The sequence below is a fragment of the Candidatus Kinetoplastibacterium crithidii genome (genome assembly GCA_027557655.1).
Lineage (GTDB): Bacteria > Pseudomonadota > Gammaproteobacteria > Burkholderiales > Burkholderiaceae_B > Kinetoplastidibacterium > Kinetoplastidibacterium crithidii_C.
The window spans coordinates 749,731-807,401 of the sequence record CP064915.1; the positions used below are offsets into that span (position 1 = coordinate 749,731).

Consider the following 57,671-nt stretch of genomic DNA (forward strand, 5'->3'; position numbering starts at 1 on the left):
AATCAAAATTTCAAGATGACAACAGCAATAGCAAAATCTATTGCTGACCGCCATTTTGGAATTGGAGCAGACCAAATCCTATTAATAGAAGAAACTGACCTACCCAATGCACATTTTAAATACAGAATATTTAATTCTGATGGTCATGAAGTGGAAAATTGTGGTAATGGAGCTCGTTGCTTTGTTAAATTCATACATCAAAAAAAACTAAGCGACAAAAACCCCATTATAGCAGAAATAAAAAATGGGTTAATTAGTCTTCATGAAAATTCAGATGGTTCTGTAACTGTCAATATGGGAAAACCTTCTTTTGAACATCAAAACCTACCATTCAACACAGATAATTTGAATTGTACTACCAAATCATTAGAGAAAATATGGGAGATAAAAACTGAAAACAACGGAATAGTCCTCTTGTCTGTATTATCTATATCAAATCCACATGCCATAATAGAAGTTGATAATATCAATACAGATTTAGTGTCTATAATTGGACCAGTCATAGAATCGCATAATAGATTTCCTAATAAAGTAAATGTTGGTTTTATGCAAATAAAAGATCCTCATAATATTCTCTTACGTGTTTATGAACGTGGAGCTGGAGAAACTTTATCTTGTGGTACTGGGGCATGTGCAGCAGTTGTATCAGGTATAAGAAGAGGGTTACTTCAATCACCTGTTAATGTAAAAACTAAAGGAGGATCTATATCAATAAATTGGGATGGAGGTGATATTAGAATGACAGGACCAGCAAATTTTGTATTCGATGGAAAAATAAAATTAGATGAATTATTAAACGAATCTGTTGATACAACTCTGCTATAAAAAACAAAATATCCTACTCTAATTATATGGCTTACAGAAATAGTGAAATAACAAAAACTATAGAACAGTGGTTACTATATTTAAGTGCTAACTTAAGATATTCTAAGAATACTATTGAGAATTATAGAAGAGATATTACACAACTATGCAAAATGCTAGAGTCAAAAGATTTAGACATAAAAGATCTAAGTTCAGAATTAGCTAGAAAATTTATATCACAAAAATATTCTTTAGGACTGGGTGCTAGAGGACTAGGTAGAATGATATCATCGTGGAAAAATTTTTATAGATGGTATTCTTTGCAAAACAATATAAATCTAACTCCACTTAATGATATAAAAACTCCTAAAACAACAAAAGAACTACCAAAATCTATTTCTGTAGATCAAATGAAATCTTTATTGGATAGTAATTTAGATAAAACGAAAGATACAGATCCAATAGCTATTAGAGATCAAGCCATATTAGAATTATTTTATTCAAGTGGATTACGCTTATCAGAATTAATCTCCACAGACTTAAAATATACAAAAAATAAAAACTATACTTCTAAAAGCTGGATTTATATGGATCGTGCAGAAATTATAGTTTTAGGAAAAGGAAATAAACAACGTATCTTACCAATAGGCAAAACTGCTTTATTTAGTTTAAAAAAATGGATAGATGTACGAGACAAGTTTATATCTAATAAAACGAGAGAAGAAGATATTCCTGCATTATTTTTAGGCATAAGAGGCCAGAGAATTTCGCCTAGAGTAATACAAATTCAACTAAAAAAAATATCATTGAGTCTAAATATTCCAGGAAATATATCACCGCATGCTATAAGACATAGTTTTGCTAGTCATTTGCTACAATCATCACAAGATTTGAGAGCTGTACAAGAACTTCTTGGACATAAAAGCATTACTACTACTCAAATATATACAAAATTAGACTTTCAACATTTATCATCTATATATGACAAAACTCATCCAAGGGCAAAAAAATCATAAAATTCTAAATAATATTGACGCAAATTTTTCTATAAAATATGCTTACACTTTTTAAATAAATTAAATAATTGCTACTAAAAGATTTTAATTACATAAAGCATATAATAATTTAATTACTTTCAAACAAGACATACTAATTAATAAGTATGTTTATGTCGATTAGGAACATGTTTATGACCCCAGCAGAAAAATTACAAAGCATTATACCTGTGACAATTATTACAGGATTTCTAGGTGCTGGTAAAACAACACTATTAAATAAAATTTTATCAACAAAACATGGACTAAAATTAGCAGTAATAGAAAATGAATTCGGATCAGAAAATATAGATAATGAAATTCTTGTTCAAAACAATAATGAAGAAATCATAGAATTATCTAATGGTTGCGTATGCTGTACAATACGAGGAGATATGGTAGAAACGTTATCAAATCTTCACAAGAAACTACAAACAAAACAAATAAATTTTGATCGTGTAATAATTGAAACAACAGGATTAGCAGATCCAGGGCCATTATGTCAGACTTTTTTTATAGATGATTATATTGCAAAGCATTACATGTTAGATGCAATAATAACATTAGTAGATGCTAAACATGCTCCAAAAACTCTTGATGAACAAATAGAATCTCAAAAACAGATAGGCTTTGCTGATATCATATTAATTTCTAAATGCGATCTTGTATCAGAAGAAGAATTATTCAAATTAAAAACACGTTTAATTCATATAAATCCAAGAGCCACTATCAAAAAATTATTATTAGACTCTATTGATATAGCATCAATTCTTAACATAAGTGGTTTTAATCTAGACGACATATTAAATATAGATCCACAGTTTTTAAATCAAGAACATCATGAATGTACTGAAAAATGTAATCATCATCACGATGATATTATTTCCTTCACATTTTACAGTGATAAAGCATTTGATTCAGAAAAACTAGAAAAATTCTTATCACAAATATCACAAGAATTTGGTCCTGACATGTTGCGATACAAAGGTATTTTATATATAAAAGGATTAGATAACCGAATTCTTTTTCAAGGAGTACATATGCTAATGGGTGCCGAACCTGGCAAACCATGGAAAAAATCAGAAAAACCAAATACTAAAATGGTATTTATAGGAAGAAAACTGCCTAGAGAATTATTTATACATGGGTTAGAATTATGCACCGTGAAGTAAATAGCATGATAGCTTTAAATTTCTCAATTTATAACAGGTGATAATGGTAATCTATGGTGGAGTATTTATATGACAACAAATAAAATAAACAATATAAAATCTAATACTTTTACAAGTAATATAAATAATTTTAGCGAAAAAGATATATTAGATATGCCTGAAGAAGCATATATGAATGAAATTCAACTTGCTTTCTTTAAACAAAAACTACAATCCTTGGAACAAGAGATTTTATTAAAAGCAGAAGCAACTACGGAATATCTTAGAGAGACACAATTTGTACCTGATCCTGCAGATCGTGCAACTATAGAAGAAGAACACGCATTAGAATTAAAAAGTAGAGATAGAGAGAGAAAACTCTTAAAAAAAATACAAAAAGCTATAGAATTGATTAATAATGGTGAATATGGCTGGTGTGAAGAAACTGGAGAACCCATAGGAATACCTAGACTACTAGCACGACCTACAGCAACATTATCTATAGAAGCACAAGAGCGAAGAGAAATGCGTCAAAAATTATATGGAGAACAATAAAAATATTTATCAAAATAGACAAAAATATAACAAGGATATTCTAATGGAAAATTTTCATGCTACTACCATAGTATGTGTTAGAAGAAAAAATCAAGTATCTATAGGAGGTGATGGACAAGTTACCATGGGTAATATTGTTGTAAAGAGTACAGCCAAAAAGATACGCCGATTATATAGAGATAAAATATTAACGGGATTTGCAGGAGCAACTTCTGATGCATTTACTTTACAAGAATTATTCGAAACAAAACTAGAGAAATATTCTGGTAATCTGACTCGTTCTGCAGTAGAAATGACTAAAGAATGGCGTACTGATAAATTTCTTAGAAAATTAGAGGCTATGTTAATAGTTGCAGATGATACAAAAACTTTTATTCTCACAGGTAATGGAGATGTTCTCGAGCCAGAATATGGTCTAGCTACAGTAGGTTCAGGAGGACCATATGCACATGCCTCTGCTCTAGCATTACTACGAAATACTGACTTATCTCCTAAAGAGATAGTTAAAAAATCATTAGAAATAGCAAGCGACCTTTGCATTTATACAAATAATAATCATATTATTGAAACTTTATAGAATAAATATATCTTGCATAAAAAGGAAACCACGTATTATGCCAATATCAGATCATAGCAACATGACTCCTAAGGAAATTGTTAACCATTTAGACAAACATATCATTGGACAAAACCGTGCAAAACGAGCTGTTGCTATAGCTCTAAGAAATCGCTGGCGTCGTCAACAAGTTATTAAAGAATTACGTCAAGAAATATATCCAAAAAATATTCTTATGATTGGTCCAACTGGAGTTGGAAAAACAGAAATAGCTAGAAGACTCTCTCAATTATCTAATGCTCCATTCATAAAAATAGAAGCAACAAAGTTTACTGAAGTTGGTTATGTAGGCAGAGATGTTGATACTATAATTAGAGATTTGGTAGAAAAAGCTATTAAACAATCAAAAGAAAGTGAAATGGATTCTATAAAAATAATAGCAGAAGAAGCTGCTGAAGAGAGAATCCTAGATATATTAGTCCCACCACCAAATAGGAAAGATGAGGAAGAAAAAATATTAACAGATAACAACAATACTCGTCAGACATTCAGAAAAAGATTAAGAGAAGGGAAACTTGACGAACTTGAAATAGAAATACCAGTTCCTGTCTCTGTCTCAAATTTTGATATAATGACTCCTCCTGGTATGGAAGAAATGGCTGATCAGTTAAAAAATATATTTGCTGGTATTAGCCAAGATAAGAAAAAAAATAAAAAAATGAAAGTTATAAATGCAATGAAGATTATGGTTGAAGAAGAATCTAACAAAAGAATCAATAATGAAGAAATAAAATCCAAAGCAATTACGAATGTAGAACAAAATGGCATAGTATTCTTAGATGAGATTGATAAAATAGCGACTAAACATGGTTCTGATAATATTGAGGTATCTCGTCATGGAGTGCAAAGAGATCTGCTCCCACTAGTAGAAGGAACTACTGTTAACACGCGTTATGGTTCAATAAAAACAGACCATATATTATTTATTGCATCGGGTGCTTTTCATTTATCAAAACCGTCTGATCTAATTCCTGAATTACAAGGCAGGTTCCCTATAAGAGTAGAATTAGACTCCTTATCAATAGAAGATTTTGTACATATACTCAGAGATACCGATGCGTCACTAACCAAACAATATCTTGCACTCATGAAAACAGAAGGTATCGAAATAATATTTACAGAAGAAGGAATAAATAAAATTGCAGAAATAGCATTCTATGTTAATGAGAAAAATGAAAACATAGGAGCAAGAAGATTATATACTGTAATGGAAAAACTTCTTGAAAATATTTCTTTTGAAGCTCCTTCTTTAAAAGATAAGAATATAACAATAGATGCTAATTTTGTTAAAGAACAATTAGGAGATATAGTCTCAAAAGAAGATTTAGCATCTTTTATTCTGTAAATAAAACTTCAAATATTTTTAATCCAGCTAGCGTTACAATACCCTCTCCCGCTAGCAATTAAAAGATTTATCAAATAACAAATCTGACCAATGGAATATTATTCAATTCATTGTAAATTTTAATAAAATACTCTCTTGAAGTTATATAAACATTTAACGTAATACTAATATATTTCCTAGACTTACTAAAATTAATATCAATTTTATCATCAAAAACAACTCTCAAATTATTTAATGATTCTATAATTTTTTTACTAAAATCATCATGATTACATCCTATTATCTTTATAGGAAAATAATTTGGATAATGACTACTAAAATTCCTCATAGCTATTTATCTAAAGAATGATTTGGAAGCTATCCATCTTTTCATATAATCTATAGATATTCGTAACAAACCAGCTTTATTTACGTTTTGCAATGAAACTATAGGGACAACTTTTAAAATATTATTATCGATAGTAAACTGTAGATTACCAACCAACTGACCTTTTTGCAAAGGAGCAATAAGAGGGTCTATACGTTCAACAATAAACTTTATATCAGATAAACGACTTCTAGGCACTGTCAACCAAACTCTATCAACAGGACCTAGATTAACTTTATCTACAGTTCCACCCCAAACTTTTGCTTTAATTTGACTTTCATTAGTTTGTTCATTTATAGAAACAGTATCAAAATTTTGAAAACCCCAATTCAATAACTTCAAGCTCTCTTCTGTTCTAGTGGATTCACTATTAGCGCCCAATAGAACAACTAACATACGCCTATCTCCACGTATAGCTGTTGCAACAAGACAATATCCGGCAGAATCTGTATACCCTGTTTTTAAACCATCAACAGAACTATCAGACCACAATAATCTATTACGATTAGTCTGCAAAATATTATTATATTTAAATTCTTTCTGTTTATAATAGTGTAGGAAATTTGAATGATCTTTAATCATTCTTATAGCCAATAAAGATAAATCCCTTGCTGTTGTTATGTGATTAGTTTCAGGTAAACCTGTAGAATTCATAAAATTACTATTGCTCATACCAAGATATTTAGCTTCTTGATTCATGAGAGCTACAAAAGAATCTTCATCACCACTAACTGACTCTGCTAAAGCTATAGAAGCATCATTACCTGACTGAACTATCACTCCCTGCAATAACTCATGAATAGACACTCTAGTTTTAGGCTCTATAAACATTCTAGATCCGCCGGTTTTCCATGCCTTATCTGATGGCACTACACTTTGATCTAAATCTAAACGTTTATCATGCAAAGCATTAAATGCTAAATATGACGTCATAATTTTTGTAAGTGAGGCTGGCTCCAATTTTACATCAGGATTGTATGATGATAAAACCTGCTCACTATTCACATCAACTACGATCCATGACTTGGCGGCTATCTTAGGAACTGGTAACCTAGAAACATCAACTACTGGTACAGCCAACCTATTAGCGTCTCCAGAAATAGATATAACAGATGTACGGTTCTCTAACTCTGTATCAGAAGAAAAAGACACACTACAGATAAAAAACGAAATGATAAAAAATGCTAATCTCAATAATAAATTCATCAGATAATTAACTTTAAAAATACATCCTAATTTTTCAAAAAACTAAAACATAATCAAAAATGTTTTAAGTATATTTATAATTACTACTATTAAAAGCTAATTTTATTACATTTTAATATGAAATAATACTAGACTTCAGATAAATAGATACCATTTCACGCAATAATAATAATTTTCCATGAAAAAAATGAGAACATGATGGAATCATAATAATTGGTATAGATCTTGGCCGAGCCCAATCCAACATTTCATTAAAAGGCACAACTTCATCTGTTTCACCATGAATTATTATGGTCTTCTCTGGAAGATGAATTTCACTAAATTGGAAACGTTGTACAGCAGAGCCAATAAGCATCAAAAACTTTATATTAAAATATTTATTATCATTATATAACTTTGAATACAATTGTGCAGCAACAGCAGATCCAAATGAAAACCCAAAAAGGAAGCAGGGCAATTCAGAAAAATCTGGATAGATAGCAATAATTTGCTGCATCAGAGCACTCATATCACTAGTCTCACCTACACCATTATCAAAAGAACCATCTGAATCACCAACACCCCTAAAATTAGGCCTGACTGCTACAATACCTTGTCTTAAACACTCTCTAGAAATCGTTGTTATTACTTTATTATTACGATTGCCACCATATAATGGGTGAGGATGTAATATCAAGGCCCAACCAAGAATTTTATGTTCAGGTAATTCAATTGCGCAATCAACTAATCCAGCAGAACCAATTAATTTCTTTATTGTTGTATTAATCAGCATAAATATAAAAGTCCAAAAACGTTGTAATTTGTATTAAAATAAAGATAAATTTACTATTTAATAAGTTTATCTCAACTTCATATGAGAGAATATCTTTTTTCATTATCTTTCTAAGAAGCAAATAAAATTTGGCATTTCTTTAGAAAATCTATAACGAATAAATAATATCTTTAATATCATCTAATTCTTTAAATTGTCAGAATTTTTACCAAGATAGTTTACATAGACATTTAAATTGCAAAAATATGTTACAAATTTTGAAAAAAAACTTACCAATGTTTCATAATATTGAGTGGACTGAATCAATAGATTCTACTAACACAAGCTTAATAAAAAAAATAAAAGCGAATTATATCAAAACACCCTATTTAGAAGGAACTAACAACCAATTTGCTGGCAGAGGAAGACAAGGAAAAAAATGGATAAGCAATAATGATCTAACATTTTCTTGTGCTTTTAATATTAAAATTCATTCTATTAATTTGCCATCAATTGCTATTGTAGCAGGAATAAGTGCTTGTGAGTCACTAAGAGAATTAGTATGTGATAATAATGCATGCCTAACACTAAAATGGCCAAATGATATTCAATGGAGCAACAAAAAAGTCTCTGGAATACTAGTAGAAACAATTAAAGATCATAAAAGAGATAATTGTTACTTTGCGATAATAGGTATAGGTATTAATTTAAATAAATCGATTGATAAGTCAACTGATCTTAATAGGCCGATAACTGATTTATCTGAAATAACTAATCAATCTATTATTAACCGTGAAAAAATTATAAAGATAATAACTACAATATCAGAATCATGGTACAAAGATATATCTATTTTGGAAAAAAATGGTTTACAAGATTTCCATGAACGATTCAAGAAAATTGATTATTTATTTGGGAAGAGAATCAAAATTGAGAAAGAAAACAAAATGATCCAAGATGGAATAGCAAATGGTATAGATCAATTTGGACATCTAACCTTGAAGACAATATCTGGTGTAAAATCATTATATCCTGATAATATATCTATTTACTATAAAAATGATTGTTCTGATTGACTCTGGTAATAGTAGAATAAAAATCGGCTGGCTAGATTATAGAATGAGCATTGCTCATCGTGAACCTCATGCCGCTATATTTGATAATTTAAATATAAAATCTCTTGGCCAATGGATTATTACCTTACCAAGAACTCCATTATATGCAATTGGGTCTAATGTAGCAGGTAAACAAAGAGAATCTATAATTACTCATGAATTAAATTCTATTGGTTGTAAAATAAAATGGATTTCTGCTGAAAAAGAACTATTAGGATTAACTAATAATTACGAACAACCATTATTATTAGGATCTGATAGATGGGCATCTATGATAGGAGTTCTATCTAGACAATCAAAAGAACACCCTCCTCTTATTGTAGCTAGTTTTGGTACTGCAACTACTATAGATATAATAAGTCCTGACAATATATTTATAGGAGGCATTATATTACCAGGAACTTTTATGATGAGACAAGCATTAACTAATGGTACTGCTAACCTACCAATGACTCATGTTAATACAACAAATTTTCCTACAGATACTGTAAAAGCAATAAATTCTGGTATCGTAGCAGCACAAACAGGAGCATTGTTACATCAATATAATGCAGCATTTAATAAATATAAACAAATACCAAAAATTTATGTTACTGGAGGAGTATGGCCAGAATTAGAAACTGAAATTCGTTCATTAATAGAGAAAAATAGATTACCTAATCAACAACCAACAAAAATTGATTATTTGGATAGACTAGTTTTAGATGGCCTAGCATGTATCGCCAAACTAGATTTTAAATAAAATCTATATAATTCCTATTACAAATAACATATCTTAAAACAAGTTGGATAATGATAATCATAAAACTTACTTCTCATTTAATTTATTATGATACCCATATATACTATGGTAGTATAATCTCCAAATACCTATCATCTGGTTGAATTTGATACTAATATTATTCCTAATAATCAGTACTCAACAACCAAGATGATTTCTTAAAAGGTACTTATAGTATATGCATAATATTATTAACTATCACTATTAATACTAATATGCAATTCTTCCAAATGATTCTCTGCTATTAATGAAGGGGCCTGTGTTAGTAAGCACTGGGCTCTTTGTGTTTTTGGAAAAGCAATAACATCTCTAATAGACTCAGAGGAAGTAAGTATAGCAACTAGTCTATCCAAACCAAAGGCAATACCTCCATGAGGAGGAGCTCCATATTGCAAAGCATCTAACAAAAAGCCAAATCTAGCTTTAGCTGTTTCCTCTGTAAAATTTAGCGCTTTAAATACTTTTTTTTGTATCTCTTCTTTATGAATACGAATAGACCCTCCTCCTATCTCCCATCCATTTAAAACCATATCATATGCTTTGGAAAATACTTTATTATAAGATCCTTCTTCTAGAAAAATCTCATGTCCATCTTTAGGACTTGTAAAAGGATGATGTATAGCAACATAACGTTTATCATTCTCATCATATTCAAACATCGGAAAGTCTACAACCCAAAGCGGTTTCCAGTCATTAGTAAACAATCCAGTATCCTTAGCAAATTTGCTATTTCCTATTTTTAATCTCAAGGCTCCAAGTGCATCATATACAATCTTACTTTTATCTGCACAAAAGAAAATAATATCACCATCTTCAGCTCCAACTCTCTCCATTAATAGATGGAGAGCACTATCACAAATATTTTTTATGATAGGTGATTGCATACCATCACGTCCATTATCAAGATTAATAATCTTAATGTAAGCTAACCCACTTGCTCCATATATACCAACAAATTTAGTATAACTATCAATATCGCTCCTAGAAATGGAAATGCCACCAGGTACTCTTAAAGCAACGACTTTACCATCAGCATCCGAAGCTACAGAAGAAAATATTTTAAAATCAACATTTCTAACAATATCTGTAACATTTGATAATTTCAAATTAATACGAAGATCAGGTTTATCTGAGCCATAACAACTCAAGGCCTCTTCCCATGAAAGCACTGGAAAAGGATCAGGTAAATCAATGTTCTTTAATATTTTAAAAATATTTCTAATCATTTTTTCAAAAATAGAACGAACCTCTTGCTCATTTGTAAATGATAATTCACAATCAATTTGGGTAAATTCAGGCTGTCTATCAGCACGTAAATCCTCATCACGAAAACATCTCGTAACTTGATAATATCTATCAAATCCAGAAACCATTAGCATTTGTTTAAACAATTGTGGAGATTGAGGTAATGCAAAAAAATGACCATCATGAACACGTGAAGGAACTAAATAATCACGCGCTCCTTCTGGAGTACTTTTTGTTAAAATAGGAGTTTCAATCTCTATAAATCCAGAGTCATCTAAAAATTTCCTGACTAACTTAGACACATTATATCTAGTCCTTAGATTTGTTTGCATTAATGGTCTTCGCAAATCTAAAACTCTGTTAGAAAGTCTTGTGGTTTCGGATAAGTTGATATCATCTAAATTAAAAGGTAATGATCTTGCTGAGTTAAAAATTTCTAATTTAACACAATTAATCTCTATATCACCTGATACTAAATCGATATTTTTTGTTCCATCAGGTCTAAATCGAACAACACCCTCTACACTAATACAATACTCATTGCGTAGTGTTTCTGCTAAAGAAAAACAAGAATTCTTGGGATCAAAAACTATTTGTATCAACCCAGTATGATCTCTCAGATCTATAAATATTACCCCTCCATGATCACGACGACGATGAACCCAACCATATAACACAATATTCTGACCAAGAAACTTATTAGAAACCTGACCGATATAGCAGCTACGCATTACAAAAACTCCATTTTATATTTATATTGACTTACAAATACTTAATCCTTAGGAGCAACTACTCCCATAGATACAATATATTTCAAAGCATTATCAACAGTTATATTCAAAGGTATGATTTCCTTTTCATTCACAATCAAAAAATAACCGGATGTAGGATTCGGTGTCGTCGGTACATAAACACTGACATATTTATCAGACAGACCAGATAATAACGAATCCTTAGGAACTCCAGTCAAAAAAGCTATTGTCCAACAAGATTCCCTAGGATATTGTATTAAAACAGCCTTCCGAAACGACTGACTCTCCGAAGACAAAATAGTATCACTAACTTGTTTAACAGAATTATATATAGAACGTACCAACGGTATACGTCCTAATATAAACTCCCAATACTTCAAAATAGTACGTCCAATCAAATTAGCGGCTAATAAACCAGTAATCCAAATCACTATAAATACTAATATCAATTGAAACCCTGGTATATTACATCCAAATAGTGACTGTGAAGATAAGAATTTAGGTACAAATGCATCGAGAATACTAACTAATAAATTTAGCACCCATAAAGTAATAACCAGGGGAACCCAAATCAATAAACCAGTAATGAAATATTTTTTTAACATGAAAAGTATCAATTTGTAAATAACTGCTTAATTATTAGATAAATCTGAAGTACTACTATTGTCATTTGGTTTTTCAGACTTTGTTACCTGCTCTTTTTCAGACTTGTTGTTTTTACTATCTCTAAAATCAGTTACATACCAACCATTTCCTTTTAACTGAAAGCTAGGAGCTGTAACTTGCTTAGAATATGAACTGCTACCACAATCTGGACACTTTTGAATAGGATTATCGTTCATTTTTTGTAAAACATCATTGACACAACCACATGTCATACATTTATAGGTGTAAATAGGCATAACAACCTCGCAGATAAATAAGACATAATTTACAAATCAAAGGTTTGATACATAAATATGTGTTTATATAAACTTACAGAAAAAAACCAAAAACATCTAAATATTATCAATATTTATAATTTATATCTTATTAAGATTGACATATAAAAAGTAATGTTAAAAAATTAATCATAGTTATAAAATAATTACATATTAATATATCATCTTGAGGTTACTAATATCTCAAATAAGAGCAAATTTAATATCAAATTGACTTTTGAAGGTCTTTTGTTTTTACAACTTAAAACAATAGCTTGTTGTAAAAAAGTTTTTACTGTTGCCTTAAATATAATTTAGCAAAATCAAAATTTTATAATTTATATAAAACAGCATCCACTTACCAAAAATTATTGTTTTATTTTTGTAAAAAAAAACAATAATAAATATATCTTATATTAATGATATTATCTTTATTAAAAGCAATAACTTTTAAATACCACTTCCAAGACATAATTTGTTAGTAATAAAAATTTTATAAATAAACAGGAGGATTTTTTGTGGCAAATACAATAAAACCTGAATTTCACTTTGCTGATAGAGCTATTAAATTAACTAGCTCTGCTATAAGAGAAATTTTGAAAGTAACAGAAAAAAAAGAAATAATATCTTTTGCTGGAGGATTACCTTCTCCTGAAGGCTTCCCAATAGAAATAGTAAAGGATGCCTTTAACAAAGTTTTAACAGAAAATGGTAAGACTGCCTTACAATATGGTACTACTGAAGGATATACACCTTTAAGACAATGGATAGCAGATGAAATGAATACATCTGGAGCTGGGATTAATATTGATCAAATACTTATAGTATCTGGATCTCAACAAGCTCTTGATCTATTAGGAAAAATACTCATAAACGAAGGCGATAAAATATTAGTTGAAAATCCAAGCTATTTAGGAGCACTACAATCTTTCGGATTATATCAACCTAAATACATACCTGTTCCAACAGATGATGGTGGGTTAATACCAGAACACATAGATGAAGAAATAGCTTCAAATGCACGTTTTTTATATGCCCTACCAAATTTTCAAAATCCAACAGGACGTACATTAAGTCTAGAAAGGCGGAAAAAATTAGTTAAAATAATGACTAATTTAAACATTCCAATAATTGAAGATGATCCTTACGGTGAATTAAGGTATAAAGGCACACCACAACCAAGTCTATTATCTTTATCAAAAGAAACAGGAGGAACAGTAATTAGACTTGGAACCTTTTCTAAAGTTCTAGCACCAGGACTAAGATTAGGCTATGTAATAGCCCCTACACCAATAATTAGAAAACTTGTCCAAGCAAAGCAAGCTTCAGACTTACATTCCCCAACATTAACACAAATGGCAGTTTACGAAGTAATTAAAGACGGCTTTTTACAAAAACATCTGCCTAATGTAAGGAATATATATCGAACTCAAGGACAATGCATGCTAAAAGCAATAGAAAAAGAATTCCCAAAAGGAGTGCAATGGACTAAACCAGAAGGTGGTATGTTTCTATGGATTACTTTACCAAAACATATAGATAGCACTAAATTACTAGAAAAAGCAATTACTAGAAACATAGCTTTCGTCACAGGAAAACCATTCTTCATTGCTCCTTCAGCAGAAGAAAACTGCACTATGAGACTAAGTTTTGCAACAGTTCCAGAAGAAAAAATAGTGGAAGGAATTTCCTTATTAGGACAATTAATCAAAGAAAATTTGTAGTTTTATTAAGATGATGCCAATCACAATAATTATTTATTAAATCAATATACTTGAAATGGTTGGCATCATTCTCTTATAACACACTATCCTTAAATTAAGAATTATCTAATTCTTAATTTAAAATCTATTTTTATAAAAAATATTGCATATTCACAAATTTGTTCATCTAATTAGATAATAATTAACCTAAGAAAAACAATATTCTTTTGCAGGAAATGTACCTTCTTTAACTTCTAATGAATATTTTTCAACTGCTTGTGAAATTTGCTCCTCCAGATTAGCGTATTTTTTTACAAATTTTGGAGAAAAATTTTTCTGCATTCCCAGAACATCATCTACTACTAATATTTGGCCATCACAAGAAGGTGAGGCACCTATTCCTATTATAGGTATACCTAATTTATTTGATATACGTTCCCCAATTACTTCTGATACACATTCTAAAACTATAGCAAATGCACCAGCTGACTCCAACAAAGTAGCATCTTCAAGAACCTTTTTAAATATATGGTCTTCTGATTTTAATGCTTTAAAACCACCTGCAATATTAAATTGCTGTGGCATTAAACCAATATGTCCCATAACAGGAATACCTCTTTGAGTTAAAAAACTAACTGTTTCAGCCATTTCAGAACCACCCTCTATTTTTACTGCTTGAGCACCTGTTTCTGACAAAATTCTAGATGCATTTTTAAATGCCTGAGATTTAGATGCCTGATAACTACCAAATGGCATATCTACTACTATACAAGAAAGTTTTGTAGACCTTACTACAGCTGAGCCATGAGCTATCATCATATCCAATGTAACAGATAACGTATTAGTAAATCCGTATACAACCATACCTACAGAATCTCCGACTAGTATTAAATCAACATGTTTATCAATAATACTAGCTATTGATGAAGTATAAGCAGACAATGACACAATTTTTTGTTTTCTTTTACAATTTTTGATAAAAACAATATTTTTTCTTAAAATTTGTGCAGACATTTCTATAAAAACTCCGAAAAATAAATATAAACTCTTTCAAAAAATTTAGAATGGAATATCATCATCCATATCTGATAAGTCATTGAATGCTTTACTTGCAATTGAAGCGCTTTGCTGTGATTTTCCTTTGTATGAATTATTTGTTTCTATCATTCCATGAGCCTCATTGTTGTTGTTGACAGAATCCTTAGAACCGAGCATCTGCATTTGATCAACAATAATCTCAGTACTATACCTATCAGTACCTGTTTCTTTATCTTGCCATTTCCTTGTTTTTAACCTTCCCTCTAGATAAACAGGTCTACCTTTTTTCAAAAATTCACCAGCAATTTCAGCTAAACGATTATATAAAACCACACGATGCCATTCTGTTTCTTCACGACGTTCTCCACTATTCCTATCCTTCCATTGTGAGGTAGTTGCAACAGACATATTACAAATCGCTGATCCCTCTGGTGTATAACGAACCTCTGGATCTCTTCCTAAATTTCCAACGATTATCACTTTATTAACTGAAGCCATACAATATATCCATCAAATATTATTAATCATAGAAATAGATTGTATCTCAGTAAACAAATACTTTAAACTCATTATTCACCAAGAATTAAATTTAAATATAATTAGATAAATACCTATAATATAAAATTATTACTAACTACACTGATTACAAAAATTCTTATTACATGGATAACATCATAATAAAAGGAGCTAGAGCTCATAATTTAAAAAATATATCTTTGAACATACCACGTAACAAAATTGTAGTTATTACAGGTGTATCAGGATCAGGCAAATCTTCTTTAGTATTCGATACAATATACGCAGAAAGCCAGAAAAAATATTTAGAATGTCTTTCAACATATTCAAGACAAATCAATAACTCACTACCAAATCCTGATATCGATGATATAGAAGGGCTATCTCCTTCTATATCATTAAAACAAAAACTATCTTTACAAAGCTCCAAATCAACTATAGGGACCGTATCAGAAATAAGCAATCATTTAAGATTATTATTCGCAAAAATTGGATTTGCAATATGTCCTAAACACAAGACAATCCTTAGGTCATATAATGCCAAAGAGATTACAAAATGGGCCTTTTCTTTAAATCCAGAAACTAAAATTATACTTCTAGCTCCACTAGATATTAATAATACAGAATCAGTAATTACAACGTTAAAAAAACAAGGTTATTTACGCCTAAGAATTAATAAACAAATTACCGAAATAGAAAAAATTCACAACCCAGAAAAAGAGCTTCTTGATAAGACAATAGAATTAGTTGTAGATAGATTAACAATCAAAGATGAAAATAAAAATCGTTTAATTTCGAGCATTGAAACAGCTTTAAAAATAGGAAACGGTCATATAATTCTAGAAACAACTCATGATAATAAAGAATTCTTTTTTTCAAATATTATAGAATGTCAAATATGCAAATACCAAGTAAAAACAATAGAACCTGGCCTATTTAGTCATAATAGTAATATTGGAGTATGTAAAACTTGTAAAGGCATTGGCTATGTTACATATATAGACCACGAATTATTGATTAATCCAGAATTAAGTCTAACAAATGGGGCAATTAATATTTTTGACAAAAACCTAATAAGAGAATTAGAAAATTTAGCATACAAATATAATTTTAATTCAAAATCTATCTTCAAAGAGTTATCAAAGAAAATACAATCTATAATCATATGGGGAGAGGATATTCATAATAATAAAAATATATTTCCGGGTATTATTAACTATCTAGAAAACCACATAGAAAAACCTAATTCTAAAATATTCTCAACAAAACTAAAAGACTATTGCAATATAAAAGAATGTCCTGAATGTAAAGGATCAAAAATTTGTATAGAAGCACGAAATATAAAATTAAGATCATCTATTAACAAGGAATCAATTGCTATTTTATCAATAGATGAAGTCGAGTCATTAAAAATATCAGAATGCATAAAATGGATAAAAGAATTACAATATAATGATTCAGATAAAGAAATAGTAAAACAAATTATACCATCGATAATAAATAAACTATCATTCTTAGAAGAATCTGGACTAGGATATTTATCTCTAAACAAAAGCATAAATAAAACCTCTAGAGGTGAAGCTCAACGCATAATGTTATTAGGTCTTATTTGCTCCAACCTTACTGGCATTACGTATTTATTAGATGAGCCATCTGCCGGTCTGCATAAGGAGGATATGATATCCATAATAAAAATCCTAGAAAAACTACGAAAACTAGGCAATAGCATAATAATAGTAGAACATGATGAAACTATCATTAAAGAATCTGATTGGATAATAGAAATAGGACCAGGGTCAGGCATTAATGGTGGCACTATTATAGCTGAAGGAACACTAGAGCATATCATAAATAACCAAAATTCAATTACAGGTTATTTTTTGAAGAAAAACAGATTTACTAGACAAAAGACAAACAATAAAATAAATAAATTTACACCTTGGCTTCAAATAGAAATTTTAGATAATTTCAATAAAATAATAAACATAGAGATACCTAATGGTTTTATAACTTGTATAACAGGAATCTCTGGATCAGGAAAATCAAATCTAGTAAATAATATATTAATTCCTACTTTTCTAAGAAAAATCAATAACAAAAATGATAATTTATATTATGAAAATCTCAAGTGCAGCGGCATAAACAATTTTAATAACATAATATATATAGATCAAAATAATATTGGAACCATATATAATAGCATTATAGCTACTTATTGTGATTTTCTAACAGACATCAGGGAATTATTTTCACAAACACCTGAAGCTAAAATTAGAGGATATAAACCTAGCAGATTTAGTTTTAACGTTAAAGGTGGCAGATGTGAAGAATGTAATGGCAATGGCACAAAAAAAATAGATATGTATTTTTTGCCTAATATACAATTAAAATGCAATATTTGTAATGGAAAACGTTACAATCATGAAACACTAGATATAACATATAGGAATTTAAACATTGCTGAAATTCTAGATCTTACCGTAGAAAAGGCCATGGACATTTTCAATGCTTTGCCGAATATAGCTAAAAAATTACAGTCTTTAATAGAAGTTGGTTTATCATACCTATGTATTGGACAAAGCCTTGCTACATTATCAGGAGGAGAGTTACAAAGACTAAAGATAGCTACAGAATTGGCTAAAAGAAGCAATGATCACACGTTATATATTTTAGATGAACCAACACTAGGTTTACATTTCAAAGATGTTGATATATTACTGAACATTCTATATAAGCTGATTGATAAAGGAAATACTATTCTTATAGTTGAACATAACTTAGATATTATAAAAAATTCAGACTGGATAATAGACTTAGAGGCTGATCACGATAGTGAAATTGGAACTAGGATAATAAATCAAGGAACACCAAAAAAAATAGCTCTATCAAAAAAAGGATATACTGCCAAATACCTCTTAGAATCCGCTACTAACAAAGATTAATCTTTAAAAACCTTATCTATTAAAAGATTTAAAACAAGATATAGCATCACGATCTGTCATACCAGATATATAATCCACAATCTGTTGATTTATATTATCAGAATCACAGTATAGAATTTCCTTTGGTAATAGTCTATGATTGTTCATATATATTTCAAATAATGTTTTAATTATATATCTACCCTTTGCAGCAGCATTTAAAACCACATCATGTCTATATAATTTTAGGTATAAGAAACTCTTTATTTCATTCAAATAGTTTTCCATTGATTCAGAAAATCTTATCATATTACATTTGACTCTTACATCATAAATATTTTTTGGACTAATTTGATGAATAATATTAGTTGAGTTACTAATAATATCCATCACTAAAATATTAATTAAACTTCTAATAGTTTCTAAAATTAAAATTTTTTCGTCAAAATCACGATATAAGTGCTTAACATCATAAAAACATTTTCCAAAAAGATATAGATCTTTCAGATCCTTTAACTCTATTAAACCATAATGCAAACCATCATCTATATCATGTGTATTGTAAGCTATCTCATCAGCATAATCTACTAATTGCGCTTCTAAGGATGGATTAGTCCCATTAATAAATCTAGCTCCAATATCTCCTAATTTTTCGGCATCTTTTTTACTACAATGTTTCAATATTCCTTCACGAGTTTCAAAACAGAGATTTAAACCATTAAAATTAATATATCTCTTTTCTAAAAGGTCCACTATTCTTAAACCTTGTAAATTATGCTCGAAACAACCTATATTCATACCCAAGCTCTGAATAGCTAAATTTATTTCCTCTTGCCCAGCATGCCCAAATGGAGCATGTCCTAAATCATGTGCTAAAGCTATAGCTTCTGATAAATCCTCCGAAAGAGACATGCTTCTAGCAATAGTTCTTGCAATTTGTGAAACTTCCAGGCTATGTGTTAAACGTGTACGGAAACAATTACTAGAATCAATATTAACAAAAACCTGAGTTTTAGAATCCAATTTTCTAAAAGCCTTGGAATGGATAATTCGATCTCTATCCCTCTGGAAATTGTTTCTATGTAAAGATCTTTCATTATTTTCAGTATATAAACGACCTTTTGTTTCTTCTGGTCTACACGCATAAGGCATTAGAATATTTGTCATTTATTTTGTTGTTTTTTCTAGAGTTATTCTTATTTTATCCTCCGAAACTTGTTTGATCAACGCATGTCCTATTCTGTCTATCAAAACAAATCTAATATTTCCCTGTGTATTTTTTTTATCAACTGACATGAGATCTATCCATTTATCAAAACCAAGATCAGGTGCAATTACTGGGCATCCTATTTTAGATACTAATGATTTAACACGATCAAGAATAGTTTTGTCTAAATCAAATACCAAAGAAGATAATAATATTGATTGAATCAAACCACACCCTACAGCTTCACCATGGAGCCATTTACCATAACCTAAACCAGATTCTATAGCATGACCAAAAGTATGCCCTAAATTGAGGATAGCACGCAAACCTGATTCTTTTTCATCTTTACTAACAACATATGATTTTAACTCACAAGAGCGTTTTATAGCATATTCTATAGAGCTCTTTTTCAAAGATAATAAATCTTGGATATTATTTTCACACCATTCCCAAAAATCTGAGTCTAATATCAACCCATATTTGATAACCTCTGATAATCCTGCTGAAACCTCCCTAGGATCCAAGGTATCAAGAACATCTACATCAACTTCTACAGAATTAGGCTGATAAAATGCACCTATCATATTTTTACCTAGAGGATGATTTATAGCTGTTTTTCCTCCAACCGAAGAATCTACTTGAGCCAATAAAGTTGTCGGAACCTGTATAAACCTAATACCCCTCATATAAACAGAAGCAGCAAAACCAGTTATATCTCCAATAACTCCACCTCCTAGTGCAAGCAAAACAGATTGACGATCTATTTTATTAGTCAAAAGAATATCAAAAATTTTGTTTAAACTCTCCCAGTTTTTATAAACCTCACCATCTGGTAATTCAATTACAAAAACTGGCAAACCAGTTTTTTGCAAAGAAGCTTTCACTCTAGATAAATATAGACCTGCAACTTTTGGATTAGTTACTATAACCACAGAAGTAGCATCTGATGGAACAGCTAGATCCAAGTGATCTAAACGACCTTGTTCAATATTAATAGGATAAGAAGCATTGGGCACATCAACATTAACGACTTTCATATAGATTTCTCATTTCTCTTTAACATCAACACTAATTCTTTTGCTATATCAATAACATTATAAAAACTAGTATCTATAATTATATCTGCAACCTCATGGTACATAGGATCACGTAATTCAAGCAAACTTTGTAATTTTAAATAAGGATCTTTAGTAGCAAGTAATGGACGATTATGATCAGAATTTGTTCTCTTAAATAGAACATCTAACTCTGCTTTTAAATATACAACAATTCCTCTGGATTTCAGAATTTGTCTATTATCTGGTGCTAAAACAGCTCCTCCTCCAGTGGCTAATACTATTCTCTCATCTAGTGAATATCTCTTCAAAAAATCAGACTCTCTTTTTCTAAATCCAGATTCACCTTCTATCTCAAAAATTAGTGGTATCTTAACCCCACAAGCCGCTTCTATTTCATAATCTAAATCTATAAATTTTCTATCCATATACTGGGCTAAACTTCTGCCAATTGTGCTTTTTCCTGCTCCCATCATTCCAACTAAAAAAATAGGCGTTTTATCGCATAGCTGTTTTGATGTAGCATAATAACCCTTAATATTTTGATGAGATTCATCAAATGATGTACTCTTTATATAATTAGATTGAAACTTTTTAGAAATATCCATATTTACGTAAATACTCTATTTAAATTTTAGAATTTATAAAATTAACTTCGAAGCAATTAGTATATCAACTAAATGAACAATAAAAAATTATCATCAAGATTATTATCAAAATCCTTGATTATAACAGCCTATTTCTTACTATGTTTAATAATACTTCTTTGTATTATATCAATTTTCACATGGCCTAAATTACCAAACCTCAATGTAATGATAGATTACAAACCACCTATTCCACTAAGAATCTATAGTGCAGATAATATATTAATCGGAGAATTTGGAGAGGAACGAAGAAAACTATTACGTTTTGATGAAATACCTGATCAAATGAAACTAGCAATACTAGCAGCTGAAGACAACCATTTCTACAAACATAAAGGAATAAATTGGCAAGGAATAATAAGAGCTAGTATTATTAATTTACGTAACATGTCAAAAACTCAAGGAGCTAGCACTATAACGATGCAAGTAGCTAGAAACTTTTATCTTTCTTCAGAAAAGACATATTCTCGCAAATTATATGAGCTATTATTAACTATAAAAATAGAAAAAGAATTAACAAAAAATCAAATTCTAGAACTATATATGAATCAAATATATCTAGGACATCATTCCTATGGTTTTGAAACAGCTTCACTAACATATCTAGGAAAACCATTATCAAAAGTAACTATAGCCGAGGCTGCTTTATTAGCAGGTATCCCAAAGGCACCTTCAATATATAATCCTATATCGAATATAACAAGAGCACAAGCCAGGAAAAAATATATTCTTGATAGAATGTTATCGCTTGGGTACATTTCTGAGTCAGAATACCAACAAGCAATTAATCAAAAAATCCATATAAAACAAACAGGAAATAAACTAACAGATTATAAAAATTATAGTGATCATATAGCAGAAACTGTAAGACAACTAATGTTCAAGGTATACAAAGAACAATTATACTCAAAGGGACTTAATGTCTATACTACGATCAGATCATTTGATCAAATAACTGCATATAATGCAGTAAGAAATGCTGTCATAAAATATACCATACAATCAAGATACAATGGTCCTGAAGCTCAATTTTCGATTAAACCACCAGATGAAAATGATACAGAAATTAAACAAAAATCTTTTAAAGAAAAACTATATAAAATATTTGACCAATATCAAGACCATAAAGAATTATTAGCATACCTAGTTATAGGTATAAATGATGAAGAAATTACATTAATCAATAGAAATCATGAGATCACTAAAATAAACGATAAAAAATCCATTGAATTAACTAAAAAACTAGATAATAATAAGAGAATAAAGATAGGTTCATTGATATATGTGTTGCATCAAGAAAATAATATAAAGAAAATTATTAACTTGCCATCAGTACAAGCAGCTTTTATTTCAATATCTCCTAAGAATGGAGCAATTATTTCCCTTATAGGTGGCTCAGATTTTTACAAAGATAATTTTAATAGAGCTACACAAGCTTGGAGACAACCTGGATCTAGCATAAAGCCTTTTATATACGCAGCTAGCCTGGAAAAAGGATTAACTCCCAATACTAAAATTTCTGATATGCCTTTTGAACTGACAGCCGAACAAACTGGTTCAAAAGCATGGAGTCCAAAAAATTATGGACATCGCTATGAAGAAATTCTCACAATGCGCCAAGGCCTTTATAAATCTAAAAATATGGTTTCAATAAGAATACTAGATTATATAGGTCCCAGTTATGCCCAAGAATATCTAACAAAATTTGGCTTTGATAAAAATCGTCACCCAGCTGTTTTATCAATGGCTTTAGGAACAGGACTGGTAACTCCATTGCAATTAACTACTGCTTTTTCCACATTTGCTAATGGTGGACATTTAATACCACCATATTTAATAGAAAAAGTTACAGATAACTCTGGACAAATTATTATGCAACATTTACCGATAGAGCCAGATAAAAGCAATCAAAGCATTGACCCTAGAACTGCTTATATTATGAATGATATGCTAAAAGGAGTAGCCACCTATGGTACTGCATCTAGAACTAATAAATTACTTAAACGCAATGACATTGCTGGAAAAACAGGAACTACTAATGATGCAATAGATGCATGGTTTTCTGGATATAATCAACAATTAGTAGCAACAGCCTGGATGGGGTTTGATTTGCCCAGATCATTAGGATTGAATGAAACAGGAGGAAGATTAGCTATGCCAATGTGGATAGATTACATGAGCAAAATTTTGAAAAATATGCCTGAAGATAAAAATACTGTTATGCCAGAAGGAATCTTGAATGCTAAAAATAATTTCTATTTTAAAGAATTCCCTCCAGGCCAAGCAATTTCTGAAATCTTATCTAAAAATCCAATTTCATTAAAAAACAATAAATTGATAAATTAACTTCCTAATAACTATAAACTATAATTTAAGTACAAAATCTCTGCCAATAATATTGGAACAAATTTCAGATAATTTTAGATCGAAATCCTGACCTCCTCTTTTATCTTTCCATTTATAACCATCATAAAAATAGTGAAAACCTCCGTTTTTAACGGTTGCAAGCCAAAGTTCTTGTAGATAAACTTGTCCTGTTATTACTATATAATCAAAATTATCAAACTTTACGTTCAAAATTAATCCATTTAAATCTGTATCTATGTCTATATCATAATTTAAAAGATCATCTATCTGGTCACTAACAGCATTTAGAGTTTTGCCAAATAAGTCTATAAATTCAAAATCTGTCATGCTATCTTTACGCTCAAAGTTAATATATATAAAATCACATGAAAATAATATTAAGAGATATAATACAAGTATATAATATAATTTTTTCTTAAAACATAGTAACCCATTATGATATCTAAAAATAGATTAAATAAGTTAATAATGATATTTTTAGTTTGTTTCCTTGTAAGCTCTTGTGGATATAAAGGAAATCTCTGTGAGACTAGTAAATTACAAAAATTTTCACAAGAAAATTTTCATAATATAAATGAAACACCTCATTATTAATAAATAATTTCTCTAAATTGAATTATGACTAATAAAATTAAAACCCCTTATTTAAAAATAAAAAATAACATATTACACCTGGAAGATGTTAATCTAGAACTTTTATCTCAAAAAATTGGAACTCCCTTGTACGTTTACTCAAGAGCAAGCCTCAAGGACTCTTGGAACAGATACTATAACGCCATCAAAAATAATAATGCTATGGTCTGTTATGGTATGAAAGCTAACTCTAACCTTGCTATTTTGAAGGAATTTGTTAACCTGGGCTCTGGATTTGATATAGTATCTGGCGGAGAACTTGAAAGGGTATTATCTGTTGGAGGTGATCCTAAGAAAATAGTTTTTTCAGGTGTTGGAAAACAAGAATGGGAAATAAAAAATGCCCTCAAATCTGGTATAAAATGTTTCAATATTGAATCAGAAGCAGAATTATATAAAATATCACAAATAGCTGATGAATTAAAGATAATAGCACCAATATCACTTAGAGTTAATCCTGATGTTGACGCCAAAACCCACCCATATATATCAACAGGATTAAAAGAAAACAAATTTGGCATTGCTTTTAAAAATGCTTTTGATTGCTATAAAATTGCTTCATCATTACCTTTTATCAAAATAATAGGTATAGATTGCCACATAGGTTCACAGCTAACAGAAATTTCTCCTTTCTCAGCCGCTTTAGAAAAAATAATTCCACTTATACAAAATTTAATTGAAAATAATATTAATATTAAACATGTAGATATTGGTGGCGGTTTAGGCATCACATATAAAGATGAGATTGTACCAGACCCAAAAGATATTGTAGATACTGCCCGTTCTAAATTAAAAGAAGCAAATTTGAATCATCTAGAATTGATATTGGAACCAGGACGTTCTTTAATTGGCAACTCAGGAATACTTTTAACAAAAATTTTATATTTAAAACACTCTGATGATAAAAATTTTATTATAGTAGATGCTGCTATGAATGATTTAATAAGACCAGCTTTATATCAATCGTATCATGAAATTCAACAAGTCCAATCAAGAAGTGGTCAAGCTAAAGAATATGATATAGTTGGTCCTGTATGTGAAAGTGCTGACTGGCTTGCAAAAAATAGATTTCTTACCGTCAAAGAAAATGATCTTCTAGTTATAGAATCAGCTGGAGCTTATTGTACTACTATGGCTAGCAATTATAATTCTAGAGTTAGACCTGCAGAAGTAATAGTAGATGGTTCAAGATTCTATGTTATTAAAAATAGAGAAAAATTATCAGACATTCTAGAATTAGAAACAACAATTTAATCACTAAAAACAAGACTTTTTCATAAAGTCTTGTTTATGAATAAAGAACAAAAACCAGTGTCATTACTACATACAGCTTTCTTTTACAGTTCTGCCTACAAAACAAATCAATTACCAATAGAAGGTATTCCAGAAATATGTTTTCTTGGTAGATCTAACTCCGGCAAATCATCGGCTATAAATTTAATAACCAATAAAAAGAAACTAGCCTTCTCTAGCAAAACACCAGGAAGAACTAGATTGATAAATATGTTTGCATTAAAGCAAACTATTAATTCTAACATATGCGGATATCTAGTAGATTTACCTGGTTATGGATATTCGAATTTACCAAATTCAGAACAAAAAAATTTAGAAATCACAATAATTAACTACATTCAAAATAGAAAATCCATAAGAGGTTTTATTCTATTACTAGATATAAGACGCGGTATTACTAATCTAGATAGATATCTAATAGATTTAATAGAACCATTAAACAAAACTATAATAATATTACTTACTAAAGTAGATAAATTAAATCACGAACAAGTCATTAAAACAAAAAAATATATAGAACAAAATCTAAGTTTTATAAAAAAACCTTTTGAAGTAATTAGCTTCTCTGCCACTAAAAAAATAGGCATAACAGAAACAACTACTTCGATTGAAAAATTAATATTGAATAACAAAGAAATAATATTATGACATCCAAACAAATTACCTCAGGCTATTTTCCTAATACAAGACTAAGAAGATTAAGAAATAAAAATTTTTCACGAAGACTAATTTCAGAAACAAGTATTTCAGTAAATGACCTAATATTTCCAATATTTATAATAGATGGCATAAATATAAAACAAGCTATTCCTTCTATGCCTGGAATCTATAGGTATTCAATTGATCAAGCATTATATATCGCTGAAGAATGCATAAACTTAGGAATTCCTGCAATTGCACTATTTCCTGTTATTGATTCTAATTTGAAAAAAAGTAATGGTATCGAATCTATTAATCCAGATGGCATTATTCCTAAATGCATAAAAGAAATAAAGAAACGCTTCCCAGAATTAGGTGTTATGACTGATGTCGCATTAGATCCTTATACTTCTCATGGACAAGATGGAATAATAGATGATAGTGGGTATGTTATAAATGATACTACTGTTGAAATGTTAGTAAAACAAGCACTGATTCAAGCCAATGCTGGAGCAGATATAATCGCACCAAGTGATATGATGGATGGCAGAATTGGTACTATAAGACATAGTCTTGAGTTAAACAACCATATTAATACTCTTATTATGGCTTACTCTGCGAAATATGCTAGTGCTTTTTATGGTCCTTTTAGAGACGCAATAGGGTCAACGAACAATTTAAAAAACTCAACAAAATTAAATTATCAAATGCATCCAGGTAACTCAAATGAAGCAATAAGAGAGGTTTTTCTCGATATTAAAGAAGGAGCTGATATGGTGATGGTAAAACCAGGTATGCCATATCTTGATATATTATATAGAGTAAAAGAAAAATTCGAAATGCCAACTTTTATTTATCAAGTTAGTGGAGAATATTCCATGTTAAAATCAGCTATAAACAATGGTTGGCTTGATAATAATAAAACAATAATAGAAACAATGATAGGATTTAAAAGAGCTGGAGCAGATGGAGTTATTACATATTTTGCTTTAGAAATAGCAAAATTGATTAAACATAACAACTTCATTTAAATACTATTAAAAACAAACAAACTAAGAGATTGTTTACAACCTCTTAGTTTAAATTTCCATACAAATATTATTTATTTAGATATAGTAGAACTATTATCCGATCTATCTACCATTTCCATAAAAGCCATTGGTGCATTATCACCTTGACGGAATCCCATTTTTAAAATTCTAGTATATCCACCTGGTCTATTAAGATAACGAGGACCAATATCAGCAAATAACTTAACAACAGCTTCACGATCTCTTAAACGAGCAAAAGCTCTACGTTTATTTGCTAAAGTTGGACTTTTACCTAATGTAATCAAAGGCTCTATAACATGACGTAATTCTTTAGCCTTTGGCAAAGTAGTCTTAATTGCTTCACAATTAATTAGGGAAACTGCCATATTGCGAAACATAGCAAGACGATGACTACTAGTGCGATTCAGCTTACGCAACCCATTAGCATGGCGCATAATAAATTTCCTTCAAATTTAAAAATAATTTCTTTACTATTTTAAGAACTATATGAATAATCATGAATGCTCTATATCTATAGGAGGCCAATTATCTAGTTTCATGCCAAGTGTTAATCCTCTTGAGGCCAATACATCTTTTATTTCATTTAAGGATTTACGGCCTAAATTAGGAGTTTTTAATAAATCATTCTCTGTTCTTTGAATTAAATCGCCAATATAATAAACATTTTCAGCTTTTAAACAATTAGCAGAACGAACTGTTAACTCTAATTCATCAACTGGTTTTAACAAAACAGGATCTATACGTGGAGCATTTCTAGATGGTAATTCTTGAGAATCCTGAGATCCTTGCAAAGAGGCAAATATAGACAGCTGATCCATAAGTATAGCAGCAGCTTTTCTAATAGATTCCTCTGGAGTCATCACTCCATTTGTTTCTATATCTAAAATAAGTTTATCTAAATCAGTACGCTGTTCAACACGAGCACTTTCAACAAAGTAACTTACTTTCCTCACAGGACTATAAGAAGCATCCAATACAATACGACCTATGGAGTTGCTTTTATCTTCCATCAAGGCTCTCACATTACCAGGAACATAACCACGACCTCTATCAACCTTGAAATGTATTTCTAATTTACTACTACCAGTTAAATTACAAATTAAATGTTCCGGATTAATTATTTCAACATCATGAGGCAAACTAATATCTTTTGCTAAAACTTCTGATACCCCTTCTTTAACCAGAGTTAAATTTGCATCACTCCGACCATGAAGTTTAAACACAACACCCTTCAAATTCATCAATATATCTACAACATCTTCACGTACCCCAGGAATAGTAGAATACTCATGAACTACCCCAGATATTATAACTTCAGTAGGGGCATATCCTTCCATAGAAGACAATAGAATACGTCTTAAAGCATTTCCAAGTGTATGTCCATAACCACGCTCGAAAGGTTCCATCGAAACTCTAGCCCTATTTGGGCTTATAGGTTCTACCTCTATAGTTCGAGGTTTTAAAAAATCCCTAATAGGCATACTCTCAACCCTTTTTTCAATACCCTCAGCTCGTTACACTGATAAGGCTGATAAAAACTAAATAATAATTCATCAAGCAAATACAGATTATCGAGAATAAAGTTCTACTATCATTGACTCATTTATATCTCTAGCAACATCTGCACGATCAGGAGAAGTTTTGAAAACACCAGTAAGTTTTTCAATATCAACATCTACCCATTGAGGAATACCGATATTTTCTGCTAACTTAATAGATTCTTTAATTCTACTCTGATTCCTAGATCTGTTTCGAATAGAAATTCGATCACCTGCTTTAACAGATAATGATGCTATATCAACAACCTTACCATTTACTTCAATAGCTCTGTGGTTAACTAGTTGTCTAGATTCTGCACGTGTAGATCCGAATCCCATTCTATATACAACATTATCAAGTCTAGATTCTAGTAATTTAATCAAAGTTTCTCCAGTATTTCCTCTAAGACGCTCTGATTCCCTAAAATATTTACGAAACTGTTTTTCTAAAATACCATACATTCTTTTTAATTTCTGTTTCTCACGCATCTGAGATCCATAATCAGATGTACGTGCTCCAGAAATACGCCCATGTTGTCCAGGCTTCGATTCAGATTTACATTTTGAATCAAAAGATCTACGTGCGCTTTTCAAAAAAAGATCAGTTCCCTCACGACGAGAGAGCTTACATTTTGGTCCAATATAACGTGCCATGATAAATATTACCTTTATATACGACGACGCTTTGGAGGACGACATCCATTGTGAGGAACAGGAGTGATATCTGCTATACTTGAAATTTTAATACCAAGAGCATTCAAGGCTCTAACAGAAGATTCACGTCCAGGTCCAGGTCCTTTAATACGTACCTCGAGAGTTTTTATTCCAAAATCCAATGCAGCACGTCCAGCAGTTTCAGCAGCTACCTGTGCAGCAAATGGAGTTGACTTTCTTGATCCCTTGAAACCAGAAGAACCTGAAGTCGCCCAAGACAAAGCGTTACCTTGTCTATCTGTTATAGTTACGATAGTATTATTGAAAGAAGCATGTATATGCGCTATACCATCAGAAACATTTTTTTTTATTTTTTTGCGGATACGTGAAGAACCGCTTACAGAGTTTTTCGCCATAATCTAAATTCCTCAATTATTTTTTCAGAGAGGCAGCAGCACGACGTGGACCCTTTCGAGTACGAGCATTAGTGCGAGTTCTCTGACCTCGAACGGGAAGCCCCCTTTTATGACGCATACCACGATATGTACCAAGATCAATTAACCTTTTAATTGAAAATTGAATCTCTCGACGAAGATCACCTTCTACAGTGAACAAATTAACTTGTTCACGAATCCGCTCCAATTCCGCATCGGTCATATCCTTTATTTTTTTGCTAACAGAAACTCCAGAAGCTTCACAAATTTTGCGAGCACTAGAACGTCCAATACCAAAAATTGCGGTAAGACCAATCTCAGCATGCTGTTGTGGCGGAATATTAATGCCAGCAATACGGGCCATGACTGTTCCTTGAATAAATCATTTGTTCATCAATTCTAATATGATAAAAAAACATACTAACCTTGACGCTGTTTATGACGTGGATCGGTGCAAATAATTCGCACTACTCCATGACGTTTAATTACCTTACAATTGCGGCAAACCCGCTTAACCGATGCCATTACTTTCATGGTTAACTCCTAACTTTCCGTAACATTTCTTGGCTTACTTGGCACGGAAAATAATTCGAGCCCTAGTAAGATCATAAGGTGTTAGCTCTACAGTCACTTTATCTCCAGGCAATATTCTGATGTAATGCATGCGCATCTTACCAGATATATGACCTAAAACTACATGACCATTTTCGAGCTTAACGCGAAAATTCGCATTTGGAAGATTTTCCAAAACCTCTCCCTGCATTTGTATGACATCGTCCTTAGACATTATCTTTTTTACTTAAAATAAAACAAATATTTTTCATCATTCTAACTCTTGAAATTAGCTTTCTTAAGCAAAGAATCGTACTGATAAGACATAAGACAAGTTTGAACCTGTGTCATAAAGTCCATCGTTACAACCACAATTATTAAGAGAGAAGTACCTCCAAAACTAAAAGGCACACTCCACTTAGAAACCAAGAACTCTGGAACAAGACATATAATTAAAATATATAAAGCACCAACCAAAGTTAACCTAGTTAATATTTTATCAATATAACGTGAGGTTTGCTCTCCTGGTCTAATACCAGGTATCAAAGCTCCGCTTTTTTTGAGATTATCAGCTGTTTCTCTGCTATTAAATACTAAAGCCGTATAAAAAAAACAAAAAAACACTATAAGAACAGAATATAAAACTAAATAAACAGGTTGTCTAGGAGACAAATATTCAGCCAATTTACTTAACCAATCCATATGTTCTACTTCAGAAAACCAACTTGCAACAGTGGCAGGAAGCAACATAAGAGCAGAAGCAAATATAGGAGGTATAACTCCAGACATATTTAATTTTAATGGTAAATGAGAGTTCTGTCCTCTATAAATCTTATTCCCAACTTGACGTTGAGCATAATTAACAACAATTTTACGTTGACCCATCTCAACAAAAACTACTAAAAAAGTTACAACAATAACAACAGCAATGATAAAAAAGGCAGCAAATAATGTTATTGAATAAACGCGAACCATTTCTAAAAGAGCAAAAATAGCACTCGGAAGTTCCGACACTATTCCAGCAAATATTATCATGGAAATCCCATTACCTAAACCTCTTTCTGTAATTTGCTCTCCAAGCCACATAACAAACATAGTACCGGAAACTAAAGTTAAGACTCTTGTAAACTGATAGAAAAAACTGCTATCTATGATCAAACCTTGCTGTGAATCTAGAACTAATGTAACACCAATAGCCTGCACTAACGCAATCAAAACTGTAATATATCTTGTATATCTAGATATTTTTCTTCTTCCTGCCTCACCTTCCTTTTTCAAAGCATGCAATGAAGGAACAATGACACTTAATAACTGCACAAAAATAGAAGCAGATATATATGGCATAATACCTAAAGCAAACACTGAAAATCTAGATAAAGCTCCACCAGAAAACATATTAAATAAACTTATAATACCACCTTGATTTCTATTAAAAAGTTCTTCTAAAGCGTAGGGATCAACACCTGGAACAGGAACATGAGTACCAATACGATAAACTAAAAGAGCTAGAACAAGAAACAACGCTCTCCTTTTTAAATCAGAATAACCCAGATTATTGCCCAAAGATGAAATTCCTTTAGCCACTTCAAAATCCTCTTATAATATTGATCCACCAATCTCTTCTATTGCAACACGTGCACCAGCAGAAACAGAAATCCCTTTTAATATAAACTTACGAGATACAGAACCAGATTTTATAAGCTTAACAAATTTAACACCGTTTTTTATCAAACCAGCAGCTTTTAAAATTTGTAAATCAACCTCTTCTGTCGATAATTTCTGCAAATCAGACAAGCTAATTTGGGCATAAAGATGCTGATCTAATTGTCTAAAACCTCTCTTAGGAAGACGTCTTTGCAAAGGCATTTGTCCTCCCTCGAAACCAACTTTATGAAATCCACCAGAACGAGACTTTTGGCCTTTATGACCACGACCTGCCGTTTTACCAAAACCAGACCCTATACCACGACCAACTCTACGCCTAGAAAATTTACTGCCCTCAGCAGGACTAAGAGAATTCAATCTAATTTCTAACATCTTAATACCCCTAGATATCTGAAACATCAATAAGATAATTCACTTTACGAACCATTCCTCTCACTTCAGGGGTATCATTTAAAATACTAGTACTATTTACCTTGCGCAAACCAAGACCTCTAATAGTATCACGATGATCTTTCCTAGTCCCTATCGTAGAACGTAAAAGCTGAATTTTTATCTGCTTATTAGTCATAAAAATTACCCCAAAATTTCCTCAACACTTTTACCTCTTTTAGCAGCCACCTCTGATGGAGTAGAAGAAGAACGCAAGCCATTAAATGTAGCACGAACTAAGTTATAAGGATTACTAGAACCTAAACTTTTTGCAACAACATTCCGTACTCCCATTACTTCAAAAATAGCACGCATTGGACCACCAGCTATAACACCAGAACCCTCAGATGCTGGAGAAATAATAACTTTAGAAGCACCATGCTTACCAATCACAACATGCTGTAAAGTACCGTTTCTTAAAGAAACCTTAAACATATTACGGCGAGCTTGTTCCATAGCCTTTTGCACAGACATAGGAACTTCACGAGCCTTTCCCTTACCCATGCCTATACGGCCATCCCCATCACCAACAACGGTCAAAGCAGCAAAACTCATCGTCCTACCTCCCTTCACCACTTTACTGACACGGTTTACTGCTATCATTTTTTCACGCAAACCATCATTGTTTTCTTTATCTGTATTACTTTTGCCTTGTACTTTGGCCATTTTTTGAACCCTCGTTAAAACTTTAAGCCAGCATTACGTGCTGCATCCGCAAGTTCTTTCACTCTACCATGATAACGAAATCCCGAACGATCAAAAGCAACTTGATCAATTCCAGCAGCTTTAGCTTTTTCTGCAATACGAGCACCAACTATAGCAGCAGCTATTTTATTACCACCATGTGTAGTTTGAGCAGAAACCAAAGAACGCACTTCCGCTTCTATAGTGGAAGCACTAACTAAAACTCTATCTCCATCAGGCGAAATAATATTTGCATATATATGCAAATTAGAACGAAAGATAGAAAGACGATTAACCTGTAATTCCCTAATTCTACGTCTAGTTGGAACTGCTCGACGTAATCTGGAATTTTTTTTATTCATAACAACTATTCCTTATCTACGTATCTATTATTTCTTCTTAGCTTCTTTAAGCATAACTTTCTCATCAGCATACCTAATACCTTTGCCTTTATAAGGCTCAGGAGAACGATAAGACCTAATTTTAGCTGCTACCTGACCAACTGCTTGTTTATCTATACCCTTTATCAATATCTCTGTTGGAGAAGTTATCTGTGCAGAAATACCATTTGGCAATGGATATAAAACATCATGTGAAAATCCAAGCTGTAACTTAACAGTATTGTTTTGAAGAGATGCTCTATAGCCAACACCAACTAAAAGTAATTTTCGTTCAAAGCCTTTACTAACACCCATAACCATATTTGATACAAGCGCTCGTAAAGTTCCAATCATTGCTTTTGATTGCTCTGTAACTTGGACTAAAGAAAAACTAATCTTATTATCAAGTAGCTCTACCTTAACATCTTTATCTAGGCATTGTGTGAGCACACCTAATTTTCCACTAACAACAATACTCTCACCCTCAATCTTTGCCTGAACTCCAGCAGGAATTTCAATAGGATATTTAGCTATTCGTGACATTAGAACATCTCCTTAAGCCACGTAACATAAAATTTCACCACCAACTCCATTAGCCCGAGCTTTACGATCAGTCATAACACCTCGCGAAGTTGAAACAATAGCTATTCCTAAACCATTCATCACTTGTGGAATACCTATACTTTTTTTATATACACGCAAACCAGGACGCGAAACACGATCAATTTTTTCTATAACCGGACGGCCTGCATAATATTTAAGAGTAATTTCTAATTCAGGTTTAGAAACGACTCCTTTAATTTGAAAATTATCTACATAACCTTCTTCCTTTAAAACAGCAGCTATAGCCATTTTAATATTTGAAGAAGGCATACTAACTGTTAATTTATCAGCTTGCTGTGCGTTGCGAATACGAGTCAACATATCAGCAATCGGATCGCTCATGCTCATCTCATTCCTCCTACCAGCTAGCTTTGGTCATGCCAGGAATTTCTCCTCGCATTGCCATTTCGCGTAACTTATGACGTGCCAAACCAAACTGACGAAAAACACCCCTAGGGCGCCCTGTAATAAGACAACGATTACGTTGTCTAGTTGGATTGGCATTTCTTGGTAACTGCTGAAGTTTAAGTCTAGCCTGATAACGCTCCTCTTCACTCTTAGAGTTATCTTGGATTAAACTTTTCAACTCAGCACGTTTTACCGCAAACTTAGCAGCCAATCTTATGCGCTTAACATCACGATTTATAAGGGATAGTTTAGCCATATTATAATCCCCCATTAATTACGAAAAGGAAAACCAAAAGCTACCAATAAAGCTTTTGCTTCCTCATCAGTCTTCGCTGTAGTATTTATGCTAATGTTTAAACCTCTTATTACATCCACTTTATCATACTCGATCTCAGGAAAAATAATTTGTTCTTTAACACCAACATTATAATTGCCACGACCATCAAATGCACGAGCAGAAACCCCTCTAAAATCACGCACTCTAGGTAATGCAATAGATACTAAACGATCCAGAAATTCATACATACGTTCGCCACGCAGCGTAACCATGCAACCTATTGGATAGTTCTCTCGAATTTTAAAACCAGCTATAGCTTTACGAGTCTTAGTTATAACAGCTTTCTGACCAGCTATTCTACTTAAATCAGATACAGCATTATCAATAATCTTTTTATCGGCAACTGCCTCTGAAACACCCATATTCAAAGTGATTTTAGAAACACGAGGTGCTTCCATTATACTTTTATATCCAAACTTAGAAAGTAAAGAATGTACAATCTCGTTCTTATATAAATCTTGTAATCTAGACATATAAATCTCGCTCCCTATGATTTAGTACCAACAACACTACCATTGGAACGAAAAATTCTAACTTTACCACCAACATCTTTTTTCTGAATGCCAACTCGCTCTCCTTTACCTGTTTCGGAATTAAAAAGAGCAACATTTGAAATATGTATAGGCATTGTTTTATCTACAATACCACCAGGATTATTAGTCATAGGGTTTGGTTTAAGATGTTTTTTAACAACATTAATACCTTCTACCAATAAATGTTCTTTGTCTACCACGGATAAAACAATTCCTCGTTTTTTCCTATCACGACCAGAAAGAACAATTACTTCATCTCCTTTACGAATTTTATTCATATCAGCCCTTTACAAAACCTCTGGAGCTAAAGATACAATCTTCATAAATCTCTCACCACGCAATTCACGAGTAACAGGACCAAAAATACGGGTCCCTATAGGTTCTAATTTAGAATTTAATAAAACAGCCGCATTACTACCAAAACGAATCAAAGAACCGTCTTTTCTACGGACTCCTTTAGTAGCTCTAACTATTACTGCATTATAAACCTCACCTTTTTTTACTCTACCACGTGGAGCAGCATCTTTAACACTTACTTTAATAACATCGCCGATTCCGGCATAACGTCGCTTGGACCCACCGAGAACTTTAATACACATCACATGGCGTGCACCAGTATTATCGGCCACATCAAGCGTGGTCTGCATTTGGATCATGATCTTTTCCTGTTCCAACTTAGTCAAGATATCAACTAATTAGTCTAAATCTTTACCAGTTTTGGCCCCGTATATTGCTATAAAATAACAAATTTGGGTTGATTTTTGCTAAAAACAAGCTTTCTAAAAATGTAGAAAGCTTCCCTATTAATTGTCTCATGCATCATCAAAAAACACAAGAGACAACGGCAGTTTAAAACAACCGTTAAAAAAATTAAATTAAAGTTGCAGCTGTAACTAAAGATACAACCATCCATGACTTATCACGAGAAATTGGTCTACACTCTTTAATTTCAACAATATCCCCATCTTTATACTTATTTTCTTCATCGTGTGCTTTATAGTTCGCAGAACGAGTAACCACTTTACCTAAAAGTGGATGTTTTACTCTTCTTTCCACTTGAACAACAACAGATTTATTCATCTTACTACTAATAACTTTACCTATTAAAACGCGTTGACGTTTAGAAACCTGTTCTACTATTGTATTCATTTGATTTTTTTCCTTGCTTTCTCAGTAAGAATAGTACGTATTCTAGCAATACTCTTACGAACCTTACTTATTTGAGATGTATTAACAAGTTGCTTGGTAGCTATCTGCATACGCAATTTAAATTGTGTCTTTAACAAGCTTTCTAATTCCACATGAAGCTCAGACATTTCCTTTAAACGAAGTTCATTAGCCTTCATTAAAAATACCCCTATTAAGAACCGCCTATACGACGAGATACGAATGTTGTCGAAATAGGCAACTTGGCAGCAGCTAATCGAAAAGCTTCACGAGCGAGCTCTTCACTAACACCTTCCATTTCATACAAAACTTTTCCTGGTTGAATTTCAGATACCCAATACTCCGGATTACCTTTTCCATTACCCATTCTAACCTCGGCAGGTTTTTGAGATATTGGTTTATCAGGAAAAATTCTAATCCATACACGGCCACCACGTTTTATATGTCTATTTATAGCGCGCCTGGCAGACTCTATTTGTCGTGCTGTTAGCCTTCCTCTACCTGTAGCTTTTAAGCCAAATTCTCCAAATGAAACATTTGCTCCACTACCTGCAAGACCTGTATTACGACCCTTATGTTCTTTTCTATATTTTCTACGAGCCGGTTGTAACATATTTTAATCCCCTTCACTAGATGAAGAAGTTGCTGCAACTTTAACAGTTGAGCGACTACGATGACGTTGGCGTGTTGTTTTATGATCTGTCTTTTCTCCACGAGAAGATTTACGAGGTTTTCTTTGCTCATCATCTCTCACTGTAGTATCAACTAAAGATTCACTACTTAAAGACATATCTCCTTTATATACCCATACCTTTATACCTATAATACCATAGGTAGTACGAGCTTCAGCTGTACCATAATCGATTCCAGCTCTCAAAGTATGCAAAGGAACTCGCCCTTCTCTATACCATTCAGTTCTAGCTATTTCTATACCATTTAACCGACCTGAACTCATAATCTTAATACCCTGAGCTCCTAAGCGCATAGCATTTTGCATGGCTCTTTTCATAGCTCTGCGAAACATTATTCTTTTTTCTAATTGCTGCGCTATAGAATCAGCTATTAACTGAGCATCAATCTCAGGTTTTCTTACCTCTTCTATATTTACATGAACAGGAACTCCTGCTAATTTTTGCAAGTCCGACTTAAGAATTTCTATATCCTCACCCTTTTTACCTATTACAACACCTGGACGGGCTGAATAAATGGTAACACGAGCGTTTTTAGCTGGCCTCTCAATCAACACACGACTAACAGAAGCATTCTTTAGTTTTTTCTTCAAATACTCCCGAATCCTAATATCACCTGCCAATATAGCACTAAAATCTCGATCTTCAGAATACCATTTAGAAGACCAATTTCTAGAAACTGACAGACGAAAACCTGTAGGATAAATCTTTTGTCCCATATCTGCTCCTAGGATCCGACTTTAACTGTAATATGACATGTTTGCTTCTCAATACGATTACCACGACCTTTAGCTCTTGCAGAAAATCGCTTCATCGATTGACCTTTATCAATAAAAATTGCGTTCACTCGCAACTCATCTATATCAGCACCATTATTATGTTCTGCATTAGCTATAGCAGAATCAACTGCTTTCTTTAAAATACCAGCAGCTTTCTTAGGAGAAAACTTTAGGATATTAAGAGCTTGCGCAACTGTTTTGCCTCTAATTAAATCAGCAACCAAACGTGTTTTCTGAGAAGATATGTGAACTCCACGAATAACAGCAGTAGTTTCCATATTTTACCTTTTCGCCTTTTTATCTGCAGCATGTCCTTTAAAGGTTCTAGTCAAAGCAAACTCTCCAAGCTTGTGACCAACCATATTTTCATTAATATAAACAGGAACTTGCTGACGTCCATTATGCACAGCAATTGTCAACCCAATAAACTCAGGTAAAACAGTAGAACGCCTAGACCAAGTTTTAATTGGTTTTTTGTCTCTACCAGCAACAGCTGCATCTATTTTTTTCATAAGATGAAGATCTACAAAAGGACCTTTTTTGATTGAACGTGACATATTGTTAGCCTTTATTTGTTTTTACGTCGCTGGACAATCATATTGCTAGTCCTTTTATTACGACGAGTTTTATATCCCTTAGCAGGAGTTCCCCATGGACTAACCGGTTCACGAGCTTCCCCTGTTCGTCCTTCTCCACCACCATGTGGATGATCAACCGGATTCATAGCCACACCTCTAACAGTAGGACGAACTCCTCGCCAACGCATAGCTCCTGCCTTACCTATCTGTTTAAGACTGTGCTCTGCATTACCGACCTCACCAAGAGTAGCTCGACAATCAACATGAATACTGCGAACCTCTCCAGATCTGAGACGAATTTGGGCATAAACACCTTCTCTAGCAAGCAATACAGCTGAAGAACCAGCTGACCTAGATAATTGAGCTCCCTTACCAGGACGCATCTCTATACAGTGTATAGTAGACCCAACAGGTATATTTCTAATAGGTAATGTATTACCTGCCTTGATAGGTGCGTCAACACCAGAAATAAGCGTTACACCTATCTCTAAATTTCTAGGAGCTATAATATAACGTCTCTCTCCATCTGCATAACATAATAAAGCAATATTAGCACTACGGTTAGGATCATATTCAATACGTTCTACTTTCGCTGGAATTCCATCTTTATCACGACGAAAATCTACAATTCTATAGGCTTGTTTATGACCACCACCTTTATGCCTGATTGTAATATGTCCATTATTATTACGACCAGATCCTCTTTTTTGTTTTTCTAAAAGAGGAAAAAATGGATCGCCTTTATGCAAAGATTGACCTGTTATTTTAATTAGACCTCTCCTACCAGGAGAGGTTGGCTTTACTTTTAAAATAGTCATTATTATGCCACCTCTGCAAAGTTAATTTCATAACCATCACGAAGAGAAATATATGCTTTTTTCTCATGGCGCCTACGGCCCATAAAACGACCAAATTTCTTAACTTTACCCTTGCGATTAAGCATAGCAACAGAATCAACTTGAACTTTAAATAATAATTCTACTGCTGCCTTAACTTCTAATTTAGTTGCATCTGGCAACACTCGAAAAATAACCTGACGATGTTTATCAGCAATAAAAGTAGCTTTTTCGGTAACTACAGGAGATAAAATTATTTGCATTAAACGTTCTGCGTTCATCCTAACATCTCCTCAAGTTGCTTAATAGCACCTCTAGTAAAAAGAATTTTCTTATAGTGTACAAGTGATAGTGGATCTATATAACGAGTCTCTGTAACAGCTATATGAGGTAAATTACGAGTGGCCAAATAAATATTCTCATCTATTTCCTCTAAGACAATTAGTACTGAAGTCAAACCAAATGATTTAATCTTATTTGCAGCCAGCCTAGTCTTAGGAGAACTTAATTCAAAAGATTCTATAACTGCTAAACGATCCTCACGAACTAATTGTGACAATATAGATCTCATACCAGAACGATACATTTTCTTATTTATTTTTTGGGAAAAATTTTCTTCTGGAGAATTAGGGAATATACGACCACCTCCACGCCATAAAGGAGATGATGTCATACCAGCCCTAGCACGACCTGTACCTTTTTGACGCCATGGTTTCTTTGTACTGTGCCTTACTTCAGATCTATCTTTTTGAGCACGATTCCCAGAGCGGGCATTTGCTTGAAAGGCAACAACAATTTGATGAACCAATGAGTTATTAAACTCACAAGCAAATATATTATCAGGACCAGAAATAACACCATTAGAGCCCTGCTCATTAAGGAGCTTTAAATCCATTGTTATAGCCCCCCATTTTTAAAAATTTTCTTAATAGCTGGTCGCACTATCAAATCAGCATCCGAATAACCAGGAACGGCACCCTTTAATAAGAGCAAATTTCTTTCGATATCTATTCTTATAATTTCAAGATTTTGTATAGTACGTTTGACTGAACCCATATGACCAGACATTTTCTTTCCAGGAAAAACTCTACCTGGATCTTGTGCTTGACCAATAGAACCAGGTACTCTATGAGAACGAGAGTTACCATGAGAATTTCTCTGAGAACCAAAATTATGTCTCTTGATAGTTCCTGCAAAACCCTTACCTATAGTTGTTCCTGTAACATCTACATATTGACCATTATGGAAAACACTATTCACATTAATTACAGAACCTATAGAAAGATCTTTTAATTGTTCATGGTTCAACCTAAATTCTTTAAGAACACTACCAGCCTCTACAGCAGCTTTTGAATAGTGTCCAATTTGAGATTTAGATAAACGCGAGGTTTTGCGAAAACCATATGCAACCTGAACAGCATCATAGCCATCAATTTCTTGTGACTTGATTTGGGTTATGCGATTATTTGACACATCAACTACAGTTACAGGTATGGATTCCCCATCTTCTGTAAATATACGAGTCATGCCAATTTTGCGACCTACCATTCCTAGCCTATAAGCTACAGAATTAGCTGTCGATTCTGACATTATTTTCTCCATTTCGACTACGATTGGTCGATTGTTTTTTTAATAAAAAATATAAAAACTAATAAAGTTTAGTTTATAATAATATAAATATTATAATTAATAAGAAATATTACTATAAAAATAAACTACTGCAAAGCAATTTCTACATCAACACCTGCCGGCAAATCAAGTCTCATTAAAGCATCAACAGTTTTATCAGTAGGATCAACTATATCCATCAATCTTTGATGAGTACGAATTTCAAACTGATCTCTCGATGTCTTATTAACATGCGGAGAACGTAATAAATCATAACGTCGAATACGACTAGGTAGAGGCACTGGTCCTCTAACAACAGCCCCAGTTCTCTTTGCTGTATCAACTATTTCTGCAGCAGACTGATCTATTAGTTTATAATCAAAAGCTTTCAAACGAATGCGAATCTTTTGGTTTTTCATGAAGATTCCTAAAGAACGAAAAAACGAAGGTAAAAAATACCTTCGCTACTAAAAAATAAACTAAGCAATAATTTTAGACACCACACCGGCACCAACTGTTCTACCGCCTTCACGTATCGCAAATCTTAATCCTTCTTCCATTGCGATTGGAGCTAAAAGCTTCACAGTAATACTTACATTATCACCAGGAAGTACCATCTCTTTATCTTTAGGTAAATCAATAGTACCTGTGACATCGGTGGTACGAAAATAAAACTGCGGACGATAACCATTAAAGAAAGGAGTATGACGACCACCTTCTTCCTTAGATAAAACATAAACCTCAGCTGAAAATTCGGTGTGAGGAGTAATAGTACCAGGCTTTGCTAAAACTTGCCCTCTTTCAACATCCTCTCTCTTTGTTCCTCTCAACAAAATACCGACATTATCACCAGCTTGACCTTGATCCAACAATTTACGGAACATTTCAACACCAGTACATGTTGTCTTAATTGTATCTTTGATTCCCACTACCTCAATTTCTTCACCAACTTTAACAACACCTCTTTCTACACGACCAGTAACAACAGTTCCACGACCAGATATCGAGAATACATCCTCAACTGGCATCAAAAATGTTCCATCTATAGCGCGTTCTGGTGTTGGTATATAGCTATCTAAAGCATCAGCTAAAGCTAAAATAGCTTTTTCTCCTAACTCTCCTTTATCACCTTCCAAGGCTAGTTTAGCAGAACCTTTAATAATTGGGGTATCATCTCCTGGAAAATCATATTTGGACAACAATTCACGAACTTCCATTTCTACGAGTTCGAGCAATTCTTCATCGTCGACCATGTCTGACTTGTTTAGGAACACAACAATATATGGCACACCAACCTGACGAGATAACAATATATGCTCTCTTGTCTGTGGCATAGGGCCATCAGCAGCAGAAACAACAAGAATAGCCCCGTCCATCTGAGCCGCTCCTGTTATCATGTTTTTTACATAATCAGCATGTCCAGGACAATCCACATGTGCATAATGACGATTAGATGTCTCATACTCCACATGAGCAGTATTTATTGTAATACCTCTAGCTTTTTCCTCTGGAGCAGCATCGATTTGTGCATAACCACAAGCTTCTCCTCCAAACTTAGTTGCCAAAACAGTAGTAATAGCAGCTGTTAAAGTTGTTTTACCATGATCAACGTGACCAATAGTACCTACATTTACATGAGGCTTACTACGTTCAAACTTGCCTTTAGCCATCTTTATACCTTAATTTTTTCAAAAAAAATAAACGAAACACTTACAAATTCAAAATAATTGAGTAAGCTATTTTTGTCAATATTCATTATTTAGTCCGAGCTGCTATGACTTCATCTACAACATTTTTTGGAGCTTCAGAATAATGTTTAAACTCCATAGTATATGTAGCTCGCCCTTGTGTCAAAGAACGAAGATTAGTAGCATAACCAAACATTTCAGCCAAAGGAACCTCCGACTTTATTATTTTACCACCACTAATGATATCATCCATGCCTTGTACCATACCTCTACGTGATGACAAATCACCCATTACAGCACCAGCATATTCCTCTGGAGTCTCTACTTCGACAGACATCATAGGTTCTAAAATTACAGGACTCGCTTTTCTTAAACCTTCTTTAAAAGCTATTGAGCCAGCCATTTTGAAAGCATTTTCATTAGAATCAACATCATGATATGACCCAAAAAATAGGGTAACCTGAACATCAACTACAGGATATCCTGCGAGCACTCCCGATGGAATTGTTTCTTGGATCCCTTTATCAACTGCTGGGATATATTCCCTTGGTACTACCCCTCCCTTAATAGCATCTATAAATTTATAACCACTACCTGGAGGTAAAGGCTCCACTTTAAGAACTACGTGACCATACTGTCCACGACCACCAGACTGTTTAATAAATTTACCTTCAGCTTGATCGCAAACTTTTCTGATTGTCTCTCTATAAGCTACTTGAGGCTTGCCAACATTAGCCTCAACTCCGAACTCCCTCTTCATTCTATCTACTAAAATTTCTAGATGCAATTCACCCATACCAGAAATAATAGTTTGACCAGATTCTTCATCACTACGGACCCTAAAAGACGGATCCTCTTGTGCTAAACGAGATAAAGCAAGACCCATTTTCTCTTGATCTGCTTTAGACTTAGGCTCTACAGCTTGAGATATAACAGGCTCTGGGAAAATCATTCTTTCTAAAGTAATATGACTATCCACATCACATAAAGTTTCACCCGTAGTAACATCCTTAAGACCAACCACTGCTGCAATATCACCAGATAAAACTTCTTTTATTTCCTCTCGATTATTAGCATGCATTTGCAATAATCGACCTATACGTTCTTTTCTACCTTTAATAGGGTTAAAAACTGTATCACCAGATTTTAGAATTCCTGAATATACTCTAATAAATGTTAACTGGCCAACAAAAGGATCACTCATCAATTTAAAAGCCAAGGCAGACATTTTTTCTTGATCATCAGAATTACGATAAATTTCATTGCCCTCATCGTCAAGACCCGATACAGGAGGAATATCTACCGGTGAAGGCAAATAATCTATTACAGAATCCAACATCCGTTGAACACCTTTGTTTTTAAAAGCACTACCACAAAGCATAGGTTGAATCTCGCAAGCAATAGTTCTCTTACGAATAGCCATATTTATCTCAGATTCACTTAGTGTTCCTGTTTCAAGATACTTATCCATTAACTCTTCTGATGATTCAGCAGCAACTTCAAGCAAATTTTCTCTCCATTTATTTGCTTGCTCTTTTAAATTATCTGGAATAGGAAGATAATCAAATTTTATACCTTGACTTTTCTCATCCCAAATAATTGATTCCATTTTTACTAAATCAATCACACCTAAAAACTGATCTTCAGATCCTATTGGTATGACTATAGGCACAGGATTTGCTTTTAATCTAGATTTTAATTGATCATAAACCTTAAAAAAATTTGCTCCAGTGCGATCCATTTTGTTCACAAAAGCTAATCTAGGCACTTTGTATTTATTAGCTTGACGCCATACTGTTTCTGATTGAGGCTGAACACCACCAACAGCACAATAAACCATACAAGCTCCATCCAGAACTCTCATTGATCTCTCAACTTCTATAGTGAAATCAACGTGACCAGGAGTATCAATGATATTTATTCTATGCTCAGGATAATTATTAGCCATACCTTTCCAAAAGGCAGTTGTAGCAGCCGAAGTAATAGTGATTCCTCTCTCTTGCTCTTGCTCCATCCAGTCCATAGTGGCAGCCCCATCATGAACTTCACCTATCTTGTGATTAACACCTGTATAAAATAAAATACGTTCTGTAGTCGTGGTTTTACCCGCATCTATATGAGCAGATATACCTATATTCCTATAACATTCTATAATTGTCTTACGAGCCATTATTGATCCTCATAACCTACCAACGAAAATGACTGAAAGCTTTATTAGCTTCGGCCATTTTATGAGTATCTTCTCTTTTCTTCATGGCTGCGCCACGATTTTCTGAAGCATCAAGTAACTCTCCAGCTAAACGCAAATCCATAGATTTCTCGCTACGTTTTTTAGCTGCCTCTCTGAGCCATCTCATTGACAAAGCCAAACGTCTAACAGGCCTAACTTCAACAGGAACTTGATAATTAGCACCACCTACACGTCGACTTTTTACCTCTACTATAGGTTTTATATTATTTATAGCTAAATTAAATATCTCTAAAGGATCTTTTTTTGTTTTATGACCCACATGGGAAAGTGCCCCATATACAATTCTTTCTGCAACAGCCTTTTTACCATCAAGCATTACAACATTCATAAATTTTGCTAACTCAACACTACCAAATTTAGGATCTGGCAATATCTCGCGCTTAGGTATTTCACGACGACGTGACATTATATTTCCTTGTGTCTTTCAGTTGACCCAAAATACTATTTGGGCATAGCTACCTAATAAGAATAGCCCCTTACATGCCATATAATTATGGCCACACTTTTCAAAAACAGTTAAAAATTACGCTTTCTTAGCGCGTTTAGAACCATATTTTGAACGAGCCTGTTTACGATTTTTAACACCTTGCAAATCAAGAGAACCTCTGACTATATGATAACGCACACCCGGCAAGTCTTTAACACGACCACCTCTTACTAAAACTACAGAGTGTTCTTGCAAATTATGACCCTCTCCACCAATATATGAAATTACTTCATATCCATTAGTTAAGCGCACCTTAGCTACTTTTCTCATAGCAGAATTAGGTTTTTTAGGTGTTGTAGTATAAACACGAGTACAAACACCACGACGTTGTGGGCAGTTTTCTAAAGCCGGGCTTTTGCTCTTAAGAACACCAATTTCTCGTGGCTTCCTTATAAGCTGACTAATAGTAGGCATATACTTCGAAATCCTTTTATATAATTATAATAATTAAATTTTTTATTTCAAAAATATCAATTTTCTAAAAAAACTAACTTTACTGCAGTTCACCATATATCAATTTATAATAGTAAAATCGCATACTAAAGTTAGCTGGCCAATATAACTCTGTTTTCAACAATTGTCAAAAACAACTTAAATACATGCAAGCAATACAATAAAGAAAACTCTACTTATGAATTTTCAAATATACTAGGCCTGCTTTCTGATTTATTTAACTTCTCAGCTTCAGCAGCAGTAATTTTAGCTTTACGTGCCTTATGATAAGACAATCCAGTACCCGCTGGAATTAAACGACCAACTATCACATTTTCCTTCAAACCACGTAATTCATCTTTTTTACCCATTATAGCTGCCTCAGTTAATACTCGAGTAGTTTCCTGAAAAGAAGCTGCTGATATAAATGAATCGGTAGAAAGTGAAGCTTTAGTAATACCAAGCAAGACATTTTCATAAGTTGCCGGTATTCCATTTTGTGATATTACACGATCATTTTCGTTTAATAAATCCGCCCTCTCTACTTGTTCACCAGGAACAAAACTCGTATCACCAGGATTAAGGACATTCACTCTACGTAACATCTGACGGACTATAACTTCAATATGTTTATCATTGATTTTAACTCCTTGCAAACGATAAACATCCTGAACTTCATCTATTATATAAGCAGCCAAACTTTCTATGCCTTGCAAACGTAATATATCATGAGGATCAGCTGGTCCATCTACTATGGTTTCTCCTTTATTAACAACCTGACCATCATGCACTAAAATCTGTTTCTCTTTTGCAACAAGGAATTCGTTGCTAACTCCATCTAGATCAGTAATAACTAACCGTTGTTTTCCCTTAGTGTCCTTTCCAAAAGAAACTGTACCAGTCAATTCAGCTAACATACCAGCACCCCTTGGAGAACGAGCCTCAAATAACTCAGCAACCCTAGGAAGACCACCTGTAATATCACGAGTTTTTTGAGATTCCTGAGGAATTCTAGCTAAAACCTCGCCTACCAAAACTTGTTGACCATCACGAACAGTAATTAAAGCTCCTACTGGGAAAGCAATACTGCTAGGAATATCTGTACCTGCAATTTTAACACCTTCACCAGATTCATTAACTAACCTGATTTGTGGTCTCATAGCTATTTTATTACCCCTTACTTTAGGTGTAATAACGACCAGTGTTGATAATCCTGTAACCTCATCAACCTGTTTAGCAACAGTAACTCCTTCCTCAATATTTTCAAAACTTACTCTACCAGCATATTCAGATACTATAGGCCTAGTCAATGGATCCCAAGAAGCTAAGAGAACACCAGCATTTACAGAATCACCATCACCAACCAATAAAATAGCTCCATAAGGAATTTTATGTCTTTCTCGTTCTCTCGAATTATCATCAAAAACAGCTAATTCTCCAGACCTTGAAATAACTACTCTCTCCCCTTTAGGATTTGTAACATATCTCATAGTACTCATAAAACCAACAGTACCTTTAGATTTTGTTTCAACTACACTAGCCATAACAGAACGTGATGCTGCACCTCCTATATGAAAAGTTCTCATAGTAAGCTGAGTACCAGGCTCACCTATAGACTGAGCCGCAACAACACCAACAGCCTCACCTATATTTACAGGTTCTCCTCTACCCAAATCTCTACCATAACAACAAACACATAGGCCTCTTCTACTTTCACATGTAAGAGGAGTACGAACTTTTACTTCGTCAACACCTATTAAATCTATTTTCTCTACCAAATCTTCATCCAATAAAGAACCAGAATGTATAACTGTTTCTCTAGTATCAGGATCTACTATATCATTAATAATTACACGACCAAGCACTCTATCTCTTAGAGGTTCTATAACTTCTCCTCCTTCCATTATAGCTTTCATGTTATAACCATAAGATGTGCCACAATCATACTCTGTAATAACCAAATCTTGCGTTACGTCTACTAATCTTCTAGTTAAATAGCCAGAATTTGCTGTTTTAAGGGCGGTATCAGCTAAACCCTTACGAGCACCATGAGTAGAAATAAAGTATTGAAGAACATTCAAACCTTCCCTAAAATTTGCACTAATTGGAGTTTCAATAATAGAACCATCAGGTTTTGCCATTAGACCACGCATACCGGCTAACTGTCTAATTTGAGCCACAGAACCACGAGCACCTGAATCTGCCATCATATAAATAGAATTAAAAGATTCCTGACGTACTTTCTTACCATGCCTATTCGAAACAGGTTCAGTAGCTAAAAACTCCATCATTGCCTTACCAACCCTGTCACTAGCTTTACCCCAAATATCTACAACATTATTATATCTTTCTTGAGAAGTAACTAATCCAGAAGAATACTGTTTATCTATTTCTTTAACTTCTTCATTAGCATCCGATAAAATATCTGACTTTGCTGCAGGAATCAACATATCTTCCATAGCAATAGAAATACCAGCTTTAGTAGCAAGAAGAAAACCTGATTGCATTAAGTTATCAACAAAGATAACAGTATTATGCAAACCACAACGTCTAAAAGAATTATTAATCAATCGAGAAATTTCTTTTTTCTTTAAAGTTTTATTCAAAACAGAGAATGATAAGCCTTTAGGCAAAATTTCAGACAATATAGATCTACCAACTGTTGTTTCATAACGCTTATAAACTGGCATCCATGTATTATCATTATCACGCTCATACTCTGTAATACGAACTGTAACACGACTTTGTAATTCTACTTCTCCTATATCATAAGCCCTTTGAACTTCAGAAACAGAAGAGAAAAACATGCCTTCTCCCTTACCATTGATACGTTCTCTAGTCGCATAATATAATCCCAATACTATATCTTGGGATGGAACTATTGATGGTTCACCATTTGCAGGGAATAAAATATTATTCGAAGACAACATCAGGGTTCTGGCTTCTAACTGGGCTTCCAACGATAGAGGCACATGCACAGCCATTTGATCTCCATCAAAGTCAGCATTAAATGCTGCACAAACAAGAGGATGCAACTGTATGGCTTTACCACCAATTAATACAGGTTCAAAAGCTTGAATACCCAAACGATGCAAAGTAGGAGCTCTATTCAGCATAACAGGATGCTCTCTTATAACCTCTTCCAACAAATCCCATACGACTGGATCTTGAGTTTCAACCATCTTTTTTGCAGCTTTAATTGTACTAGCAAAACCCATAGATTCTAATTTATTAAAAACAAAAGGCTTAAACAATTCCAACGCCATTAGCTTCGGTATACCACACTGGTGTAGTTTTAATTGAGGTCCTACAACGATTACGGATCTACCAGAATAATCTACACGTTTACCTAAAAGATTTTGACGGAATCTACCACCTTTGCCTTTAATCATATCAGCCAAAGATTTTAACTGACGCTTATTAGCACCAGTCATAGCTTTGCCTCTTCGACCATTATCTAATAATGAATCTACAGATTCTTGTAACATCCTTTTTTCATTTCTTAAAATAATTTCAGGAGCTTTTAATTCTATAAGTCTTTTTAGCCTATTATTGCGATTTATAACTCTACGATACAAATCATTTAAATCAGAAGTAGCAAACCTACCACCATCTAATGGTACAAGAGGTCTTAAATCAGGAGGTAATACTGGAAGAACCTCTAAAATCATCCACTCAGGCTTCAAGTTAGACCTTTGAAAACCTTCAAGAACTTTTAAACGTTTTGAAATTTTTTTGATTTTTGATTCTGCAGAAGAATTTTTTAACTCATCTCTTAAAACACGAATCTCTTGTTCAAGATCTATGTTATGTAATAACTCCCTTATAGCTTCAGCACCCATAAGAGCCTTAAACTCATCACCATACTCTTCTGTCTTAGCAAAAAAATCATCGTCAGACATAATCTGACCACGTTTTAAAGGAGTCATTCCAGGATCTATAACACACCAAGCTTCGAAATATAAAACTCTCTCTATATCTCTCAAAGTCATGTCTAGAACCATTCCCAATCTAGAAGGTAAGCTTTTTAAAAACCAGATATGGGCAACAGGACTAGCAAGCTCAACATGCCCCATCCTTTCCCTTCTAACTTTAGCAGAAGTTACCTCAACACCACATTTTTCACAAATAACACCACGATGTTTAAGACGTTTATATTTACCACATAAACATTCATAGTCCTTAATTGGACCAAATATTCTAGAACAAAACAAGCCATCTCTTTCAGGCTTAAAAGTCCTATAATTAATAGTTTCTGGTTTACGCACTTCACCATAAGACCATGAACGAATTTTCTCTGGAGAAGCGACACTAACTTTAATAGCATCAAACTGCTCATCTTGTGAAACCTGTTTAAAAAGGTCAAGTAGCGCCTTCATTAGTTACGCTCCAAATCTATATCCAAACCCAAAGAACGAATTTCTTTTACCAATACATTAAAAGACTCTGGCATACCTGCATTTATTAAATGATCGCCTTTGACAATACTTTCATAAACCTTAGTTCTTCCAGTTATATCATCTGATTTCACAGTCAACATTTCCTGAAGAGTATAAGCAGCACCATATGCTTCTAAAGCCCATACCTCCATCTCACCAAAGCGTTGACCACCAAACTGTGCTTTACCACCAAGAGGTTGCTGAGTAACTAAAGAATAAGGACCAGTAGATCTAGCATGCATCTTATCATCAACTAAATGGTGTAGTTTTAGATAATGCATATAACCAATTGTAACTGGCCTTTCAAATTTATCACCAGTACGACCATCAAATAGCCATGCTTGAGTTTTAGAATTTGTCAATTGAATTTTTTCAGCAACATCATCAGGATAAGCTAAAGACAATAATTGAGATATTTCATTCTCATTTACGCCATCAAAAACAGGAGTAGCAACAGTTAAACCATTTTTTAAATTATGAGCAAGCTCCAAAATCTCTTTATTATTTAACTGTTTAAGATCCACATTCGCCCCACCACAATTATAAATCTTATTCATATAAGAACGAATTTCTTCTATTTTCTTCTCATATGACAATAGCTCATTGATTCTTTGACCAATGCCTTTAGCAGCCCAACCAAGATGAACCTCTAAAACTTGACCAACATTCATCCTAGATGGAACACCTAAAGGATTAAGTACAATATCAACAGGAGTACCATCAGCCATATGAGGCATATCCTCAACAGGAACAATTCTAGATACAACACCCTTGTTACCATGTCTGCCAGCCATTTTATCACCAGGCTGTAATCTCCTCTTAACAGCAAGATAGACCTTCACCATTTTCATAACACCAGGTGGTAGTTCATCTCCTTGAGTTAATTTTTTACGTTTTTCTTCAAAGAAAATATCGAATTGTTTTCTTTTATCCTCAAGAGATAATTTTACTTGCTCTAATAAAGAAGCATACCTATCTTCTGTAAGACGAATATCAAACCAAAAATGTTTATCCAGAGAATCCAAATATTCTTTAGTAATAATAGAATCTTTTACTAAACCATGAGGACCACCATTTACTTTTTTACCAATCAATACCTTTTCCAATCTAGAAAACTGATCTTTCTCAACAATACGTAACTGATCATTTAAGTCTTGTCGATATTTGTGTAAATCATAATCAATAATAGATTGGGCTCTATTATCACGAGTCACTCCTTCCCTAGTAAATAACTGGACATCAATTACTGTACCACTCATTCCCGATGGAACACGCAAAGAAGTATCTTTCACATCAGAAGCTTTCTCTCCAAAAATTGCTCTTAACAATTTCTCTTCTGGAGTTAATTGCGTTTCTCCCTTAGGAGTTATTTTACCAACTAAAACATCACCAGCTGCAACCTCCGCTCCAATATAAGTAATACCAGAATCATCCAATCGATTTAATTGAATTTCAGATAGATTACTAATATCTCTTGTAATTTCCTCTGGCCCAAGCTTAGTATCTCTCGCAACAACAGTTAGTTCTTCAATATGAATTGAGGTGTATCGATCATCAGAAACAACCTTTTCAGAAATTAATATAGAATCCTCAAAGTTATAACCATTCCAAGGCATAAATGCCACCAACATATTTTGCCCTAATGCAAGTTCACCAAGATCAGTAGAAGCTCCATCAGCTAATACATCTCCTTTCGAAACATTATCACCAAATTTAACTATAGGCCTTTGATTGACATTGGTATTCTGATTAGACCTTGAATACTTATTCAAATTATATATATCTACACCAACCTCGCCATCATTGTTTTCAGAATCATAGACCTTAATTACTATACGATCAGCATCAACATAATCAACAAAACCTCCTCGCAATGCTTGAACTGTAGTTCCAGAATCAACAGCAACAATTCTCTCAACACCAGTACCTACAATTGGCTTTTCCGGAACTAAACAAGGAACAGCTTGCCTTTGCATATTGGCTCCCATTAGAGCTCTATTAGCATCATCATGTTCCAAAAATGGAATCAATGATGCAGCAACTGAAACTATTTGAGAAGGAGCCACATCCATATAATGAATATTTTTTGGAGAAGTAAGAAGTGTTTCGCCAGACTCTCTACATGCTATTAAATCATCAATAAAATAATTATCTTTATCTAATTCTGCATTAGCCTGAGCGATAACATATTTACTTTCTTCAATAGCTGATAAATAATCTATTTGATCTGTAACTTGACCATTTATAACTTTACGATAAGGAGTTTCTAAAAATCCGTAATCATTTAAACGGGCATATAATGACATAGAATTTATAAGACCTATATTAGGACCCTCTGGAGTCTCTATAGGGCAAACTCTACCATAATGAGTAGGATGAACATCTCTAACCTCAAAACCAGCACGCTCCCTAGTTAAACCACCAGGTCCCAAAGCAGATACTCTACGTTTGTGTGTAACTTCAGATAAGGGATTAGTTTGATCCATAAATTGAGATAATTGACTAGATCCAAAAAACTCCTTTATTGCAGCAGAAATTGGTTTTGAATTTATTAGATCATGCGGCATTAAACTATCTATTTCAGCCTGTCCTAATCTTTCTCTAACTGCTCTTTCAACTCTAACAAGACCAGATCTAAATTGATTTTCAGTTAGTTCTCCAACACACCTCACACGCCTATTTCCTAGATGATCAATATCATCAACTTGCCCATAACCATTACGCAAGTCAACTAAAACCTTTATAGTTTCTAAAATATCATCTTTAGTAAGTATTGTAGAAGAACTACAAGAATCCTTATCTCTATTAAGACGACTATTTAATTTCATACGACCAACTCTAGATAAATCATAAGTTATATCGTTAAAAAATAGACGTTCAAGAAGAATATTTACAGCTTCTTCAGTTGGGGGTTCCCCTGGACGCATCATACGATAGATAGCAATTCTTGCAGAAAGCTGATCTACAGTATCATCAATACGTAACGTTTGAGAAATATAAGATCCTCTATTTAAATCATTTATATACAACGTCTTAATTGATTTGATATCATGTTTTCTTAGTGACTCTAGTACAGTTTCAGTAATTTCATCGTTAACACTAGCAACCAGCTCTCCTGTTTCTGGATCAATAACATTAGCAGACAAAACTCTGCCAACCAAGAAATCATCCTTAACTAAAATCTGCTTTATACCTTGCTTGGATATTTCTCTAAGATGCTTTGAATTAATACGCTTATCTTTCTCTACTATGAGAACTCCATCTTTGTCGAATATATCGAAATTAACAACCTCACCTTTCCATCTATCAGGAATAAATTCTAGAACGGCATCTGTCTCATTTAAAGTAAATACATCTGAATCAAAAAAATAAGACAATATAAACTCAGGTGAGAAGCCAATTGCTTTAAGCAAAATAGTCACAGGCATCTTACGACGACGGTCTATACGAAAAAATAAGATATCTTTAGGATCAAATTCAAAATCAAGCCAAGATCCTCTATATGGAATGATTCTTGCAGAGAAAAGCAATTTACCAGAACTATGAGTTTTTCCCTTATCATGCTCGAAAAAGACACCTGGAGAACGATGCAATTGTGAAACAACAACACGCTCTGTACCATTGATGATAAAAGAGCCAGAAGAGGTCATTAATGGGATTTCTCCCATATAAACCTCCTGCTCTTTAACTTCTTTCATAACATTTTTACTAGATTCCCTATCCATTAGCACTAAACGTAATTTAGCACGTAAAGGAGAAGCATAAGATAAGCCACGCTGCTGACATTCTCTTACATCAAACACAGGCTTACCAAGTTCATAACTAACGAATTCTAATCTGGCAAGTTCATTATGACTAACTATTGGAAAGATCGACAAAAAAGCGGCCTGTAAACCATGATCTGAACGCTTTAAAGAGTCAACCTCAAACTGTAAAAAAGTTTGATAAGATTGCAGCTGAGTTTCCAATAAACATGGGATTTTCTGTACATCTGCACGCTTAGCAAAGCTTTTACGAATGCGCTTTTTTTCGGTATACGAATAAGGCATGGACACTCCGACTCGAAATTACAGAAGCCGTCACTACGGCTCCAGGTTGATACGTTTCCAGGAAACTCTTGTTTCTACTAAAAGTTTCCTGGAAACGCAAAAGCCCGGAAACAACAAAACAGTTATTCCGGGCGAAATTAAAAACATTATTTAATTTCTGCTTTTGCTCCAGCTTCTTCTAATTTCTTCTTAATTGCATCAGCATCAGCTTTAGATACACCTTCCTTAACTGCTTTAGGAGCACCATCAACCAAATCTTTTGCTTCTTTCAATCCTAAGCTGGTAATTTCACGAACAGTTTTAATAACACTTACCTTATTAGCACCGACTTCTAATAACATTACATTAAATTCGGTCTGTTCCTCCACAGCAGCAGATGATGCAACTGCTGGAGCTGCAACAGCTACAGCAGCAGCTGCTGAAACACCAAATTTTTCTTCCATTTCTTTAATCAGTTCTGATAATTCAAGAACTGTCATATTAGATACTGCTTCAAGAATTTCACTTTTACTTAACGACATTTTAAAGAACTCCAAAATTACATTATGCCAGACAAAAATTGCCTAAATATTTAACAAACTAATAAAAAACTTAAAAAATAATTACTTTTTTAAATCACATACAGCTGAAAGACCTCTTACAAATTTTGTAGGAATCTCATTAAGAGTACGAACAAATTGTGTAATAGGAGCCTGTAATGTTGCCGCCAACTTAGCTAACAATTCTTCCCTTGAAGGCATATTAGCCAAAGCAACAACAGCAGTATAATCCAACAAGTAATTAGGCAAAGCACCCGCTTTAATTATTAACTTGTCATTATTTTTAGCAAAATCAGCTAAAACTTTAGCTGCCGATACAGGATCTGAACTAACACCATAAATCAATGGCCCAGTCAATTTATCAACTAACAATGCAAAATCTGTATCTGCAATAACACGGCGTGCTAACGAGTTTTTCAAAACTCTGATATACACACCAGAATCACGCGCAATTTTACGCAATGAAGAAATAGAAGCGACATCAAGACCTCGATATTCAGCAATAACAACAGACTGAGCATCCGATATTTTTAACTGCATCTCTTGAATAACTATCGCTTTCTCTTGACGATTAAGACTCACAGGCGAAATACTCCACTAAAAAAAACGTTAAAACCAATCAACGTTACCCGGAATCGGCGTCTAGCTGAGCTCTTACATAAAAGAAATCACTTCACAAATACGCCGTCTACGTTGGAATTGATAAAACACAATATTAAGCAAAAAACTACATAAAGCTCCAACGATCTTTGACTGAAATGTCTATAAAACGAAACATAGCGTTCAAAGCATAACAAAAACAAACAACTATTAACCTATAGAAGATAGATCAATTCTTACACCTATTCCCATTGTCGAAGATAAAGAAATTTTTCTCAAATAAACACCTTTAGAAGACACTGGTTTATTTTTCCTTAAAGCATCAACCAAAGCTACTGCATTAGAGACTAAACTATCTATATTAAACGAAGCTCTACCTATAGTAGAATGTATTATACCATTCTTATCTGTTCTATATTGAACTTGACCTAATTTAACATTCTTAACAGCTTCAGCCACATCCATGGTAACAGTACCAACTTTAGGATTAGGCATTAAGCCACGAGGCCCTAAAATCTGTCCCAAAGAGCCAACAATCTTCATTGCATCAGGAGAAGCGATAACCACATCAAAATTAATCTGACCAGATTTTATAGAATCTGCAAGATCTTCAAAACCAACTATATCAGCACCAGCTAACTTAGCTGACTCAGCCTTATCTCCTTGAGCAAAAACAGCTACTCTAACCTGTTTCCCTGTTCCTGAAGGTAAAATAACAGAACCACGAACTAATTGATCAGATTTTTTTGCATCAATACCAAGCTGAACAGCTATATCTATGGATTCGTCAAATTTAGCATTGGCAGTATCTTTTAACAACTGTAAAGCATCAGAAATGGAATAGAGTTTAGAAGAGTTTACTTTACTTGAAATATCAAGCATTCTTTTACTTAGTTTTTTCATGATTAAACGCCCTCCACCTTGACACCCATACTACGAGCACTACCAGCTATAGTACGAACAGCAGCATCTAAGTCAGCAGCTGTTAAATCAACAGCTTTAGCTTTGGCTATTTCTTCAATCTGCCCTCTTGTTAAAACACCAACCTTATCAACATGAGGTTTCGCCGAACCCTTTTGTAAAGAAATTGCTTTTTTAATTAAAACAGTGGCTGGGGGAGTTTTTAATATAAAAGTAAAACTCTTATCAGCGAATGCTGTAATAACAACAGGAATTGGAAGACCCACTTCCATGCCTTGTGTTTTAGCATTAAAAGCCTTACAAAACTCCATAATATTCAAACCTCGTTGACCCAATGCAGGACCAATAGGAGGAGAAGGAGTTGCCTTACCAGCAGGTACTTGTAATTTAATAAAACCTACTATTTTTTTTGCCATTAACTTATCTCCTAATGGGTAATATCGCTATAAAAGCTCCCCATACACAAAAAATCAAGTCTTTTCCACTTGACTAAAATCAAGTTCTACAGGAGTAGATCTACCAAAAATCGTTACAGAAACTCTGATTTTGTTTTTCTCATAGTTTACCTCTTCAACATTACCATTAAAGTCAGCAAAAGGGCCATCTTTGACTCTTATGATTTCACCTATTTCAAATAAGACTTTCGGCCTAGGCTTCTCAAAACCTTCTTCCATTTTA

General features: G+C 33.1%; 66 protein-coding genes (2 of these 66 only partly in view). 14 read left to right on the forward strand and 52 right to left on the reverse strand.

Annotated features, from left to right (window positions below):
* The 6 genes from dapF to hslU all read left to right on the forward strand — a co-directional run.
* Nucleotides 1–825, forward strand: the 3' portion of a protein-coding gene (gene dapF / locus I1N47_03515) for a diaminopimelate epimerase (GenBank protein WBF65485.1). It extends 66 nt beyond the left edge of the window; 825 of the gene's 891 nt are visible here — the last part of the coding sequence; the start codon falls outside the window, past its left edge; its stop codon occupies nt 823–825.
* A 26-nt stretch (nt 826–851) separates the two neighbouring features.
* Nucleotides 852–1,820, forward strand: a complete 969-nt coding sequence (locus I1N47_03520; protein ID WBF65486.1) for a tyrosine recombinase XerC — start codon at nt 852–854, stop codon at nt 1,818–1,820.
* A 152-nt stretch (nt 1,821–1,972) separates the two neighbouring features.
* The gene (locus I1N47_03525) at nt 1,973–3,010 is read left to right on the forward strand and encodes a GTP-binding protein (protein WBF65487.1); all 1,038 of its coding nucleotides are present in this window, start codon (nt 1,973–1,975) and stop codon (nt 3,008–3,010) included.
* Between the two features lie 69 nt (nt 3,011–3,079).
* The gene (gene dksA, locus I1N47_03530; protein WBF65488.1) at nt 3,080–3,544 is read left to right on the forward strand and encodes an RNA polymerase-binding protein DksA; all 465 of its coding nucleotides are present in this window, start codon (nt 3,080–3,082) and stop codon (nt 3,542–3,544) included.
* Between the two features lie 43 nt (nt 3,545–3,587).
* Nucleotides 3,588–4,121 carry an ATP-dependent protease subunit HslV gene (hslV, locus tag I1N47_03535; protein WBF65489.1) on the forward strand — a complete coding sequence of 178 codons (534 nt, stop codon included), beginning with the start codon at nt 3,588–3,590 and terminating at the stop codon, nt 4,119–4,121.
* 37 nt (nt 4,122–4,158) lie between these two features.
* Nucleotides 4,159–5,505 (forward strand): ATP-dependent protease ATPase subunit HslU, encoded by a 1,347-nt coding sequence (gene hslU, locus I1N47_03540; GenBank protein ID WBF65490.1) that lies wholly within the window; start codon nt 4,159–4,161, stop codon nt 5,503–5,505.
* A 70-nt stretch (nt 5,506–5,575) separates the two neighbouring features.
* On the opposite strand, the gene I1N47_03545 is transcribed toward hslU, so the two are convergent.
* The 3 genes from I1N47_03545 to I1N47_03555 form a co-directional block, all read right to left on the reverse strand.
* Entirely contained in the window at nt 5,576–5,833 is a 258-nt protein-coding gene (locus I1N47_03545) for a DUF493 domain-containing protein (GenBank protein WBF65491.1), read from the reverse strand.
* Between the two features lie 6 nt (nt 5,834–5,839).
* The gene (locus I1N47_03550) at nt 5,840–7,078 is read right to left on the reverse strand and encodes a D-alanyl-D-alanine carboxypeptidase (protein ID WBF65492.1); all 1,239 of its coding nucleotides are present in this window, start codon (nt 7,076–7,078) and stop codon (nt 5,840–5,842) included.
* 112 nt (nt 7,079–7,190) lie between these two features.
* On the reverse strand, nt 7,191–7,850 hold the full coding sequence (locus tag I1N47_03555) for an alpha/beta hydrolase (protein WBF65493.1): 660 nt from the start codon (nt 7,848–7,850) through the stop codon (nt 7,191–7,193).
* A gap of 245 nt (nt 7,851–8,095) precedes the next feature.
* On the opposite strand from I1N47_03555, the gene I1N47_03560 reads away from it, so the two are divergent.
* Both I1N47_03560 and I1N47_03565 read left to right on the forward strand, forming a co-directional pair.
* A complete protein-coding gene (locus tag I1N47_03560) occupies nt 8,096–8,905 on the forward strand; it encodes a biotin--[acetyl-CoA-carboxylase] ligase (GenBank protein WBF65494.1) in 810 nt (269 codons plus the stop codon).
* Nucleotides 8,889–9,686 carry a type III pantothenate kinase gene (locus I1N47_03565; GenBank protein WBF65495.1) on the forward strand — a complete coding sequence of 266 codons (798 nt, stop codon included), beginning with the start codon at nt 8,889–8,891 and terminating at the stop codon, nt 9,684–9,686. Before I1N47_03560 ends, I1N47_03565 begins: the two co-directional genes overlap by 17 nt.
* A 230-nt stretch (nt 9,687–9,916) precedes the next feature.
* On the opposite strand, the gene aspS is transcribed toward I1N47_03565, so the two are convergent.
* The 3 genes from aspS to I1N47_03580 are packed head-to-tail and all read right to left on the reverse strand — an operon-like array spanning nt 9,917 to nt 12,624.
* Entirely contained in the window at nt 9,917–11,701 is a 1,785-nt protein-coding gene (aspS, locus tag I1N47_03570) for an aspartate--tRNA ligase (protein ID WBF65496.1), read from the reverse strand.
* A 41-nt stretch (nt 11,702–11,742) separates the two neighbouring features.
* The gene (locus I1N47_03575) at nt 11,743–12,327 is read right to left on the reverse strand and encodes a DUF502 domain-containing protein (protein ID WBF65497.1); all 585 of its coding nucleotides are present in this window, start codon (nt 12,325–12,327) and stop codon (nt 11,743–11,745) included.
* 27 nt (nt 12,328–12,354) lie between these two features.
* Nucleotides 12,355–12,624, reverse strand: a complete 270-nt coding sequence (locus tag I1N47_03580) for a zinc ribbon domain-containing protein (protein WBF65498.1) — start codon at nt 12,622–12,624, stop codon at nt 12,355–12,357.
* A gap of 536 nt (nt 12,625–13,160) precedes the next feature.
* On the opposite strand from I1N47_03580, the gene I1N47_03585 reads away from it, so the two are divergent.
* On the forward strand, nt 13,161–14,366 hold the full coding sequence (locus tag I1N47_03585; protein WBF65499.1) for a PLP-dependent aminotransferase family protein: 1,206 nt from the start codon (nt 13,161–13,163) through the stop codon (nt 14,364–14,366).
* 186 nt (nt 14,367–14,552) lie between these two features.
* Here I1N47_03585 and panB read toward each other — a convergent pair whose 3' ends face one another.
* Both panB and ssb read right to left on the reverse strand, forming a co-directional pair.
* Nucleotides 14,553–15,359 carry a 3-methyl-2-oxobutanoate hydroxymethyltransferase gene (gene panB, locus I1N47_03590; protein WBF65500.1) on the reverse strand — a complete coding sequence of 269 codons (807 nt, stop codon included), beginning with the start codon at nt 15,357–15,359 and terminating at the stop codon, nt 14,553–14,555.
* Between the two features lie 45 nt (nt 15,360–15,404).
* On the reverse strand, nt 15,405–15,881 hold the full coding sequence (gene ssb, locus I1N47_03595; protein WBF65501.1) for a single-stranded DNA-binding protein: 477 nt from the start codon (nt 15,879–15,881) through the stop codon (nt 15,405–15,407).
* Between the two features lie 164 nt (nt 15,882–16,045).
* Between ssb and uvrA the strand changes: the two genes are divergently transcribed.
* The gene (uvrA, locus tag I1N47_03600; protein ID WBF65502.1) at nt 16,046–18,841 is read left to right on the forward strand and encodes an excinuclease ABC subunit UvrA; all 2,796 of its coding nucleotides are present in this window, start codon (nt 16,046–16,048) and stop codon (nt 18,839–18,841) included.
* A 12-nt stretch (nt 18,842–18,853) separates the two neighbouring features.
* Here the strand turns inward: uvrA and I1N47_03605 are convergent, their stop codons facing one another.
* Genes I1N47_03605 through I1N47_03615 form a run of 3 tightly spaced genes read right to left on the reverse strand, consistent with a single transcriptional unit; the run spans nt 18,854 to nt 21,690 of the window.
* Complete coding sequence (locus tag I1N47_03605; protein ID WBF65503.1) at nt 18,854–19,987, reverse strand: deoxyguanosinetriphosphate triphosphohydrolase; 1,134 nt, start codon at nt 19,985–19,987, stop codon at nt 18,854–18,856.
* A complete protein-coding gene (aroB, locus tag I1N47_03610) occupies nt 19,988–21,064 on the reverse strand; it encodes a 3-dehydroquinate synthase (GenBank protein ID WBF65504.1) in 1,077 nt (358 codons plus the stop codon).
* Nucleotides 21,061–21,690: a shikimate kinase gene (locus I1N47_03615; protein ID WBF65505.1), complete on the reverse strand. Its 630-nt coding sequence runs from the start codon at nt 21,688–21,690 to the stop codon at nt 21,061–21,063. The genes aroB and I1N47_03615 overlap by 4 nt, the downstream gene beginning before the upstream one ends.
* A gap of 72 nt (nt 21,691–21,762) precedes the next feature.
* Between I1N47_03615 and I1N47_03620 the strand changes: the two genes are divergently transcribed.
* Complete coding sequence (locus tag I1N47_03620; GenBank protein WBF65506.1) at nt 21,763–24,075, forward strand: PBP1A family penicillin-binding protein; 2,313 nt, start codon at nt 21,763–21,765, stop codon at nt 24,073–24,075.
* Between the two features lie 18 nt (nt 24,076–24,093).
* Here the strand turns inward: I1N47_03620 and cyaY are convergent, their stop codons facing one another.
* The gene (gene cyaY, locus I1N47_03625; GenBank protein ID WBF65507.1) at nt 24,094–24,423 is read right to left on the reverse strand and encodes an iron donor protein CyaY; all 330 of its coding nucleotides are present in this window, start codon (nt 24,421–24,423) and stop codon (nt 24,094–24,096) included.
* A 291-nt stretch (nt 24,424–24,714) separates the two neighbouring features.
* On the opposite strand from cyaY, the gene lysA reads away from it, so the two are divergent.
* The 3 genes from lysA to hemB are packed head-to-tail and all read left to right on the forward strand — an operon-like array spanning nt 24,715 to nt 27,692.
* On the forward strand, nt 24,715–25,983 hold the full coding sequence (lysA, locus tag I1N47_03630) for a diaminopimelate decarboxylase (protein ID WBF65508.1): 1,269 nt from the start codon (nt 24,715–24,717) through the stop codon (nt 25,981–25,983).
* Between the two features lie 57 nt (nt 25,984–26,040).
* Nucleotides 26,041–26,670 (forward strand): YihA family ribosome biogenesis GTP-binding protein, encoded by a 630-nt coding sequence (locus I1N47_03635; GenBank protein WBF65921.1) that lies wholly within the window; start codon nt 26,041–26,043, stop codon nt 26,668–26,670.
* Nucleotides 26,667–27,692, forward strand: a complete 1,026-nt coding sequence (gene hemB / locus I1N47_03640) for a porphobilinogen synthase (GenBank protein WBF65509.1) — start codon at nt 26,667–26,669, stop codon at nt 27,690–27,692. The genes I1N47_03635 and hemB overlap by 4 nt, the downstream gene beginning before the upstream one ends.
* Before the next feature lie 71 nt (nt 27,693–27,763).
* On the opposite strand, the gene rplQ is transcribed toward hemB, so the two are convergent.
* From rplQ to nusG, 40 genes are all read right to left on the reverse strand, one after another.
* Nucleotides 27,764–28,147, reverse strand: coding sequence for a 50S ribosomal protein L17 (gene rplQ, locus I1N47_03645; protein ID WBF65510.1), 384 nt, complete (start codon nt 28,145–28,147; stop codon nt 27,764–27,766).
* Between the two features lie 60 nt (nt 28,148–28,207).
* The gene (gene rpoA, locus I1N47_03650) at nt 28,208–29,194 is read right to left on the reverse strand and encodes a DNA-directed RNA polymerase subunit alpha (GenBank protein ID WBF65511.1); all 987 of its coding nucleotides are present in this window, start codon (nt 29,192–29,194) and stop codon (nt 28,208–28,210) included.
* Between the two features lie 87 nt (nt 29,195–29,281).
* Nucleotides 29,282–29,905, reverse strand: a complete 624-nt coding sequence (gene rpsD, locus I1N47_03655) for a 30S ribosomal protein S4 (protein WBF65512.1) — start codon at nt 29,903–29,905, stop codon at nt 29,282–29,284.
* 14 nt (nt 29,906–29,919) lie between these two features.
* Complete coding sequence (gene rpsK / locus I1N47_03660; GenBank protein ID WBF65513.1) at nt 29,920–30,321, reverse strand: 30S ribosomal protein S11; 402 nt, start codon at nt 30,319–30,321, stop codon at nt 29,920–29,922.
* Between the two features lie 16 nt (nt 30,322–30,337).
* On the reverse strand, nt 30,338–30,703 hold the full coding sequence (gene rpsM / locus I1N47_03665) for a 30S ribosomal protein S13 (protein ID WBF65514.1): 366 nt from the start codon (nt 30,701–30,703) through the stop codon (nt 30,338–30,340).
* Nucleotides 30,704–30,759: 56 nt separating this feature from the next.
* Entirely contained in the window at nt 30,760–30,873 is a 114-nt protein-coding gene (gene rpmJ, locus I1N47_03670) for a 50S ribosomal protein L36 (protein WBF65515.1), read from the reverse strand.
* Nucleotides 30,874–30,907: 34 nt separating this feature from the next.
* Entirely contained in the window at nt 30,908–31,126 is a 219-nt protein-coding gene (gene infA, locus I1N47_03675; protein ID WBF65516.1) for a translation initiation factor IF-1, read from the reverse strand.
* 41 nt (nt 31,127–31,167) lie between these two features.
* Entirely contained in the window at nt 31,168–32,475 is a 1,308-nt protein-coding gene (gene secY / locus I1N47_03680) for a preprotein translocase subunit SecY (GenBank protein WBF65517.1), read from the reverse strand.
* Between the two features lie 12 nt (nt 32,476–32,487).
* On the reverse strand, nt 32,488–32,928 hold the full coding sequence (gene rplO / locus I1N47_03685; GenBank protein WBF65518.1) for a 50S ribosomal protein L15: 441 nt from the start codon (nt 32,926–32,928) through the stop codon (nt 32,488–32,490).
* Nucleotides 32,929–32,938: 10 nt separating this feature from the next.
* A complete protein-coding gene (gene rpmD, locus I1N47_03690) occupies nt 32,939–33,124 on the reverse strand; it encodes a 50S ribosomal protein L30 (GenBank protein ID WBF65519.1) in 186 nt (61 codons plus the stop codon).
* Between the two features lie 5 nt (nt 33,125–33,129).
* The gene (rpsE, locus tag I1N47_03695; protein ID WBF65520.1) at nt 33,130–33,651 is read right to left on the reverse strand and encodes a 30S ribosomal protein S5; all 522 of its coding nucleotides are present in this window, start codon (nt 33,649–33,651) and stop codon (nt 33,130–33,132) included.
* Between the two features lie 14 nt (nt 33,652–33,665).
* A complete protein-coding gene (gene rplR / locus I1N47_03700; protein WBF65521.1) occupies nt 33,666–34,031 on the reverse strand; it encodes a 50S ribosomal protein L18 in 366 nt (121 codons plus the stop codon).
* Nucleotides 34,032–34,058: 27 nt separating this feature from the next.
* Nucleotides 34,059–34,592 (reverse strand): 50S ribosomal protein L6, encoded by a 534-nt coding sequence (gene rplF, locus I1N47_03705; protein WBF65522.1) that lies wholly within the window; start codon nt 34,590–34,592, stop codon nt 34,059–34,061.
* A 12-nt stretch (nt 34,593–34,604) separates the two neighbouring features.
* Entirely contained in the window at nt 34,605–35,000 is a 396-nt protein-coding gene (gene rpsH / locus I1N47_03710; protein ID WBF65523.1) for a 30S ribosomal protein S8, read from the reverse strand.
* A gap of 10 nt (nt 35,001–35,010) precedes the next feature.
* The gene (gene rpsN, locus I1N47_03715; GenBank protein WBF65524.1) at nt 35,011–35,316 is read right to left on the reverse strand and encodes a 30S ribosomal protein S14; all 306 of its coding nucleotides are present in this window, start codon (nt 35,314–35,316) and stop codon (nt 35,011–35,013) included.
* 14 nt (nt 35,317–35,330) lie between these two features.
* On the reverse strand, nt 35,331–35,870 hold the full coding sequence (gene rplE / locus I1N47_03720) for a 50S ribosomal protein L5 (GenBank protein WBF65525.1): 540 nt from the start codon (nt 35,868–35,870) through the stop codon (nt 35,331–35,333).
* 14 nt (nt 35,871–35,884) lie between these two features.
* Nucleotides 35,885–36,208 carry a 50S ribosomal protein L24 gene (rplX, locus tag I1N47_03725; GenBank protein ID WBF65526.1) on the reverse strand — a complete coding sequence of 108 codons (324 nt, stop codon included), beginning with the start codon at nt 36,206–36,208 and terminating at the stop codon, nt 35,885–35,887.
* 9 nt (nt 36,209–36,217) lie between these two features.
* Nucleotides 36,218–36,586, reverse strand: a complete 369-nt coding sequence (gene rplN, locus I1N47_03730) for a 50S ribosomal protein L14 (GenBank protein WBF65527.1) — start codon at nt 36,584–36,586, stop codon at nt 36,218–36,220.
* Between the two features lie 214 nt (nt 36,587–36,800).
* Nucleotides 36,801–37,079 carry a 30S ribosomal protein S17 gene (gene rpsQ / locus I1N47_03735; protein ID WBF65528.1) on the reverse strand — a complete coding sequence of 93 codons (279 nt, stop codon included), beginning with the start codon at nt 37,077–37,079 and terminating at the stop codon, nt 36,801–36,803.
* Nucleotides 37,076–37,276, reverse strand: coding sequence for a 50S ribosomal protein L29 (gene rpmC, locus I1N47_03740; GenBank protein WBF65529.1), 201 nt, complete (start codon nt 37,274–37,276; stop codon nt 37,076–37,078). The genes rpsQ and rpmC overlap by 4 nt, the downstream gene beginning before the upstream one ends.
* Before the next feature lie 14 nt (nt 37,277–37,290).
* Nucleotides 37,291–37,710: a 50S ribosomal protein L16 gene (rplP, locus tag I1N47_03745; protein WBF65530.1), complete on the reverse strand. Its 420-nt coding sequence runs from the start codon at nt 37,708–37,710 to the stop codon at nt 37,291–37,293.
* 3 nt (nt 37,711–37,713) lie between these two features.
* Nucleotides 37,714–38,505: a 30S ribosomal protein S3 gene (rpsC, locus tag I1N47_03750; protein ID WBF65531.1), complete on the reverse strand. Its 792-nt coding sequence runs from the start codon at nt 38,503–38,505 to the stop codon at nt 37,714–37,716.
* Between the two features lie 8 nt (nt 38,506–38,513).
* Nucleotides 38,514–38,843: a 50S ribosomal protein L22 gene (gene rplV, locus I1N47_03755; protein ID WBF65532.1), complete on the reverse strand. Its 330-nt coding sequence runs from the start codon at nt 38,841–38,843 to the stop codon at nt 38,514–38,516.
* 3 nt (nt 38,844–38,846) lie between these two features.
* The gene (gene rpsS / locus I1N47_03760) at nt 38,847–39,122 is read right to left on the reverse strand and encodes a 30S ribosomal protein S19 (protein ID WBF65533.1); all 276 of its coding nucleotides are present in this window, start codon (nt 39,120–39,122) and stop codon (nt 38,847–38,849) included.
* An 11-nt stretch (nt 39,123–39,133) separates the two neighbouring features.
* Nucleotides 39,134–39,961 (reverse strand): 50S ribosomal protein L2, encoded by an 828-nt coding sequence (gene rplB / locus I1N47_03765; GenBank protein WBF65534.1) that lies wholly within the window; start codon nt 39,959–39,961, stop codon nt 39,134–39,136.
* 2 nt (nt 39,962–39,963) lie between these two features.
* A complete protein-coding gene (gene rplW / locus I1N47_03770) occupies nt 39,964–40,260 on the reverse strand; it encodes a 50S ribosomal protein L23 (protein WBF65535.1) in 297 nt (98 codons plus the stop codon).
* Entirely contained in the window at nt 40,257–40,874 is a 618-nt protein-coding gene (gene rplD / locus I1N47_03775) for a 50S ribosomal protein L4 (protein WBF65536.1), read from the reverse strand. Before rplD ends, rplW begins: the two co-directional genes overlap by 4 nt.
* A gap of 2 nt (nt 40,875–40,876) precedes the next feature.
* A complete protein-coding gene (rplC, locus tag I1N47_03780) occupies nt 40,877–41,581 on the reverse strand; it encodes a 50S ribosomal protein L3 (GenBank protein ID WBF65537.1) in 705 nt (234 codons plus the stop codon).
* 113 nt (nt 41,582–41,694) lie between these two features.
* On the reverse strand, nt 41,695–42,006 hold the full coding sequence (gene rpsJ, locus I1N47_03785) for a 30S ribosomal protein S10 (protein ID WBF65538.1): 312 nt from the start codon (nt 42,004–42,006) through the stop codon (nt 41,695–41,697).
* A gap of 60 nt (nt 42,007–42,066) precedes the next feature.
* Nucleotides 42,067–43,257 (reverse strand): elongation factor Tu, encoded by a 1,191-nt coding sequence (gene tuf / locus I1N47_03790; GenBank protein WBF65539.1) that lies wholly within the window; start codon nt 43,255–43,257, stop codon nt 42,067–42,069.
* Nucleotides 43,258–43,342: 85 nt separating this feature from the next.
* Nucleotides 43,343–45,445, reverse strand: a complete 2,103-nt coding sequence (gene fusA, locus I1N47_03795; GenBank protein WBF65540.1) for an elongation factor G — start codon at nt 45,443–45,445, stop codon at nt 43,343–43,345.
* Nucleotides 45,446–45,461: 16 nt separating this feature from the next.
* Nucleotides 45,462–45,932 carry a 30S ribosomal protein S7 gene (rpsG, locus tag I1N47_03800; protein ID WBF65541.1) on the reverse strand — a complete coding sequence of 157 codons (471 nt, stop codon included), beginning with the start codon at nt 45,930–45,932 and terminating at the stop codon, nt 45,462–45,464.
* Nucleotides 45,933–46,049: 117 nt separating this feature from the next.
* Nucleotides 46,050–46,427, reverse strand: coding sequence for a 30S ribosomal protein S12 (gene rpsL / locus I1N47_03805; protein ID WBF65542.1), 378 nt, complete (start codon nt 46,425–46,427; stop codon nt 46,050–46,052).
* 215 nt (nt 46,428–46,642) lie between these two features.
* The gene (gene rpoC / locus I1N47_03810) at nt 46,643–50,824 is read right to left on the reverse strand and encodes a DNA-directed RNA polymerase subunit beta' (protein ID WBF65543.1); all 4,182 of its coding nucleotides are present in this window, start codon (nt 50,822–50,824) and stop codon (nt 46,643–46,645) included.
* Nucleotides 50,824–54,933 carry a DNA-directed RNA polymerase subunit beta gene (gene rpoB, locus I1N47_03815; protein ID WBF65544.1) on the reverse strand — a complete coding sequence of 1,370 codons (4,110 nt, stop codon included), beginning with the start codon at nt 54,931–54,933 and terminating at the stop codon, nt 50,824–50,826. Before rpoB ends, rpoC begins: the two co-directional genes overlap by 1 nt.
* Nucleotides 54,934–55,079: 146 nt before the next feature.
* On the reverse strand, nt 55,080–55,454 hold the full coding sequence (gene rplL / locus I1N47_03820; GenBank protein ID WBF65545.1) for a 50S ribosomal protein L7/L12: 375 nt from the start codon (nt 55,452–55,454) through the stop codon (nt 55,080–55,082).
* Nucleotides 55,455–55,535: 81 nt separating this feature from the next.
* On the reverse strand, nt 55,536–56,054 hold the full coding sequence (rplJ, locus tag I1N47_03825) for a 50S ribosomal protein L10 (protein ID WBF65546.1): 519 nt from the start codon (nt 56,052–56,054) through the stop codon (nt 55,536–55,538).
* A gap of 228 nt (nt 56,055–56,282) precedes the next feature.
* Nucleotides 56,283–56,975, reverse strand: a complete 693-nt coding sequence (gene rplA / locus I1N47_03830; protein ID WBF65547.1) for a 50S ribosomal protein L1 — start codon at nt 56,973–56,975, stop codon at nt 56,283–56,285.
* 2 nt (nt 56,976–56,977) lie between these two features.
* Nucleotides 56,978–57,409, reverse strand: a complete 432-nt coding sequence (gene rplK / locus I1N47_03835) for a 50S ribosomal protein L11 (GenBank protein ID WBF65548.1) — start codon at nt 57,407–57,409, stop codon at nt 56,978–56,980.
* A gap of 54 nt (nt 57,410–57,463) precedes the next feature.
* Nucleotides 57,464–57,671: the end of a transcription termination/antitermination protein NusG gene (nusG, locus tag I1N47_03840; protein WBF65549.1), read on the reverse strand. It continues 326 nt past the right edge of the window; 208 of the gene's 534 nt are visible here — the last part of the coding sequence; the start codon falls outside the window, past its right edge; its stop codon occupies nt 57,464–57,466.

What these genes read in the sequence shown, in the direction of transcription:
- I1N47_03520 (WBF65486.1), top strand. Translation starts at nt 852, where the DNA reads ATGGCTTACAGAAATAGTGAAATAACAAAAACTATAGAACAGTGGTTA.
- I1N47_03525 (WBF65487.1), top strand. Translation starts at nt 1,973, where the DNA reads ATGTCGATTAGGAACATGTTTATGACCCCAGCAGAAAAATTACAAAGC.
- dksA (WBF65488.1), top strand. Translation starts at nt 3,080, where the DNA reads ATGACAACAAATAAAATAAACAATATAAAATCTAATACTTTTACAAGT.
- hslV (WBF65489.1), top strand. Translation starts at nt 3,588, where the DNA reads ATGGAAAATTTTCATGCTACTACCATAGTATGTGTTAGAAGAAAAAAT.
- hslU (WBF65490.1), top strand. Translation starts at nt 4,159, where the DNA reads ATGCCAATATCAGATCATAGCAACATGACTCCTAAGGAAATTGTTAAC.
- I1N47_03545 (WBF65491.1), bottom strand. Translation starts at nt 5,833, where the DNA reads ATGAGGAATTTTAGTAGTCATTATCCAAATTATTTTCCTATAAAGATA.
- I1N47_03550 (WBF65492.1), bottom strand. Translation starts at nt 7,078, where the DNA reads ATGAATTTATTATTGAGATTAGCATTTTTTATCATTTCGTTTTTTATC.
- I1N47_03555 (WBF65493.1), bottom strand. Translation starts at nt 7,850, where the DNA reads ATGCTGATTAATACAACAATAAAGAAATTAATTGGTTCTGCTGGATTA.
- I1N47_03560 (WBF65494.1), top strand. Translation starts at nt 8,096, where the DNA reads ATGTTACAAATTTTGAAAAAAAACTTACCAATGTTTCATAATATTGAG.
- I1N47_03565 (WBF65495.1), top strand. Translation starts at nt 8,889, where the DNA reads ATGATTGTTCTGATTGACTCTGGTAATAGTAGAATAAAAATCGGCTGG.
- aspS (WBF65496.1), bottom strand. Translation starts at nt 11,701, where the DNA reads ATGCGTAGCTGCTATATCGGTCAGGTTTCTAATAAGTTTCTTGGTCAG.
- I1N47_03575 (WBF65497.1), bottom strand. Translation starts at nt 12,327, where the DNA reads ATGTTAAAAAAATATTTCATTACTGGTTTATTGATTTGGGTTCCCCTG.
- I1N47_03580 (WBF65498.1), bottom strand. Translation starts at nt 12,624, where the DNA reads ATGCCTATTTACACCTATAAATGTATGACATGTGGTTGTGTCAATGAT.
- panB (WBF65500.1), bottom strand. Translation starts at nt 15,359, where the DNA reads ATGTCTGCACAAATTTTAAGAAAAAATATTGTTTTTATCAAAAATTGT.
- ssb (WBF65501.1), bottom strand. Translation starts at nt 15,881, where the DNA reads ATGGCTTCAGTTAATAAAGTGATAATCGTTGGAAATTTAGGAAGAGAT.
- uvrA (WBF65502.1), top strand. Translation starts at nt 16,046, where the DNA reads ATGGATAACATCATAATAAAAGGAGCTAGAGCTCATAATTTAAAAAAT.
- I1N47_03605 (WBF65503.1), bottom strand. Translation starts at nt 19,987, where the DNA reads ATGACAAATATTCTAATGCCTTATGCGTGTAGACCAGAAGAAACAAAA.
- aroB (WBF65504.1), bottom strand. Translation starts at nt 21,064, where the DNA reads ATGAAAGTCGTTAATGTTGATGTGCCCAATGCTTCTTATCCTATTAAT.
- I1N47_03615 (WBF65505.1), bottom strand. Translation starts at nt 21,690, where the DNA reads ATGGATATTTCTAAAAAGTTTCAATCTAATTATATAAAGAGTACATCA.
- I1N47_03620 (WBF65506.1), top strand. Translation starts at nt 21,763, where the DNA reads ATGAACAATAAAAAATTATCATCAAGATTATTATCAAAATCCTTGATT.
- cyaY (WBF65507.1), bottom strand. Translation starts at nt 24,423, where the DNA reads ATGACAGATTTTGAATTTATAGACTTATTTGGCAAAACTCTAAATGCT.
- lysA (WBF65508.1), top strand. Translation starts at nt 24,715, where the DNA reads ATGACTAATAAAATTAAAACCCCTTATTTAAAAATAAAAAATAACATA.
- hemB (WBF65509.1), top strand. Translation starts at nt 26,667, where the DNA reads ATGACATCCAAACAAATTACCTCAGGCTATTTTCCTAATACAAGACTA.
- rplQ (WBF65510.1), bottom strand. Translation starts at nt 28,147, where the DNA reads ATGCGCCATGCTAATGGGTTGCGTAAGCTGAATCGCACTAGTAGTCAT.
- rpoA (WBF65511.1), bottom strand. Translation starts at nt 29,194, where the DNA reads ATGCCTATTAGGGATTTTTTAAAACCTCGAACTATAGAGGTAGAACCT.
- rpsD (WBF65512.1), bottom strand. Translation starts at nt 29,905, where the DNA reads ATGGCACGTTATATTGGACCAAAATGTAAGCTCTCTCGTCGTGAGGGA.
- rpsK (WBF65513.1), bottom strand. Translation starts at nt 30,321, where the DNA reads ATGGCGAAAAACTCTGTAAGCGGTTCTTCACGTATCCGCAAAAAAATA.
- rpsM (WBF65514.1), bottom strand. Translation starts at nt 30,703, where the DNA reads ATGGCCCGTATTGCTGGCATTAATATTCCGCCACAACAGCATGCTGAG.
- rpmJ (WBF65515.1), bottom strand. Translation starts at nt 30,873, where the DNA reads ATGAAAGTAATGGCATCGGTTAAGCGGGTTTGCCGCAATTGTAAGGTA.
- infA (WBF65516.1), bottom strand. Translation starts at nt 31,126, where the DNA reads ATGTCTAAGGACGATGTCATACAAATGCAGGGAGAGGTTTTGGAAAAT.
- rplO (WBF65518.1), bottom strand. Translation starts at nt 32,928, where the DNA reads ATGTTAGAAATTAGATTGAATTCTCTTAGTCCTGCTGAGGGCAGTAAA.
- rpmD (WBF65519.1), bottom strand. Translation starts at nt 33,124, where the DNA reads ATGACTAATAAGCAGATAAAAATTCAGCTTTTACGTTCTACGATAGGG.
- rpsE (WBF65520.1), bottom strand. Translation starts at nt 33,651, where the DNA reads ATGGCCAAAGTACAAGGCAAAAGTAATACAGATAAAGAAAACAATGAT.
- rplR (WBF65521.1), bottom strand. Translation starts at nt 34,031, where the DNA reads ATGAATAAAAAAAATTCCAGATTACGTCGAGCAGTTCCAACTAGACGT.
- rplF (WBF65522.1), bottom strand. Translation starts at nt 34,592, where the DNA reads ATGTCACGAATAGCTAAATATCCTATTGAAATTCCTGCTGGAGTTCAG.
- rpsH (WBF65523.1), bottom strand. Translation starts at nt 35,000, where the DNA reads ATGAGCATGAGCGATCCGATTGCTGATATGTTGACTCGTATTCGCAAC.
- rpsN (WBF65524.1), bottom strand. Translation starts at nt 35,316, where the DNA reads ATGGCTAAACTATCCCTTATAAATCGTGATGTTAAGCGCATAAGATTG.
- rplE (WBF65525.1), bottom strand. Translation starts at nt 35,870, where the DNA reads ATGTCTAGATTACAAGATTTATATAAGAACGAGATTGTACATTCTTTA.
- rplX (WBF65526.1), bottom strand. Translation starts at nt 36,208, where the DNA reads ATGAATAAAATTCGTAAAGGAGATGAAGTAATTGTTCTTTCTGGTCGT.
- rplN (WBF65527.1), bottom strand. Translation starts at nt 36,586, where the DNA reads ATGATCCAAATGCAGACCACGCTTGATGTGGCCGATAATACTGGTGCA.
- rpsQ (WBF65528.1), bottom strand. Translation starts at nt 37,079, where the DNA reads ATGAATACAATAGTAGAACAGGTTTCTAAACGTCAACGCGTTTTAATA.
- rpmC (WBF65529.1), bottom strand. Translation starts at nt 37,276, where the DNA reads ATGAAGGCTAATGAACTTCGTTTAAAGGAAATGTCTGAGCTTCATGTG.
- rplP (WBF65530.1), bottom strand. Translation starts at nt 37,710, where the DNA reads ATGTTACAACCGGCTCGTAGAAAATATAGAAAAGAACATAAGGGTCGT.
- rpsC (WBF65531.1), bottom strand. Translation starts at nt 38,505, where the DNA reads ATGGGACAAAAGATTTATCCTACAGGTTTTCGTCTGTCAGTTTCTAGA.
- rplV (WBF65532.1), bottom strand. Translation starts at nt 38,843, where the DNA reads ATGGAAACTACTGCTGTTATTCGTGGAGTTCACATATCTTCTCAGAAA.
- rpsS (WBF65533.1), bottom strand. Translation starts at nt 39,122, where the DNA reads ATGTCACGTTCAATCAAAAAAGGTCCTTTTGTAGATCTTCATCTTATG.
- rplB (WBF65534.1), bottom strand. Translation starts at nt 39,961, where the DNA reads ATGACTATTTTAAAAGTAAAGCCAACCTCTCCTGGTAGGAGAGGTCTA.
- rplW (WBF65535.1), bottom strand. Translation starts at nt 40,260, where the DNA reads ATGAACGCAGAACGTTTAATGCAAATAATTTTATCTCCTGTAGTTACC.
- rplD (WBF65536.1), bottom strand. Translation starts at nt 40,874, where the DNA reads ATGGATTTAAAGCTCCTTAATGAGCAGGGCTCTAATGGTGTTATTTCT.
- rplC (WBF65537.1), bottom strand. Translation starts at nt 41,581, where the DNA reads ATGGAGAAAATAATGTCAGAATCGACAGCTAATTCTGTAGCTTATAGG.
- rpsJ (WBF65538.1), bottom strand. Translation starts at nt 42,006, where the DNA reads ATGAAAAACCAAAAGATTCGCATTCGTTTGAAAGCTTTTGATTATAAA.
- tuf (WBF65539.1), bottom strand. Translation starts at nt 43,257, where the DNA reads ATGGCTAAAGGCAAGTTTGAACGTAGTAAGCCTCATGTAAATGTAGGT.
- fusA (WBF65540.1), bottom strand. Translation starts at nt 45,445, where the DNA reads ATGGCTCGTAAGACAATTATAGAATGTTATAGGAATATAGGTATATCT.
- rpsG (WBF65541.1), bottom strand. Translation starts at nt 45,932, where the DNA reads ATGTCACGTCGTCGTGAAATACCTAAGCGCGAGATATTGCCAGATCCT.
- rpsL (WBF65542.1), bottom strand. Translation starts at nt 46,427, where the DNA reads ATGCCTACTATTAGTCAGCTTATAAGGAAGCCACGAGAAATTGGTGTT.
- rpoC (WBF65543.1), bottom strand. Translation starts at nt 50,824, where the DNA reads ATGAAGGCGCTACTTGACCTTTTTAAACAGGTTTCACAAGATGAGCAG.
- rpoB (WBF65544.1), bottom strand. Translation starts at nt 54,933, where the DNA reads ATGCCTTATTCGTATACCGAAAAAAAGCGCATTCGTAAAAGCTTTGCT.
- rplL (WBF65545.1), bottom strand. Translation starts at nt 55,454, where the DNA reads ATGTCGTTAAGTAAAAGTGAAATTCTTGAAGCAGTATCTAATATGACA.
- rplA (WBF65547.1), bottom strand. Translation starts at nt 56,975, where the DNA reads ATGAAAAAACTAAGTAAAAGAATGCTTGATATTTCAAGTAAAGTAAAC.
- rplK (WBF65548.1), bottom strand. Translation starts at nt 57,409, where the DNA reads ATGGCAAAAAAAATAGTAGGTTTTATTAAATTACAAGTACCTGCTGGT.